This window comes from Enterobacter sp. KB-280D8 (assembly GCF_041399405.1).
GTDB classification, from domain to species: Bacteria; Pseudomonadota; Gammaproteobacteria; order Enterobacterales; family Enterobacteriaceae; genus Enterobacter; species Enterobacter cloacae_N.
Genome location: NZ_JBGKEC010000005.1, coordinates 1 through 56030, shown reverse-complemented (window position 1 = coordinate 56030; position 56030 = coordinate 1). Strand labels below are relative to the sequence as shown.

Below are 56030 nucleotides of genomic sequence, written 5' to 3'. Positions count from 1 at the left end.
AAATACGCATTTCCCGATAACTTCTGGTGGGGCAGCGCAAGCTCCGCTCTCCAGACCGAAGGGGCAAGAGAGGGAGAAACCACGTGGGATTACTGGTTTGCCCGCGAGCCAAACCGTTTTCACAACGGCGTGGGGCCGCAGCAGACCTCCACGTTTTATCAGCACTGGAAAACGGACATTCAGCTGTTAAAGCAGCTGAACCACAACAGCTTTCGCACCTCGATTAGCTGGGCGCGCCTGATCCCCGACGGTATCGGTGAAGTGAATCCGGAAGCGGTCGATTTTTACAATCAGGTCATTGATGAGCTGAATGAACAGGGCATCACGCCGTTTATGACCCTGTTCCATTTCGACATGCCGATGGCGATGCAGGAGATTGGCGGCTGGGAAAACCGCGACGTGGTGGAGGCTTACGCCCGCTATGCGCAGATCTGCTTCGAGCTGTTCGGCGATCGCGTGTTGCACTGGTTTACCTTCAACGAGCCGATTGTCCCGGTGGAAGGCGGTTATCTGTACGACTTCCACTACCCGAACGTGGTGGATTTTCGCCGGGCAGCCACCGTGGCGTATCACACCGTGCTGGCCCATGCGAAGGCGGTTCAGGCCTACCGCGCCGGGCATTACGCCGGGGAAATTGGCATCGTGCTGAACCTGACGCCGTCCTATCCGCGCTCGCAGAACCCGGCGGACGTGAAGGCGGCGCACATCGCGGACCTGATGTTTAACCGCAGCTTCCTCGACCCGGTGCTGCGCGGCGAATACCCGGCGGACCTGGTGGCGCTGCTGAAGGCGTACGATCAGCTGCCTGCCTGCAGGCCGGAAGACAGCGCTCTGATTGCGGAAGGGAAAATCGACCTGCTCGGCGTGAACTACTATCAGCCGCGTCGCGTGAAGTGTCGCGACAGCGCGGTGAACCCGCAGGCGCCGTTTATGCCGGAGTGGTTCTTTGATAGCTACGAGATGCCGGGCCGCAAGATGAACCCGTACCGCGGTTGGGAAATCTACGAGCCGGGTATTTACGATATTCTGGTTAACCTGCGCGACAATTACGGCAACCCTCGCTGCTTTATTTCTGAAAACGGCATGGGCGTCGAAAATGAGCAGCGCTTTATTGAAAACGGCCAGATTAACGATCGGTACCGCATCGAGTTTATTTCCGAACATTTAGCCTGGCTGCATAAGGGTATTAGCGAAGGGTGCAATTGTCTCGGTTACCATATGTGGACGTTTATTGATAACTGGTCGTGGTGTAATGCTTATAAAAATCGCTACGGATTTATCCAGCTCGATTTAGAGACGCAGCAGCGCACCATTAAGAAAAGCGGAGAGTGGTTTGCCGCCACCGCCTTAAATAATAGTTTTGAAAAAGAGTAATAAGATGATCGCACTAGAAGAAGCCGTAATGGAAATTATCGTCAATGCCGGACAGTCACGCAGTCTGTGCTTTGAAGCTCTGCACGCGGCGCGTCAGGGCAACTTTGACGAGGCCAAAAGCCTGCTGCGCGAAGCCGACGGCTACTCGCGCCAGGCGCACAAGATGCAGACCAAACTGATCGAGCAGGATGCAGGCGAAGGCCGCCAGCCGATGACGTTAATCATGGTGCACGCGCAGGATCATTTAATGAATTCTTTATTAGCGCGTGAACTGTCCGAAGAAATTATTCATTTATATCAGAGATAGTCTATGGCGAAATAATTAATGTAATACCTCTGTACCCTAAATAGAGATCCACTTGTTCTGATGATAGCGACATACTCTGTCAGATCGGAGCGGGATGGTTATTGTCTGAATAAAATTAAACTATATTGAGATAACCATGAATACGATTAAAAAACTTCCATTAACCATGGCGGTTATCGCCGCGCTTTGCCCAATTTCCGTGCTCGCACAAGAATTTACCCAGGAGCAAATCGACGCCATTGTGGCGAAAGCGGTGGATAAAGCCCTGGCGGAGCGTCAGGCCAAAATGGATGCGGCGGTCGCGAAAAAAGCGGACATCGTGACCGAGCCGCAAAGCGCGGCGCAATCCCCGGATATGGCGATCCCGTTCGGCGTGAAATTTACCGGCTACGCCCGCTACGGCGCGCACTTCCAGGCCGCCGATCAGAAATACGTGGCGGTGGACGGCTCCTACAACGGCGCGTCAGCGATTGGTCGTCTGGGCAACGAAGGTAACGGCGGGGAATTCCAGCTCTCCAAGGCCTTCAAGGGTGACAACGGCGCCATCTGGGACATCAACGTGATGATCGACCACTGGGGCGACGAAGTTAACCTGAAAAAAGCCTACGCGGGGGTGACCAACATTATGGCCTCCAACCCGAACGCCTATTTCTGGGCCGGTCGTGACTTCCACCAGCGTCCGCAGCAGGGCATCAACGATTACTTCTGGATGAACCACGACGGCCAGGGCGCCGGGGTGAAAAACTTCGACATCGGTGGCGTGCAGTTTGACGTGGCCGCCGTGGCGGCGGTGGAATCCTGTAGCCCGGAAGTGATGGAAGATGAAGCCAACCCGTCGCGCATCACCTGTACCGGCGGTTCCGGAACGGGCGATAAAGGCAACTACGCCGCAACCTCGAAAATCCACGGCATGAAGCTCGGCCCGATCGACATGGAGCTGTACGCCAACTACGGCTTTGACTCCAAAGCGGTGGAGAGCGACGAGCGTCTGAACGCCTGGCAGGGCGGCGTGGTGCTGAGCCACACTAACGACAGCGGCGTGAACAAGGTGATTGCCCGCTACTCCGATAACGCGGACAACAGCGTGTTCAACAAAACCGAGGATCTGACCACGGTCTACGCCAGCTTCGAAGGGCTGTACAAATTCACCCAGGCGACGCAGGTGGAATACATCCTCGCCTTCCACGACTACGACAACAGCCGCGATAAGACCGACAACCGCAAGAACTACAACGCCATCGTGCGCCCGATGCACTGGTGGAACGACGTTCACTCCACCTGGCTGGAAGCGGGCTGGCAGCACGTTGACTACGACAACGGCGGCGACAACAAGGGCTGGAAGCTGACCCTGTCGCAGAACATGTCTATCGCCATGGGGCCGGAGTTCCGCCCGATGCTGCGCTTCTACGTGACCGGCGGCAAAGTGGACAACGAACGCACCGCGCGCGTGAACAATACCAAAGACGAAACGCTCGACGACTTCAACGTCGGCGCGATGTGGGAGGCGTGGTTCTAAGGTAAAAGCAAAACGGCAACGCAACGTTGCCGTTTTTAGTGTTTGCTCCCTCTCCCCGTGGGAGAGGGCCGGGGTGAGGACATCAGGCCGCACACAACCATGCTATGCTGTTGACCGAATTAACGACAACATAACAGGGGAGAACATGGGTTCCACACGCAAAGGGATGCTGAACGTCCTGATTGCCGCCGTTTTATGGGGCAGCTCAGGGGTTTGCGCGCAGTACATCATGGAGAAAAGCCACATTTCTTCGCCTTACCTGACCATGGTTCGCCTGCTGTTTACCGGCGTGATCCTCCTGACGCTCTCCTTCGTTCACGGCGACAAGATTTTCTCGGTCATCAAAAACCGCAAGGACGCCCTCAGCCTGCTGTTTTTCTCGCTGGTCGGCGCGCTCACCGTGCAGCTTACCTTCCTGCTGACGATTGAAAAATCCAACGCGGCGACCGCTACCGTGCTGCAGTTTCTGTCACCGACCATCATTGTGGCGTGGTTCGCCCTGGCGCGGAAAAAGCGTCCCGGCGTATTTGTCCTGTCAGCGATTTTTACGTCGTTGATCGGCACTTTCCTGCTGGTGACCCATGGCGACCCGACCTCGCTCTCCATCTCCCCTGCCGCGTTGTTCTTCGGTATCGCCTCGGCGTTTGCCGCCGCGTTTTATACGACCTATCCGTCGACGCTGATCGCCCGCTACGGCACGCTGCCGATTGTCGGCTGGAGCATGCTGATTGCCGGATTGATGCTGACGCCGTTCTACGCCGGGCGCGACACCACTTTCGTGATTGACGGCAGCCTGCTGCTGGCGTTTTTCTATCTGGTGGTGATTGGCACGGCGCTGACGTTCAGCCTGTACCTGAAAGGCGCGCAGATGATTGGCGGGCCGAAGGCGAGCATTCTGAGCTGCGCCGAGCCGCTGAGCAGCGCGCTGCTGTCGGTGATTTTGCTGGGCGTGGCGTTCACCCTGCCGGACTGGCTGGGCACGCTGCTGATCGTGTCGTCGGTGGTGCTGATTTCGATGGATTCGCGAAGAAGGGTTAAGGCAGCGGCGTAGCCTGATGTCCCCTCACCCCGGCCCTCTCCCCAAAGGGGCGAGGGTGAAAAGACAGTACCGAGCAGTCCCCTCTCCCCTTTGGGGAGAGGGTTAGGGTGAGGGGGGGAAATTTACTACTTCGCCTTAACCTTCCCCGCCACCAGCAGCGCCGTCAGCAGCATCAGCGTACCGGAAATCACCAGCGGTGACGTCAGCCCCAGATGGTCAAGCGCCACGCCGCCAATGGCCGCGCCGCAGGTGTTCGCCAGCTGGATTACCGCCACCTGAATCGACCCGGCTTTTTCCGCCTGATCGGCCAGAGAGCGGGTGATCCACGTCGACCAGCCCACCGGCACCAGCGCAAAGGCAAAGCCCCAGATAATCGCGATGGCAGACGCCACCCACTTATCGCTGCCCCACAGCACCAGCACCGTGGCGCTCGCCGCCAGCACCAGCGGCGCGCCCGCCAGCGCCACCTTCAGGGAGCGTTTCAGGAACTGCGACGACAGCGAGGTGCCGACAAAGCTGGCGATACCGAAGCTCAGCAGCACCAGCGTCAGACCGTCAACGTCAAAACCCGCCATGGTCATGTACACCGGGCGGATATAGGTGAAGAAGGCAAACTGCCCGGCAAAGGCCATGAAGATAGCGGTCATCCCCGCCAGCACACCAGGGCGCTTGAGTAGCGCGAACATGTTCTGCTTATGGTGCGCCGCTTCGCCCGGCAGCGACGGCAGCGCTTTCCACACCCAAATGATACAGAGCAGGCCCATCACCGCCGCGGCGTTAAAGACGTTACGCCAGCCGATAATCCCACCGAGGAAGCTGCCCAGCGGCGCGGCGATCACCAGCGCGATAGAGACCGCACCGAAGATAACGGAAAGCGCTTTTGGCACCGTGCGCGCGGGCACCAGGCGCATAGTCAGCGAGGCCGACATCGCCCAGAAGCCGCCGAGCCCCAGCCCCAGGCAGGCGCGACCGAGCAGCAGCAGGGTGAAGCTTTCCGCGAAGGAGACCAGCAGGCAGGAGAGCGTCAGCAGCACGCTGAACAGAATGACCACTTTACGGCGGTCGATGGTGCCAATCACCTGGGTGATAAACAGGCTGGCGAACATCGCCACGAAGGCGGTGACGGTAACGGACTGCCCCGCCACGCCTTCGGAAATGCCCAGATCCTGCGCCATCGGCGTCAGCAGGCTTACCGGCAGAAACTCAACGGTAATCAGGCAGGCGACGCAGAACGCCACGGAGAAAACCGCCGACCAGTTGGGCCGAGAAACCTCGTTGGTCTGCGGTCTGGTCGTGGGCTGGATATGTTCTGTCATGGCGTCACCTGAAGATAAAAACGTGCGGAAAAGTCGCGCAGTTTATCATCAAAAGTGTGACGAATTTAACGATTTGACAACTTTTGTCGTTTTTACAGGGGATCAGTGCAGGTAAAACACGCCCTCTTCCGGCAGGAAGAGCTGGTTATAACGCAGTTGAAAGGCGTTAAGCTCCTGCGGGTCAGGTTCCATCTCGCGCATAAAGCCAAGCGCCAGACGAATTTGTGCATCGGTAATCGGCGCGGCCAGGCGAGCTTTACGCAGCAGGCGGTGCCAGGTATGCAGGTTCTCTTCGCTACCGTCGACAATGCAGACCTGCCAGATAAGCAGCACCTGCGCGGCGTTTTGCAGATGCGCCTCGTCCGGGCGCTCAAGGTAGCGGATAAACTCATTGCCCGGCGTTTTACCGAACTGATCGATCATCGACTCAACAGGCATTGGGGTAATGCCCAGACGCTCGCTTAAACGTTTGATGGCGCGGCGGGAATCTGAGGTCAGGACGCGAAATCCCACCACAAAGACCACGGCAAGCGTTGCCAGCATTATCCAGACCATGCGTTCTCCTTAGACTAGCCGCTCATCATAGCGGGAAACGCAGCGCGTCGACAGCGGGTACGGCCAGAATAGTGAACCGAAAAAAGCTGGATAAATGCGATGAAAGCAGATCCGCGCAGGCGTGGCTGCGCGGGCTGTTGCTGGAAACCAGTCAGCGAGCCTGAAGTTCCTTCAGCAGCGCCTCGTGGAAGCGTGCGGGGTCCTGCATCTGCGGCGCGTGGCCCATGTCGTTAAATTCCACCAGCGTCGCGTGCGGAATGCGCTTCGCCGTCTCTTTCCCCAGCACCGCATAGTTGCCAAGCGTCTTGCGGATTTCCGGTGGGGCGAGATCTTTCCCGATGGCAGTGTTGTCCTTCGTGCCGATCATCAATAATACCGGCATCTTCAGGTCGCTAAATTCGTAGATAACCGGCTGGGTGTAGATCATGTCGTAAAGCAGCGCCGAGTTCCAGGCCACGCGCGTTTTGCCCGGCCCGTTGTTCAGCCCGGCAAGCATGGTTACCCAACGCTCGTATTCCGGCTTCCACTCCCCGGCGTAGTAGGTATTTTTCTCGTACTGTCGAATGCCGTCGGCGCTGACCTTCAGCTCGCGCTGATACCACTGGTCGACCGTAATATGCGGCACGCCGCGTGCTTTCCAGTCTTCCAGGCCTATCGGATTGACCATCACCAGCTGCTCCACCTGCTGCGGCCACATGAGGGCGTAGCGGGTCGCCAGCATGCCGCCGGTCGAGTGGCCGATGACCGTCACGCGATCGACGCCGAGCGATTTGAGCAAGGCGTGGGTGTTATCCGCCAGCTGCTGGAAGGTGTACTGATACCGCTCCGGCTTGGTGGATTTACAGAAGCCGATCTGGTCAGGGGCAATCACCCGATACCCGCTGGCTGAAAGCGTGCGGATCGTGCCGTCCCAGGTACCGGCGCAGAAGTTTTTTCCGTGCATCAGCACCACGGTGCGGCCGTTAGGGTTTTCCGGCTTAACGTCCAGGTAGGCCATTTCCAGAGGCTGGTTTTGCGAGGTAAAGGCAAAGTGTTTTACCGGCCAGCCATAGTCAAAACCTTCCAGTTTTTCGCCGTAGGTAGGGTTATCCGCGGCCATCGCGGGGGACGCCAGCGCCATCAGCAGCGCCAGGCAGGACAATCGTCGGGTCAACATGCAGGTTCTCCGTTCTAAGGCTGCACGAATGGCGGCAGCAAAAACACTGTAGAGCATGGAGAGGAGCGGGTGTGTAAAGCGGGGTAAAGGTAGAGCCTGTAAATAAAAAAGCCCGGCGGTCAGCCGGGCAAAGAAGTTACCTGCACACTCAGGCCGCTTTCAATTTCTGCTTCTGCGCACGATTCTCACGGCGAATTTTACGTTCTTCCAGCACCGCTACCATCGCCATCAGGACGATACAGCCGATCGCTGCGGCATCCAGCGCCGCGAAGGTGCCCGCCCAGCCGGTCAGGCCGAAAATCGGCGTGCCGTCGGCGATCATCCCCAGACCCAGCTTGGCGAAGCTGTCGCCGATCAGGTAGGCGAAGGTGCCTTTAATTCCATCGGCGGCGCCGATCGCTTTTTTCGGGACGAAGCCGACTGCCGCCACGCCGATCAGCAGCTGCGGGCCAAACACCAGGAAGCCGAGCGCGAACAGGGACGCCAGATAAACGTACTGGTTGCTGGCGTGCTGGTAGATGCCGAGCGTGGCGATAATCAGCGCCAGCGCGACGCAGGCCACCAGCGCACGACGGCCGTTGGCGAGGTCGGAGAGCCAGCCCCACAGCAGCGTGCCGACCAGCGCGCCCACTTCGAACAGGGTGAAGCCCTGAATCGCCACCTCTTTCGAGAGCTTCAACTCCTGGAAGGCATACACCGTTGACCACTGGTCGATGCCGATGCGCACCACGTACAGGAAAATGTTCGAGAAGCACAGCAGCCAGATCACTTTGTTTTTCAGCACGTACTCAACAAAAATCTGCCATTTGGACATCTCGTTTTCTTCGGTCTCTTTGTCCTCTTCGCTGATCTCCTCGCCGAACAGCTCTTCAGCTTTGCCGAGGCCGTAGGATTCCGGGGAGTCGCTGCCGAAGCGCAGGCCGATAAAGCCGACAATCAGGGCGATAATCGACGGGAAGATAAACATGCCGATCACGTGGCCGTCGAACAGGTAGTTCGCGCCAAACAGCGCCACGCCTGCCGCACCCGCCCCGCCGAGGTTGTGGGAGATGTTCCACATGCCGAGGTAGGAACCACGCTTGCGGCGCGGGGTCCATTTGGTGATGGTGGAGTAACTGCACGACCCGCCGGTACTCTGGAAGAAACCGCTCAGGGCGTAGAAGGCGATCATCAGGAACAGGCTGACGGAGCCCGCGCCCATGCTGGCGCTGAAGCCGAGCATACAGATGGCGGAGAGGATCAGCATAAACGGCAGGAACTGCTTGGTGTTTTTGCCGTCCGCGTAGTAGGACACAACGGTTTTCCCCACGCCGTAGGTGATGGAAAAGCCCAGGCCAATCATCCCCAGCTGCGTCATGCTCAGCCCGTAGGTTGAGATCATGTCGTTCTGCGCGATGTTAAAGTTTTTGCGGATCAGGTACATGGTCAGGTAGCCGATGAAGACCACCAGATAGGACTGCATGAACGGTTTGAACCACATCTTGCGCCGCACGTCGAGCGGCAGATCCAGGGTCGGCTTGCGCACCTGATTTAAGAAGGCCAGCATGGTTAGTTTACTCCTGAGCTGATTTTTGCAGCATTGTAAAAATCAGCCGGGAGAGATGCCTGAGACAGCGTCCAGGTAAAACCGGGAAAATTTCCTAGTTTTGCGCCATACGGGGTGAAAAGGTGAAGCGCATCACATCACGCTGGCTTCGCGCGGGGCCTGCGCGTGCAGGAAAGGCAACAGCAGCAGGGCGGAAATCCCCGCCGCGATGGCGATCACCGCGAAGAAACCGCTCCAGTGCCAGACGTCGATCACCCGCGCCAGCGGCCAGCCGGAGAGCGATGCGCCCAGGTAGGCAAACAGCCCGACAAAGCCCGTCGCCGCGCCTGCCGCCTCTTTGTGGGAACACTCAGCCGCCGCCATGCCGATCAGCATCTGCGGGCCAAACACGAAGAAGCCGATGGTGAAGAAGCATGCCGCCTGCATCACGTAGCTGGCAAACGGCATCAGCCACAGCGAGCCGACGGAGAGCAAAATCCCGGCGGCGAAAATCAGGTTCATCGGACCACGGTTGCCATTGAACAGCTTGTCCGAGCCCCAGCCCGCCACCAGCGCGCCGATAAACCCGCCCAGCTCGAACATCGTCACCGCGGAGTTGGCGGTCACCAGGTCCACGCCGAGCGTCTCGGACATGTACAGATTGCCCCAGTCGTTGATGGCCGCGCGCACCACGTAGACCAGTACGTAGCAGAGCGACAGCAGCCAGATGTACGGGTTTTTCAGCACGTATCGGGTGAGGATCTCCCTGCGGGTCAGCCCCGCGCCCTCCTGCTGCTGGGCGATCTCCATCTCGTCGTGCCGCCAGTCGCCCACCGGCGGAAGGCCGACGGTTTGCGGCCTGTCGCGCAGGCGCCAGCAGAGGAACAGCCCGGCGACAATCGCCAGGCCACCGGCAATCATCATCCCCGCGCGCCAGCCGTAGTGCAGCGCCGCGGCACCCACCACCATCGGGATCAGCGCCCCGCCGACGTTATGCGCGGTGTTCCAGATTGCCCACCAGCCGCCGCGCTCGTTGCGCGAGTACCAGGCGGTGAGCAGGCGGGCGCAGACCGGCGCGCCCCAGCCCTGGAAAAAGGCGTTCAGCGCCCACAGCAGGGCGAAGGCCCACAGCGAGGTGGAGAAGCCGAACAGGATGTTCACCACGCCGGTGGCGATCAGCCCAACGCCCATAAAGTAGCGCGCGTTGGAGCGATCGCTGACGATGCCCGAGAAGAACTTCGACAGGCCGTAGGTGATGTAAAACAGCGTCGCCAGCAGGCCGATATCGGTACGCGTCATCACGCCGCTGGCGAGGATTTCTGGCGCGGCGGCGTTGAAGCTTTTGCGGGTGAAGTAGAACAGCGCGTAGCCGAGCCAGATGGTAATCAGGATATGGCGACGCCAGTAGCGGTAGCGGGCGTCGATTTCCGCTTTGTTGATTAATGGGGCTGCGCTGGCTGGGGTTTTAAACATGAGACGTCCTTAACGGCAAACTGACGCTGACGCGCGTCCCGTGGGTGCAGGAGAGGGTCAGCGTGCCGCCCAGCGCCTTTACGCGCTCGCGCATGCCCGCCAGGCCAAAGCCCTGCTGGCCGGAGCCCGGCGGCAGGCCGCAGCCGTCGTCTTCAATCACCAGCATCAGGCACTCGTCCTGCTGCCAGCCCTGGATGGTGACCGCGCTGGCGCTGGCGTGCTTGACGATGTTGTTCAGCCCCTCCTGACAGACGCGGAACAGCGTCACGCGCTGGCCTTCGCTGAGCGAAGATTCGTTAATGCGCCAGTCGAGATGGCTGACAATACCGCGGCTTTCCAGCTCCATCTCGCGCATCAGGGAACGTACCGCCTGCTCAAGCTTAAGGTCGTCAAGCTGGCGCGGGCGCAGCCGTCCTAACAGGCGACGAACGGAATCATAGACGCCCAGCGAAAGCTGTTCGATATGCGCCCCGCCCTGCTTCACGACCGCGTTTTCGGCCGCCAGGCGCTGAACAATGCCCGCCTGCGTGCGGATGGCGGTGATGGTCTGGCCGATATCGTCGTGCAGCTCGCGGGCCACCTCCTGCCGCACGCTCTCTTCCGTCTCCAGCAGACGCTCCGCCAGACGGCGGTTGCGCGCCAGCTCGGTTTGCAGGGACTGGTTCAGCTCGCGCAGGCGCTGAATGCCCGCCCCGAGCAGCAGCCCGGTCAGGCTCTGGGCCAGCAGGGAAAGCAGTAAATCTACGGGATGATCGTGCCAGGTCTGGCTGGCAATCAGCGCGATAGCGTTCATCAGCGTGGCGATCAGCGCCCCCTGCCAGCCGTAGTGCCAGGCCAGGGCGATAATCGGCAGCGCCAGACAAAATGGCGTGAAGCGTGAAAGCTCGGCGGGCAGGCCAAGCTGGAGCCACAGGCTCACCACAAACAGCAGCAGATACCAGATAAGGTGCCGGGCGCGCCAGTTCACCGGTTGAGAAACCAGCGCCGGGCCGAGCGGCTGCCAGACGGTGCTGGTGAGGTAGTGCCAAATAACGAGACAGGTTGGTGCCAGCGTTAGGCCGCCGGTGAGGGTCAGCAGCAGGGCGTTGAGCATCTCCTTCTCGCCAATCCACGGCAGGGATTGTAGCAACGCGGCGGCAATCAGCGCCGCCCCCTGCCGCAGCAGCGTGCGCCAGTCGCGCTGGTGGCGGTAGCGGGAAATGAGCGCGACCGGGAGAAGCGTGAGCACGCTTCCGGTCATCAATAAGGGCAGGTGCGCGAGGGCAACTTCCTGCGCCAGCCAGACCAGCATCAGCCACTCTGCGCCAAGCAAAACCGGCCAGTAGCCGCGCGGGCACTGGAGCATTAGCCCCAGACGCAGGCCGAAGGGAAACAGCAGCACCGCCAGCTCGGGGCGCTCGACAAGATGCAGGCTGATGCTCCACAGGCAGAACCACGCGGCGGAGAAGATAAAAAAGCTGGCAACGACGGCGATCAGCCGAGAAAAAGCGGAACTCATTGCCAGCTGTCGAACATGCGGCGCGCCAGCTCGACGTCATTGCTGACGTTGAGTTTTTCCATCAGGTTGGCGCGATGGACGTGCACGGTTTTTGGCGACAGATCCAACTCGGCGGCAATCTCTTTCACCGACATGCCCTGCGCGAGCTTCTCCGCCACCTGACGTTCGCGTCTGGTGAGCGGATCCTGCCTTCCGGCCGCCAGCTTGACGGCGATATCCGGCGTTAAATAGCAGCCGCCGGTGGAGACGGTGCGCACCGCTGCAATAAGCTCGTCCGGGCTACAGCGTTTAGAGAGGAAGCCCCGCGCTCCCGCGTTGAGCGCCTGCTCGACCAGCGCCGGGCTGTCGTGAACCGAGAGCATGATCGTCGCCATTCCTTTCGGCAGCTGGCTTAACAGCTCCAGCCCGGAGAGATCCGGCATCGAGATGTCGCAGATACAGACCTGCACCCCGCGCCCCGGCAGGCCCGCCAGCGCCTCGCGGCCAGAGCCAAACTCGGCCACGACCTGAAAATCTGGTTCGAGGTTTAAAAGCTGGGCAAAGCCGGAGCGAACGATAAGGTGATCGTCGATGAGAGCGATGGTGGTCATGTGTGTTCCTGCGGTCTGAAAAAGCCGGATGGCGCTGCGCTTATCCGGCCTACAAGAGCGAAAGACGCTTACCTTAAGCGATTTACTCGAAAAACACCGCAATTTTGTTAAACATGGTGGGATCGGACTGGTTGCGCGCCACTTTGGTGACGTCTTCCAGCTTGTCGATCTGCGCCATCATCTGCTCCAGACGCTGATCGTCGTTGACCAGTAGCCAGATGCGGCTGTGCTCGCTGCCCTGAATCGGCAGACAGAGAATGCCTTCCACGTTAAACGCCCGGCGGGCAAAGAGCCCGCAGACGTGGGTCATGACGCCAGGGTGGTTGCGGACGGTGAGTTCCAGAATGACGTTATCATGTTGTTTCTGCATGGCTTATTCTCCCACCATCTCAGTATTTGCCGCACCCGGCGGCACCATCGGATACACTTTTTGTTCAGGGTCGATACGCACGTGGATCAGCGCCGGGCCGGGGCGAGCAATCGCCGCCTGCAGCGCCGCGTGTGCGTCTTCTTCCGCGTTCAGCTCGCAGGTGTGCAGGCCAAAGCCGGCGGCGATCTGCATAAAGTTAATCATCCCTGGATAGGTCGCCGCAAACACGCCCTGCTTGTAGAACAGACTCTGCTGCTGGTGCACTAAGCCCAGCGCCTCGTTGTTCATCAGGATGATTTTCACGTCTAACTGGTTTTCGGCCGCGGTCGCCATTTCCTGAATGTTCATCATCAGGCTGCCATCGCCGGAGAAGCAGATGACCTTGCGGTCCGGATTCGCCAGCGCCGCGCCCACGGCGGCGGGCAGGCCAAAGCCCATAGTGCCCAGGCCGCCGGATGTCAGCCACTGACGCGGACGGTTCAGCGGATACGCCTGGGCGGTCCACATCTGATGCTGGCCGACGTCGGTGGTGATAATCGCGCTGTCGTCCACGCAGGCGGCCACGGCGTTGATCAGCCCGTAGTGGCTGAGCGGGTCGCCCTCGGTTGGGATGGCGCCCGGGAACTCGCGCTGCAGATCGGCCACCAGTTGACGCCAGTCGGCGCGCTCGGCTGCATCGGTTTGCGGGATCAACTGCGCCAGCACTTCGGCCACGTCGCCCTGAATCGCCACGTGCGGCTGCTTGATTTTACCCAGCTCGGCGCGGTCGATATCCACGTGAATGATTTTGGCGTTCGGGCAGAACTGCTCGGTTTTGCCGATCGCCCGGTCATCAAAACGCGCGCCCATAACAATCAGCAAATCAGCCTCTTGCAGGATGTAGTTAGTGCTGCGCGCGCCGTGCATGCCCAACATGCCTAATGACAATGGGTGCGCTTTAGGCAGCATACCCAGCGCCATCAGGGTCATGGTGGTCGGCAGGTTGGCTTTTTCCGCAAACTGGCGGATTTCATCCGCGGCGTTAATCGCCCCGCCGCCCAGATAGAGCACCGGGCGTTTGGCGGCGTTAATCATGGCGGCGGCATCGCGCACGCTCTCAGCGCTGAATTCCGGCGCGGCCGCGCGCTCGCCCGGCTCCGGCAGCACGTCGATCTCGATCTCTGCGGTCTGGACATCCTTAGGAATGTCTATCCACACCGGGCCCGGGCGGCCTGACTGCGCAATGCGGAACGCATCGCTGATAACCTGAGGAAGCTCGGTGATATCGCGAACTAAATAGTTATGTTTGGTGATGGGGATAGAGATGCCGTAGGTGTCCACTTCCTGGAACGCATCGGTGCCGATCATGGAGGACGGTACCTGGCCGGTAATGCAGATCAGCGGAATGGAGTCGAGACGCGCGTCGGCGATGGCGGTGACCAGGTTGGTTGCGCCCGGGCCGCTGCAGGCCATACAGACCGCCGGTTTGCCCTGCGTACGCGCCATGCCCTGAGCGATAAAGCCTGCCCCCTGTTCGTGGCGCGCCAGCACGTGGCGGATCTGCGTGCTTTGGCTTAACGCATCGTACAGCGGCAGCACCGTGCCGCCAGGGATGCCCGCAACCGTGGTGATGCCCTGTCGTTCCAGCAGATGAACGATCAGCTGCGCGCCGGTAAAACGCGTCTTGGTGGATGTTGTGCCCGAACTTGCCATGCTCCAGTCCTTTTCTTCTGAGCCAGCCTTCCGGGGAGGGTCCTAAACGAAAAACCCCGCCCGGTTTGCGCCGGCGGGGTTTTGGATTCGTGTGTTGATCCAGTCCCTACGGCGCATTGCCGACGACCACCACCACACGCACGACGACCACTGCGGCTGGTTGCGCAGTTTTTAGTAGGGTCGAAGTGAAGATGGATGAAGTCATTGGGGACCTGTGTTTGGAATCATTGATGGAATTTATACAAACACAGCTTTTAGGGCGTGACAATGGAAATATTTTCATCTGCGCAAAAATGCGTCAGGGATCACGTTTCAGTACGTTGCTCGCTCATTCCAGGAGTCACTAAAGATGACGTTTCCTTCGCAATGCTTCCAGGTGATTTTCTCGTAGCGTATGAGAACCGTTTCAAGGTGTGTGCCAGTGTTTGCGCCGAGATACAGGTCTGGTGTGATTGAGGTTATTTTCACATTCTCCAGGAGGATATTAAAATACTCCTGTTCTAAACCCGCCTCATTAATCTGATACATCTTAATGGTGGCTGACTGAAGCGTTCTTCCCGTACTCAGCGCGCGAAAGAGAAGTGGGGTTACACGATCAAATTCTTTCTGGAACATGATGGGCATGTGTATACGCGTGCCCGTCAATTTCCCGGTATTCCCGTTGACTGGGATGTTGACATTATGAGTGAACGATTTGAGTTCAATCGCACCCTCACGCCCTGACACAAGGCAAGGACCAACCATGGGAGAACCATTTTCATCTGTTAAAAACAAATAAGCTGGGTTTGACATAAAAAATCCTTTTTATAAAATTTAATCGTACTTATCAAAGCGGCCAAAAATCATCGGATGAACAATAATAAATACAATGATAGAAATAAATGTTAGTAATACCCAGTGGTCAGGCACCGACCAAAGGAATAAAGAGGCGAACGCAAAAATATAAACGGGGAATAAAATATCCGTAAATAGAATTGATAACAGACTCTTAAACATGCTCCTTGCCCTTTAAGTCGTTATAAATTGCATCGAAATCCTTATAGAATCCCATCTGCACCTTCTTAATAAGTTCAGACAGGAAAGGCTCAAAAAAGTAGTAAAGCATCTCCAGTTGTGCGGCATAGAGGGTAGCGTAATACTTAGGGTCCAATGTTTTCAGGCGACGAGCGGCAAGAGTACACTTCTGTTCCGTTCCAATCAATTGAAGCGCCATGACAACGTTAGGTACGCGGCGTGCAAGCCGTTCCACGACGATTTCAGAGAGTATGCCAGATTCGGAAAAGAATTTGGCCAGCCCCCATGCTATCGCCAAACGCGCGGCCTTGCTTGTCGGTATGTTGTTAACAAGCCCCGTTACTTTTGAATCCATCTTACGAACGCGATTTTGTTCATTTCCATTTTCAGAATCGGTAATAACACTTTCAAAATAAAGGTATAGCATGTGGGCTATTACATCGCGATAACGGTAAAGCGAGAGAATTGAGAGGTACATCCTTTTTTCTTCTGAGAGAAGCTCATCACACACATCGTGATAGCTGGGGATTAAGCAAGAAGAGTACCAACTTACTCGCTCTATTCCTGAGTAAATATCAGAGCCGATCCCCTTTAATGCTCTCCAAGTCCCTGCAACACCTTGCTGTCCATAAAGAGCTAACTGCCTGTCACTCTGGAACTTCATCTTTAAATATTCAGATGCTTTCATAATGTATCCATACAGTATTTGCGGCTCTAGAAATATACAATGAAAATCTCTGGAATTCAAACCAGCCATATTATTTAAACCAAACATTCACTTAAATAATGAGTTAGCTCGATTTTATTTATTACTATTATAGGCGAAGAAATTTAACTACCTGAGGACTATTAATAGTTATATTAGTTTATAAATTAAGTGGTGTTATCTTACAAAATGAGTCTAATACCTCTAATTTAAAGAAAATTACTTAAGCGATCCAAAGTAGTTCACAGCGAAGCCAAATAGCAGAACCCTCGCTTATCCAGCAGTTTTTTATGGATAGACCAGAAAACAAAAAACCCCGCCTAAGCGAGGTTTTTATCAGGGTTTTGCGGTTGGTTGCCGCAGAACACACTGTGTTACGTCAACGCAAAAAGTATACGCGATCGAAGACGAACGCGCAATTCCGGCACGGATTTTGACGTTTTTGAGTATGGATCACCTTCATGATTTTGTCCAAAAAATACTGTTCATGCATACAGTATTTATCTATACTGAGGGTGTTCGCAGTGAGCGAGGGGGCCGCAGTTCTACCGGCGCAACGAAGTCCTGGCTGAAACGGGTGGTGCCGTCAGTGCCTTAACCCCCTGAAGTGAGCACACTGTGTTACGTCAATCCAGGTGCTGGCAACAGGCGGCGGAAAGGTACGCCAGCATCGTGCTCCTTTTAACCAAAAGGAGACGCGTATGAGCGTAGTGGATATGGTGATACTTATCCTCAAACTCATTGTTGCAGTACTGCAACTGCTTGATGCTGTCCTGAAATTCGTTCGGTAATTCAGGTTCAAGTCGCACCTGAGAGGGGCGGGCAACCGCCCCTCTTTAATAACGAGGGAATGCTATGTCGCGTCTGTTAATTGAGCCTGTCACGCCCGATGAGCCGGGGTATATCGCCCTGAAGGCTGAAAGTATCGCATTGAATTTCAACATGCTGTGCAGGCTGGAAGAGAACTGGCTGCGTGGTGAGAACCGCTTTAACGCGCCGGGTGAAAAGCTGTTGGGCGCGTTTCTCAACGGCAGGCTGGTGGGCGTGTGTGGCCTCAACCGCGATCCGTTCAGCCAGCAGCCGCGTGCCGGGCGCATTCGCCATCTCTACGTCAGCGAGAAGTGCCGCGGGCTGGGCATTGGCAAACAGCTTTTAACCGTGGTGATGGCCGATGCCAGCATCTGGTTTGATTTCCTGAATACCCACGCGCCGGACAGCGCGTACGGATTTTACAATCGAGCCGGTTTTACGCTGGTCTCGGACGAACCGCGGGTGACGCACCGCCTTTTTTGTGCGTTGTAACCGGCTGGCGGCATCAGGATGTGAATGTTACAGTTGAGTGACAATTCACCACCCGATACGCCATGACCATCACCGTTTTCTGCATTTTGCTTTTCGCCGCACTGCTGCATGCCAGCTGGAACGCCATCGTTAAAGCCGGAACGGACAAGCTCTACTCTGCGATCGGCGTTAGCGGCTCAGCCGCGATTATTGCCCTGATTTTATTGCCCTTCTCAACACAGCCATCTGCAGAGAGCTGGCCGTTTTTGATCGTCTCCTGCGCCTTACAGGTGGTCTACACCGTGCTGGTAGCGAAGACCTATCAGGTCTCTGACATGAGCCAGACCTACCCGCTGATGCGTGGCACCGCCCCGCTGCTGGTGGCGCTGATTAGCGTGCTGGTGCTCGGCGATCGTCTCTCCTGGCTTGCCTGGTCCGGCATTGGCTTAATCTGCCTGTCGATTCTGGCGATGGCGATGAATGGCCGCATGCAGTCACGCAGGGGGATCTGGCTGGCGCTGCTGAACGCCTGTTTTATCGCCGGGTATACGCTGGTGGATGGCACCGGCGTGCGGCTGTCGGATACCGCGCTGGGCTATACGCTCTGGACCTTCTTTATGAACGGCTTCTGCCTGCTCGGCTGGGCGATGGTGGCACGTCGGCGCGAGGCGTCCGGCTACCTGCGCCTGCACTGGAAAAAGGGGTTGCTCGGCGGCGTTGGCACTATGGGCTCTTACGGTCTGGCCCTCTGGGCAATGACGCAGGCACCGCTGGCGGTGGTCGCGGCGCTGCGTGAAACCTCCATTCTTTTCGGGGCGCTGATCGCGTTTGTCCTTTTAAAAGAGAAGGTTGCGGGCCTGCGCATCGCGGCGGCGCTGGGCATTGCAGCCGGTGCCATTATGCTGCGCCTGGCGTAAAGCACTGGCAACATTAGTTGCCGTTCTTGTTTACAAATCCTGCCTTTACCGGTTTTTTGATTCACCACGACAATGCTTAAATTGTCATCTTACTGTGGTAGATTCCTCGCGCATTTATGGGAATGCGTAGTCACTTATTCTTCATTTTCCTCTTTTGGCAAAAGTATTCAGCGACATGAAAAAGCAACGGAACGTTAACTTATTGTTGATGCTGGTGTTACTGGTGGCCGTCGGTCAGATGGCGCAAACGATCTACATTCCGGCGATCGCCGACATGGCAAAGGAACTGAACGTCCGCGAGGGTGCGGTACAGAGCGTGATGGCAGCGTACCTGCTGACCTATGGCGTTTCACAGCTCTTCTACGGCCCGCTCTCCGACCGCGTCGGGCGTCGTCCGGTGATCCTTGTAGGCATGAGCATTTTCATGGTGGCGACGGTGATTGCCATTACCACGCACAGCCTGACCGTGCTGATTGCCGCCAGCGCCCTGCAGGGCGTTGGGACGGGTGTCGGCGGGGTGATGGCGCGAACCTTACCGCGCGATATGTATCAGGGCACCCAGCTCCGCCACGCCAACAGTCTGTTAAATATGGGCATTCTGGTCAGCCCGCTGCTGGCCCCGCTGATTGGCGGCCTGCTGGAGACGATGTGGTCCTGGCGCGCCTGCTACGCCTTCCTGCTGGTACTGTGCATCATTGTCACCTTCAGCATGGCGCGCTGGATGCCGGAAACCCGCCCAAAAGACGCGCCACGCACAAAGCTTATCGCCAGCTACAAAACGCTGTTCGGCAACGGTGCGTTTACCTGCTACCTGCTGATGCTGATCGGCGGCCTGGCGGGCATTGCGGTGTTTGAAGCCTGCTCCGGCGTGCTGCTGGGCGCGGGTCTTGGCCTGAGCAGTATGGTGGTGAGCATTCTGTTTATTCTGCCGATCCCGGCGGCGTTCTTCGGTGCGTGGTTTGCCGGGCGTCAGAACAAGCGCTTTTCAACCCTGATGTGGCAGGCCGTAATTAGCTGTCTGCTGGCGGGTCTGATGATGTGGATCCCAGGGCTGTTTGGCGTGATGACGGTCTGGACGCTGCTGATTCCGGCAGCGCTGTTCTTCTTCGGCGCGGGAATGCTGTTCCCGCTCGCCACCAGCGGCGCGATGGAGCCGTTCCCGTTCCTCGCAGGCACGGCGGGCGCGCTGGTGGGCGGTTTGCAAAACATCGGTTCCGGTGCGCTGGCCTGGCTCTCGGCTATGATGCCGCAGACCGGGCAGGCTAGTTTGGGCCTGCTGATGACGCTGATGGGGCTGCTGATTTTACTGTGCTGGCTGCCGCTGGCGTCGCGTGTTCCGCATCACGAGCAGCCGGTTTAACCGCATGATGGCCCGGCTTCTCGCCGGGCTTTTCACAGACGGGCGCAATCATCGCCTGCAATAACGGCTCTGGTGCTGGCCGCCAGGCTCCCTCTTCCCCGTCGTAAAACTGGAAATCCGCGTTAAGCGCATACGGGATTTTCGCCTTTTGCAGCTCGCAGGCCATAAAGGTGGCGAAGGCCATTTGCGAGGCGGTGGGCGTAAGACGGCTTGACTCCCCCACGCCCCAGCCCCCGACCCAGCTGACGTGCCCGGTTTTTTGCTGCCAGCGCAGTGCGGTGCTGATGCGGTTACGGATAGCCGCCTTCTCCGCCGCCGTGCCGGACGTCCACGGGTATTTACCGCTATTTTTCAGCGGCCCCCACGGGAAAATATGCCACTCCGCCAGCAGGTAGTTTTGACTGTGCGCAGGCAGCTTCAGGCTGGATAAATCTTCCGGCGCGGCACGCAGGCGCGGCGCAATGAAAATCATGCGCTGCGGGTCTATATCGTGGATCGCTTTAATGGTTTTTTCATACACGCGGTTTAACGACGCGAGGTTGTGGTTAAGCTTGTCGGCTGGCTCATAAATGAGATCAAAACCCAGCAGCGGGTAGCTCTGACCGAAATAGTGCGCCACGGCAATCCACCAGTTGATCGTCTCTTTCTCGTTATCGGCTTTGGGGTCGTTTTTATATTCATCAGCCTGATAAGCGATAATCGGGATCACGCCATACTGCTCGCAGGCTTCCACCAGCTTGCGCAGGTGGATCAGCCGCGCTTCCGTCGGCTCATCGGCCACGCGAATGCGCACGTGGGTAATGCCTTTTGCACGAAAATCCCGTACCACCAGCGGGTCGAATTCGCGTATGCCGCGCTCGGTGCGCGCCCAGTCCACATCCATCCCGACGCCCAGCTGCTGCGCATAACGGGCAGCCATCAGCGGCGGCTCGGCGGCAATGGCCCAGCCGGAAGAGATCAGTAACGCGGTAGCAATAAGAGGCTTTAGCACGGTTTACCCTGGATAAATCGAAAGCATTACCTGTATTTAGCACGCTTTTTCACATTTGGTGTAGAGTCAGAACGAACTAATTGTTGAGAAAAATTATGAACGCAACAGCCATCAATACACTCATCGCACAGTTTCCTCTGGTTGAGGATCTGATTGCCCTGAAAGAAACCACCTGGCTTAACCCGCGCACCACGACGCTTACGGAAGGATTGCCGTACGTCGGGCTGACCAAAGCCGACGTGGACGACGCCCACGCGCGCCTGAAACGCTTCGCGCCGTATCTGGCGAAAGCCTTCCCGGAAACGGCGGTAACGGGCGGGATTATCGAGTCCGAGCTGGTTGCTATTCCGGCAATGAAAAAACGGCTGGAGAAAGAATCTGGCAAGGCCATTCCCGGCACGCTGCTGCTGAAAAAAGATAGCCACCTGCCGATTTCCGGCTCGATTAAAGCGCGCGGCGGCATCTATGAAGTGCTGGCCCACGCGGAGAAGCTGGCGCTGGAAGCCGGGTTGCTGACCATCGAAGACGATTACAGCATTCTGCTGGAGCCGCGCTTTAAGGCCTTTTTCAGCCAGTACAGCATTGCGGTGGGCTCAACCGGCAACCTGGGGTTGTCTATCGGCATAATGAGCGCACGCATCGGCTTTAAAGTGACGGTACATATGTCTGCCGACGCCCGCGAGTGGAAAAAAGCCAAACTGCGCAGTCACGGCGTCATCGTCGTGGAATATGAGCAGGATTACGGCGTGGCGGTAGAGCAAGGACGAAAAGCGGCGGAAAGCGATCCGAACTGCTTCTTCATTGACGATGAAAACTCCCGCACATTATTCCTGGGCTATGCGGTGGCAGGCGAGCGCCTGAAGGCGCAGTTTGCCGAACAGGGCCGCGTGGTGGATGCGGATCACCCGCTGTACGTCTACCTGCCGTGCGGCGTCGGCGGCGGCCCCGGCGGGGTGGCGTTTGGCCTGAAGCTGGCCTTTGGCGATAACGTCCACTGCTTCTTCGCCGAGCCAACGCACTCCCCGTGCATGCTACTGGGCGTTTACACCGGTCTGCACGATGAAATCGCGGTGCAGGATCTGGGCATTGATAACGTGACGGCGGCGGACGGTCTGGCGGTTGGGCGCGCCTCCGGCTTCGTCGGCCGCGCGATGGAGCGCCTGCTCGACGGGTTCTATACCCTTTCCGATCGGAGCATGTACGACATGCTTGTCTGGCTGGCGCAGGAGGAAGGGATCCGTCTGGAACCGTCGGCGCTGGCGGGGATGGCCGGGCCGGCGCGCGTTCATTCGGATGCCAGCGTTACCCACCTGGTGTGGGCAACCGGCGGCGGCATGGTGCCGGAAGACGAGATGGCGAAGTATCTGGCTAAAGGGAATTAATTAAGCCGCCACCCGGCTTACAGGCTCAAAATTTGCTGAATATGGGTTACCGCAAACAGCAGCGACAGCGAGAGAACAGCGAGTGCGATCAGGAACTTATCCCGCACCGCTTTCGGCTGTACAAAATCGTTCTGCGCCACGTCCATCAGGTTACGGCTGCGGGTATAGCGCCATAAAATGATTGCCACCAGCGCCAGCACAATAATGGAAATCCAGAATGGCACCCCTGTACGGTGCCAGTTGTGCTTAATCGCAAGGGCAATCAGCGCGCCATACCCCAGCAGCGTGCGCAGCCAGGCCAGCGACGTCCGCTCCGGCTGCAGGCCGGGGTCCGCTTCGCGCCGCGCTTTTCGGCTATCCGGCATAGAACACCAGCACCATTACCACGCCCGCCACCGTCAGCAGAATCACGCTGATGATGAGTAACCCGCGCGTATAGGGCAGATCCTGCTTCAGACGCATCGCCTTCTCATTGCGCAGCCAGCGCAGGTAACCGTAAATCGCCAGCACGCCCGCGAACAGGCACAGCAGCAGCGCCAGCACTTCACGAATCAACGGCGTGGCAAAATCGGGTGCGAGCTGGTCAAGGCCGACACCGGCGGCCAGAAAGCCCAGTGCGGTGCGGATCCACGCTAAAAAAGTGCGTTCATTAGCCAGAGAGAAGCGGTAGTCCGGCGCTTCGCCGAGGCGGGAAATTTTCATGGAGGTTCCTTGTCGTGCTACAGGCAGGCTTCAGCATAGCGTAAATCGACAAGGACAAGGAGACCGGCATCGGGCGATGCCGGTCAGGACGATTAATGCAGCTCTGGCCAGTACTCTTTGTTGGCCTCAATAAGGTCATCCAGAATCGCTTTCGCGACGGAGGCGCTCGGCACGGTTTTCGACAGGGTAATGGCCTGCCAGAGCTTCTGGTACGAGCGCTGCTCCCAGGCATCCACCACCAGTTTTTCCACCGCCACCTGCTGGCTCATCAGCCCTTTCTGGAAGTGCGGAATATCGCCCACCGTAAGCGGCTCCGGCCCGTTATGGCCCACCAGGCACGGGATCTCCACCATCGCATCGGCATCAAAGTTATGGATGGCCCCGTTGTTTGGCACAATCAGCAGCATCCGCTCCTGCGTATTAAAGGCAATCGCCGTCGCCAGATCGACGATGTACGACGCATGTTCGTCGATTTCCAGCTCACCTGCGGAGGATTTGCCCGCCTCAATAATCGCCCGGCAGGAACTGAACACGTGCTTCTCACGGTGGTCCATGACCTCATTGGCGCGGGTGCGTTCCGGGTTGGAATGCGCAACCACGTAGTCCGTGAACAGATAATACTTCAGGTAGGTGTTCGGCATGGTGTCCGGATCCAGCGCCTGCACGTCTTTGGCTTTGGCGAAAGTATCGTTCCAGCTCGCTTCGGTATGTGCATCTTCGGAAGGCGGAACATAGCCATTTTTCGCCACGTATTCGCGCAGTTTTGGCATCAGATCGTTGCCGTTCAGATCCTCAATCGACGTCCACCAGCCGAAGTGGTTCAGGCCGTAGTAGCGCACGCGCATCTCTTTACGGTCCTTCAGGCCGACAATCTGCGCCATGCGTCCTTCAATGCCGATCGGCATATCGCAGATGTTGAGAATTTTGGCGTTCGGGCGCAGGCGGCGCGTGGCTTCTGCGACAATCGCCGCCGGGTTGGAATAGTTCAGCATCCACGCGTTCGGGGAGTACTGCTCCATATAATCCACCAGCTCCAGCACGCCGCCGATAGAGCGCATGCCGTAAGAGATACCGCCCGGTCCGCAGGTTTCCTGACCCAGCACGCCGTGGCGCAGCGGAATTTTTTCATCTTTTTCGCGCATCGGGTATTTGCCCACGCGGATGTGCGCCATCACGAAATCCACATCGGTAAACGCCGCTTTAGGATCGGTGGTGTAGCTGAACTCAATCTCCGGGGCCTGCTCCCTGAGGATGATTTTGCACGCTTCGGCGATGGTCTCCTGACGTGCGCCGTCGTTGTCATAGAACTTCAACGCGCGCAGCGGGAAGCGGTCACGGTTGGCTAACAGCATCAGGACGATACCAGGCGTAAAGGTGCTGCCGCCGCCTGCAATGACAACTGAGAATTTTTTCATGATATAGCCTCTGTCAGGGTGGTTTGTTCATTCGTTAAAGGAGTTTTCATCAGCGATTCCAGCTGGTCGCGCACCTGAGGAACGTGCAGGCCGACAATCACCTGAATGCCGTTGCCGCGTCGCACCACGCCGTGGGCGCCGAGGGCTTTGAAGACGTCATCGCTTTGGGTTTTCGCCATATCGACCAGCGCGATACGCAGGCGGGTGGCACAGTTATTGATGCTTTCGATGTTGGCCGCGCCGCCCAGCGCCTGCAGGAATCCGGCGGCCTGTCCAACCTGCTGGCTGGCCGCCGCCGGGGCGGTGGTTTGCCCGCGCGCAGCCTTATAGTCGGCCTTGCTGTAGAGTTTGATTTCGCTCTCTTCCCGGCCAGGCGTTTTCAGGTTCAGACGTTCGATCAGCGTTTTGAAGACCACGAAGTAGATGCCGGTGAAGCAGACGCCAATGCCGATCTGGGTGAAGACCGTCGTGGCGTGGTTATGGAACATCGGGATCCAGTTTTGCGGCAGGAACTGGTCCAGCAGGCCGCCGCCCATGTTCCCGACCACGCCGAAGGTGTACATCACCGTTGCCATGGTGGCCGCCAGCACCGCGTGCACGGCAAACAGCAGCGGCGAGATAAACAGGAAGGTGAACTCAAGCGGTTCGGTAATGCCCACCAGCACGGCGGTGAGCGTGGCAGGAACCAGCAGGCCCGCCACCTTGACGCGGTTTTCCGGCGACGCGGTGTACCAGATAGCAAATGCAATCCCGACCGAGCCAAACACTTTTGAGTTGCCGTGCAGCGCGAACCCGCCTTCCGGGAAGAGGGTTTTCAGCGGCAGGGTGCTCTGGCTGAACTCCTGCAGGTGCTGCGCCCAGTAGACCTGAATCCCGCCCTCCACCGCCGCCGGGCCGAAGATGAACGGACCGTAGACGAAGTGGTGCAATCCGGTTGGGATCAGAATGCGTTCCAGGAAGGTATACACCCATACGCCCAGCGCGCCGGCAGAGCGCAGAAACGCCTGCAGGGACTCGATGCCCATCTGCACTTTCGGCCAGCCCAGCAGCGTCAGCCAGGCGCAGGGGATCATGACGAAGAACGCGAGGATAACGACAAACGAGCTGCCCTGGAAAATCCCCAGAAACACCGGCAGCGGCTTGTCGAAGTAGCGGTTGTGGATGGCGGTGACAATGCCTGAAATCACAATGGCCCCGATGATGCTGGTATCGAGCGTTTTGATCCCGGCAATCATCGCCAGCCCGCTACCCGCCGTCGGTTCGGCGGAGAAGTCGACGCCGAAAAAGTGGCCCCAGGTCATCCCCATCGCGTTAATAAAGTAGTTCCAGGTCAGGAAGCTAATCAGCACCGCCAGACAGGCGCGGCCCTGCGCCTGCTTCGCCAGGCCAATCGGCAAACCGACGGCAAAAATCAGCGGCATATTGCGAAACACCGCCCAGCCGCCCTCTTCAATGATGTGAACAATCTGCGCGAAAAGATGATCGGGAGAGGTTAAGGCTTCGCCAACAAACAGCGGGTTGCGAAGCATGATGGCGATTCCCACCACGATCCCGGCGAACGGAAACAGCAACACCGGGGTAAACATGGCACCGCCAAAACGTTGTATTTGACTGAGCATTTTTAAATCCTCATGAAACAACCTGTAGGGGTAGGGGCCTTTATGGTTTTTTGCTGGCCTGAGGTGAGCATAAGAACTTACTGATGCGTGAACATGGCGTGCCGCTGCGATTCGTGATCGCATTCATGGTTTTATTTTGACCAATCAGGTCTACTTTTTGCGGTAAATATGGACATGTCGGGACACAATCCACGCCCTGATAAGGGCAGAGAGGTCTGGTGGTGATCTACAAATCTATTGCCGACAGGTTGCGGCTGCGGCTGAACTCGTCGGACTACAATATCGGCAGCCCGCTGCCCGGAGAAAAAGCGCTGGCGCAGGAGTTCGGCGTGGCGCGAATGACCATTCGAAAAGCGTTAGACCTGCTTGTGAGCTGGGGGCTGGTTGAGCGGCGGCACGGCAGCGGAACGTTTGTCTCACGAAAAGACGTACATCACGAAACCACCAACCTGACCGGGCTGGTGGAGGTGCTGCGTCAGCAGGGAAAAGAGGTGCAGAGCAAGGTGCTGCAGTTCGAAGTGATGCCCGCCCCGCCCGCCATCGCCAGCCAGCTTCGGATTCAGGTGGATGAGCGGATCTACTTTTCACGGCGGGTACGCTACGTGGACGGGAAGCCGCTGATGCTGGAGGACAGCTTTATGCCGGTGAAGCTGTTCCGCAACCTGTCGCTGGCGCATCTTGAGGGGTCTAAGTTCGATTACATCGAGAAGGAGTGCGGGATCACCATCAGCGGCAACTACGAAAGCCTGACGCCGGTGCTGGCAGATAAAACGCTGGCCGGTTATATGAACCTGCCGGAACAGACGCCGCTGCTGCGCATTACCTCTCTTTCCTACAGCGACAGCGGCGAGTTCCTCAATTATTCCGTGATGTTCCGAAATACCAGCGATTACCAGGTGGACTACCATCTGCGGCGCATCCACCCGGACGATCTGCTAGCCCATCCCCCAGAACAGCACCGCCAGTAGCTGTGGGGTGATGATGCGCAGAAACATCACCAGCGGGTAGACGGTGGCATAGGAGAGCGCGGCCGCGCCGCTGGTGGCGTGCAGGTTGTTGGCAAAGGCCAGCGCTGGCGGATCGGTCATGGAGCCCGCCAGCATGCCGCAAAGCGTCAGGTAGTTCATTCTGGCGAACATCCGCGCCAGGATTGCCACCGTCAGCAGCGGAATCGCCGTGATGAAGATGCCGTAGCCGACCCAACTCATCCCTTCGCCCTTGACCAGGGTATCGACAAAATCCCCTCCGGATTTTAGCCCGACTACCGCCAGGAACAGCACGATGCCCAGCTCGCGCAGCGCCAGGTTGGCGCTCGGCGGCATAAACCAGTAGAGCTTCCCGATACAGCCGATACGCCCGAGGATCAGCGCCATAATCAGCGGCCCGCCCGCCAGGCCCAGCTTGAGCGCCACCGGGAAGCCCGGCACGTACACTGGAATAGAACCGAGCAGCACGCCGAGCCCGATACCGATAAACACCGGCAGCATCTGCACCTGCTGCAGTTTCTGCTGGGCGTTACCCACCATATCCGCCACGGCGTCGATGGACGACGGGCGCCCGACCAGGTTGAGGATATCACCGAACTGCAGGCTGGCCTCCGGGCTGGCGACCAGTTCGACACCTGCACGGTTAAGTCGAGAGATCACCACGTCATAGCGCTCTTTTACCTGCAGATCGCGAATTTTTTTGCCAAGAACGTGCTCGTTAGTCACCACTACGCGCTCCACGCGCATATCGGTGCCGCGGGTTGAGAGCGAGGTATCCACTTCCTGACCAATCACCAGCCGCGCGTTATTTAAATCCCCCGGCTGGCCGACCAGGTGCAGCAGATCGCCTTGCTGAATGACGGTGCCAGGCGCAGGCACCATTAGCATATCGTCACGCTTAAGGCGGGAGCAGATGATATTGGCGCTGTTCAGGATCGGTACGTCCTGAATCGCCATATTGTTCAGATTGGGGTTATCGACGCGAATGTTGATGGTTTTGATCGGCATATGGCCGTTGGTAAGCGTGGTTTCGTGATCTTTTGCCTCTGTTTCGACGTTAATGCGAAACAGGACGCGTACCAGCCACATAGAGAGCAAAATGCCGCAAATCCCAAACGGATAGGCCATGGCGTAGCTCATCCCCATTTGGTCGACAATGCCGGACTCAATGCCCAAATCGCGCAGGATTTGCTGCCCGGCACCGAGCGCCGGCGTGTTGGTGACCGCCCCGGAGAAAATGCCCAGCACCACAGGCAGCGGGATAGCAAAGATTTTGTGCAGGATCGCGGTGACCAGCCCACCCATTACCACAATGCCGAGGGCAAACAGATTGAGCCGTAGCCCGGAGACGCGCAGGGAAGCGAAAAAGCCCGGCCCTACCTGAATCCCGATGGTGTAGACGAAGAGGATCAGGCCGAACTCCTGAGTAAAGTGGAGCATTTCGGCGCTGAGAACCAGCCCGAGCTTGTCGGCGAAGTGTCCGACAAAAATGCCGCCAAACAGCACCCCGCCTATCCCAAACCCGACGCCGCGGATTTTGATATTCCCTATCCACAGGCCAACAACAGCGACCAGGGCCAACACGCTTACGGTTAACGCGATATCACTCATGATCCACTTCCTTGGCATAACCTTAGTTATGCTAAGGATTCTCTCAGAGCCGGGGGCGGTTGTATGGGCGATGGCGCACAAAAAAGCCCTGCCGGGGCAGGGCTTTATCTTTTCACCCTCTCCCTGTGGGAGAGGGCCGGGGTGAGGGCATCAGCCCGCACACTATTAGCTATTCAACGCCGGGCGCTCGCTAATGGCGATACGCTGCGGCGCGATGGCCTCCGGTACGTTACGGATCAGGTCGATATTCAACAGCCCGTTAGTAAACGTCGCACCGGACACTTCCATATGGTCTGCCAGGGTAAAGCTCAGGCTAAACGGCTGATTAACCAGCCCCTGATGCAGCCACCGGGTCTCAGCCTCTTGTTTTTCCGGCGACCCCTTCACGGTCAGGCGAGTGCCTTCAAGCTGGATGTCCAGATCGTCCTGGCGGAAACCGGCCAGCGCAAGGGTAATGCGATAGTGGTTATCGTCGCTTTTTTCGATGTTGTACGGCGGAAACGTCTGTTGCTCGGTGGTGCTTTGCAGGGCGTTAGCCAGCTTGTCAAAACCAATCCACTGACGCAGCAGGGGGGATAAATCATAGTTACGCATACTAAATCTCCTTCTGAGAAGCGAGTTCGGCACAGTTTAATTTTGTGCGCAGTTGTTCCTGCAAATCCTGATGGATTCGCATATGCTCCCGTTACGGCAAGCAAGTCCGGGTGGGCCGCTCACGCGACCCGCGTAATTAGTTAATTTCGATACGGCGCGGTTTTTTCTCTTCCGGAATCACACGTTCCAGTTCGATAAACAGCAGGCCGTTGACCAGGTTCGCGCCTTTAACGTGAATGTTCTCGGCTAACTGGAACTTGCGTTCAAAGTTGCGCTCGGCGATGCCCTGATAAAGGTAGGTACGTTCTTTCTGCTCGGCCGTATGGGAACCTTTCACCACCAGCAGGTTGTCCTGCGCGGTGATCTCCAGTTCGTGTTCTGCAAAACCGGCGACGGCAATGGCGATGCGATAGTGGTTTTCGTCAACCAGCTCAACATTGTATGGAGGGTAGCCGTTGCTCTGGCTTTGGTTATTTTCTAAATGGTTAAACAGGCGATCAAAACCAATTGCAGAACGGTATAGCGGAGAAAGATCGAAGTTACGCATAAATAAAACTCCTGAAATCAGCGAGAAATTGTAGCCTTCCACCATGGACAGGCCTTTGCGCCCCTGAACACCCATCAGGCGTGCTCGTTATCGGGCCACATTCTTAAAATGGGTCTGGAATCGGGCTTTTCAAGCGTATTGTTGTGAGATTTTTTTGCACTTTGCTGGTTGTCGCATAGACTCTGGGACAACAGCACAAAGGGTTAAATTGCGATGGCTGCCACAGTGCGGGGTTATCGGGCTATTCATTTCGGATAAGGCTCGCTATAACCCTGAGTTGCAGGTCTATGCAGTGCCATTAACGATGACTGAGTGATGATGAAAAATGTTCTGATAAAGCTGACGGCGTTCAGCGGGGTAGTTTTGCTTTGCGGGTGTTCGAGCGTGATGTCTCACACCGGCGGTAAAGAAGGAACATATCCGGGGACGCGCGCCAGCGCGGCGATGATCTCCGATGACGATACCAACTGGGGCACCAAATCCCTGGTTATCCTGGATATGCCTTTCACGGCAGTCGCCGATACGCTGCTGCTGCCGTGGGACATGTTCCGCACGGACAATTCCGTGCGCTCACGCGTTGAGAAAAGCGAGCAGGAAAATCTGGCGACCAATTCCGTCATCCCGCCCGCTGCAATGCCCCCGCGCTAGTCCTCAGCGGTTTCCGTTAGCCACAGCTGGCGGAAACCGCCCGTCTCTTCCATCCATGCAATAAAGCGCCCGTCCGGGGAAAACACGACGGCATCAGCAGACGGCGGGTTGCCGTGATCGGACGTCAAAAACGTTACCTCTCCGCTCAGCGCGTCGCAGCAGGCGATCCGGTTTTCAAGCACAAATCCCAGCATGTTCCCGGAAGGGTGCCAGTTAAACGCAGACTGAATCCCGCTCTCCGTATGGGTTAACTGGCGCGGCTCGCCGCCCTCAGGAGAGATCAGCCACAGCTGCACAATGCCGTTATCATCCCGCATCAGAAACGCGATCTGCGTCTCCTGCGGATTACTGCGAACCCAGTGACGCGGCACGTTCACCAGGCCTGGATACGCCCTCTTATGCGTAAAGGTCAAACGACGCTGCATCACCCCGGCGGGCGGCGCTGGCAGGGTGTCTGGCGTTCCCTGCAGCGGCGCATCACCCGCTCGTTTCCAGCCCTGCTCGTCTTCTGGCAGGTTAACAATAAACAGTTCAGGCACTTTTTCGCCCTGCGCGGACAGGGTATCGCCGATAAACGCCAGCCTGTTGTTGCCCACCCAGCCCTCTTCGTAGGCGCGGTTGATTTCATCGCTGCCCGGCTGCGGGTCGGGCGTCGTGCGGCTGACCAGCACGCTCCAGAACGTGCCAGAATATTCACGCGGATGGTTCCCCTGCGGGTTCACCGGGCCGAAAGGCGCCGCCACGCCGACATTGCGTAAATCGAGCTTTGGATCGTGCTCATGTAAAACATGGTCGTTATAGGTGAAGCTGACGAACTGCCCGTTCGGGCTGAAGACGTGCACGTGGCTGCCGCCGCGCAGCGCGCCTGCGGTGTAAGGGGCAGTGATATCCAGCGCGTCCAGATTGCTGACCTGACCGTTATGCGCAATCACCCCCTGACGATGATGAAAATCGTAGCGCCAGCCTGCATCCGGATTTTTCGGGCCGTGGATAAAGACGTATTTATCCTCTGCCGGGTGAACGGTCACCACACCAACATGCGCGCCGTCAGTGGCGCGATAGACCACCTCCACCTCACCCGTAGCGACATTGACCCGCTCAATGGTTTCGCCGGTGAAGGACGCGCCTGACGGACGTACGTCGTAGACCAGCCACCGGCTGTCCGGCGTCCAGGTATTGACGTTGGTGAGCTGGTGGTTGCGGGAGGCGAAGGTGATTTGTTTCATGAGGATACCCTGATGCACGGTGAGTGCATCAGGGTAAAACATCCGCAGGGATTAGCCTACTCGTTTCACATCGCCCACCAGCAGGATGTAGGAGAGAGCCCCGATCAGCGCTACGGCAGAGATGTAGACCAGCGCCGGACCGAAGCCGTAGTCCTGCGCCAGGTAGCCGATGACCAGCGGTACGGTGATCCCGCCCAGTCCGCCGACAAAGTTGAACACGCCGCCGGTCAGGCCAATCAGCCGCATCGGCGCAAGGGACGACACCAGCGACCAGGTGATAGAGGCGAAACCGTTACCAAAGAACGCCACCGCCATCAGGGCCATAATCCACACCGGATCGTTGGTGTAGTTGGCACCCATGATGCAGGTTGAGATCAGCAAGCCGCAGATAATCGGCGTTTTACGCGCCACGCCCAGCGAGTACCCTTTTTTCACCAGCTTATCGGCCAGCCAGCCGGAGAGCAGCACGCCGAAAAATGCGGCGAGGAACGGCACGGTGGTCATAAAGCCCGCTTTCAGCGCGGTAATCCCCTTCTCCTGCGTCAGGTAGTTCGGGAACCAGGTCAGGAAGAACCACAGCGTAGAAGTAACCGCGAACTGGCCCAGATAAACGCCCACCAGCTTACGGTGGAAGACCAGCTTCCAGTCCGCTTTGGTCAGCGGCTGGCGCGCCTCTTTTTTCACCGGCGCATCACCATCCACCAGACCACCGCCGTCGCGGATGTAGTCCAGCTCGGCCCTGGTGATACTTTTGGTCAGACGCGGCGGCTGATAGACCTTGAACCAGATAAGCGACCAGATAATGCCAATCCCGCCGGTGACGATGAACACCCAGTGCCAGCTCAGCAGCTCCTGGATCCAGATCAGCAGCGGCGTCAGGAACGCCAGGCCGACAAACTGCCCGGAGGTGTAAAAACCAACGGCGGACGCGCGCTCGTGTTCCGGGAACCAGCTGGTCACCATACGGTTGTTGGTCGGAAACGCGGGCGCTTCGAAAACCCCGGTGATGGCACGCAGGCCAATCAGCGACATCAGCCCGGTGGCGAAGCCCTGGAACAGGGTCGCCACGGACCAGCCTAATATGGCGATAAAGTAGGTCAGACGTGAACCCACGCGGTCAAGAAACCAGCCGCCGGGGATCTGGCATAAGGTATACAGCCAGGCAAACGCCGAGAAGACGTAGCCCATTTCCGCTTTGGTGATGCCAAACTCTTCCTGAATATGGGCCGATGCCACGGCAAGGTTGGCGCGGTCGACATAGCAAATGACCACGGTAATAAAGATCATAATCAGCGTCAGGTAGCGGCGACGCCCGGTTTTTGTAGCGGTAACTGGAATATCCATCGCAATCTGTCTCCAGATTTTGGGCATAGCGAAGCCGCTCACCATGCCCTGTAATTTACAGAGGGTGTATTTGGTTTTTTTAATTAAAAACGTAAACAGAATGCGCTAAATAATTCGTGCTGGGGGAAGGCGGCAAGTTTTCGCATCCCCGGGAGCATACAAAAGTATGTGACCGGGGTAATAAAACGCAGCCAACGCATCACCAGCGCGAAGTATGACGCGCATTTACCATTCGGCTACGCTGCCGTCCTCATGACGCCACAGCGGGTTTCGCCAGTCCGGCGCATTCTTACTCAGCTCAATGACTTTAGCTTCGTCAATTTCCACGCCAAGGCCCGGCTTCGTTAGCGGTTTAAAGAAACCGCCTTCCATGCAGAAGTCTTCTTTATTTTTCACAAAATCGAGCAGTTCCGCGCCCTTGTTATAGTGAATCCCCATGCTCTGTTCCTGGAACACCGCATTGCGGGAGACGAAGTCGACGTGCAGGCAGGCCGCCAGCGCGATTGGGCCGAGCGGGCAGTGCGGTGCCAGCGCCACGTCGTAAGCTTCTGCCATCCCGGCAATTTTGTAGCATTCGGTGATGCCGCCCGCATGAGAGAGATCAGGCTGCAGGATCGCAATCCCGCCCGCTTCGAGCACGCGTTTAAACTCGAAGCGCGAGAACATACGTTCACCCGCCGCGATAGGAATGTGGGTCTGTTCAGCCAGCTTCGGATAGTACTCCGCCTGCTCGGCCAGCACCGGCTCTTCGATAAACAGCGGGCGATAAGGCTCCAGCTCTTTAATCAACACTTTGGCCATCGGCGCGCTGACGCGGCCGTGGAAATCCAGGCCAAACTCAATCTCGTTGCCGAAGGCTTCACGAATTTGCGCCACGGTATTGACCGCCCGGTCTACCGCACGCGAATTGTCGATAACGCCCATCTCTTCGCAGCCGTTGAGCTTGAAGGTGTCAAAGCCGATGTTGCGCAGCTGCGTGATGCCGTCGATCACTTCCGCCGGACGGTCGCCACCGACCCAGCTGTAGGCTTTGATTTTGTCGCGCACCAGGCCGCCCATAAGCTGCCAGACCGGCGCGTTAAGCACTTTACCTTTGATATCCCACAGCGCCTGGTCGATACCGGCGATGGCGCTCATCAGGATCGGACCACCGCGGTAGAAGCCCGCGCGGTACATCACCTGCCAGAGGTCGTTAATGCGCGCCGGATCCTGACCAATCAGGTATTCGCCCAGCTCGTGTACTGCCGCTTCAACGGTGCGCGCGCGCCCTTCAATCACCGGTTCGCCCCAGCCTACAACCCCTTCATCGGTTTCGATTTTCAGGAACATCCAGCGCGGGGGTAAACGGTACGTGGTGAGTTTGGTTATTTTCATTTCACTGCCTCTCGATACGCTTTCACAAATGCTGCCGCCTGCTGTGCGGTACGTTCCACGGACTGTCCGGCACGATAAAGATCGCTGCCCAGCCCTGCGCCCACACAACCAGCGCTCATCCACTGGCCCAGGTTTTCTGGCGTTACGCCGCCCACAGCAAAGACCGGCACGCTGGCGGGCAATACCGCTTTCAACGCCTTGATGTAGTCCGGTCCAAAAGCCGATGACGGGAAAATTTTGAGCGACTGCGCGCCCGCATCAAGGGCAGTAAAGGCTTCTGTGGCGGTGGCGCAGCCCGGGCAGACTGTCATGCCGTAACCCACTGCGCGGCGGATCACCTCAGGCTGAATATTGGGTGTGACGATAAGCCTGCAGCCCATCTTTGCCAGCCGATCGACCTGCTCAGGCTGTAACACGGTACCTGCGCCAATCAGCGCCTTATCGCCGAAGGCCTCTACCACGGCCGGAATGCTTTTTTCCCACTCGGGCGAGTTGAGCGGGATTTCTACCGCGTCGAACCCGGCGTCGATAACCGCGCCGACGTGGTCTAACACCTCATCGGGCGTGATGCCGCGCAAAATCGCGATAAGGGGAAGATCAGTTTGCCACTGCATGAGCGATGCTCCTTATTCCTGCCTGAAATGCCGTGTCGCCGGATACCGTCGAAACATCACGCCCAACGGCGCGAAATGCCTGTTCGTAGCGCGACGTTAGCGATGCGCCTGCGACAATCGTAATGGCCTGCTCGTGCGCGATGAACTCACGCATGCTGGCGACCTCTGCGCCAATCAGCAGGCCGGAGAGAAACTCGCTGACCTGCTCGCGCGGGAGAAGTCCCAGCACGTGCGAGGCGCGAACCTCAAAAAGCTGCGGCAAAACGTCAGGGGAGGCGATCCCACGTTCAAGCCCGGCGGCAAACGCCTCTGACGAGGATTCCTGCTCAGGTAAACCGGCCCCGACCAGCGAATGGTTGAGCAGCAAATGGTGCAGCTCGCCGGTCATTACGGTGCGAAAATCGTGGATTTGCTCAGTGTCAGCCTGGACCCACTTACAGTGCGTGCCGGGCATGACGTAGACAGAAGAAGGAGAGAGAGCGCGCGCGCCAAGCAGCTGCGTCTCTTCGCCGCGCATCACGTTGCGGTTATCGTCGCGAGAGACGCTCAAACCGGGAATAATCCAGATATTGTCGCCAACGGACGTTAACTGCTCACCAATAGCGGAGAAACGGGCGGGAACCGGCAGATAAGGTGCAATTTTCCAGCCTACGTTACTGCCCACCATTCCCGCCATTACCACCGACGTGGCGCTGTCGCGCCAGTTTTGTGTGACCTCAGCTAACACCGCCTCGGGGGATTTACCGTTCAGGCGCGTCACGCCTGCTTCTGATTGCCTGCTCTCCAGGCACTGCTCGCCCTGGTATAGCCAGGCGCGCAGATTGGTCGATCCCCAGTCAATTGCGATGTAGCGAGATGTCATGTGATTTCCTTCAGCCTTCGTGTCGAGCTGGCAATCATGGTAAGCGCCGCCTGCTCTGCCGCATCGCCGTCCTGATGCCGTATCGCATCGAACAGCGCTTTATGTTCCTGGAGCGTTTTTGGCATGTTGGCCTCATCACCCATCCAGGTACGTTCAAATACCGCTCGCTGTAGCGAGCTGATCGCCACGCTAAGCTGCTGTAATACCGGGTTATGCACCGACTGCAGCACCGCTTCGTGATAGCGAATGTCCGCCTCGTTGAATGCCTCCCGGTTCTGGTTATTGGCGATCATGTCGTTTAAAGCCGATTCAATCTGGGCCAAATCACCGGAGGTCGCGCGTTCCGCCGCCCAGCGCGCAATTGCCGGCTCCACCAGGTTTCGAACTTCACTCATCGCGCCGATAAGCCTCGGGTCGTAGTCGTTTTCCAGCACCCACTGCAGCACGTCGGTATCGAGGTAGTTCCACTGGTTGCGCGGGGCAACAAACGCGCCGCGATAGCGCTTCATTTCAATCAGCCGCTTCGCCATCAGCGAGCGGAACACTTCCCGGATGATGTTGCGCGAGGTTTCAAACTCCTCGCACAGTTCAGCCTCTGCGGGGAGCGGCGAACCGGGAACGTATTTACCGCCCACAATCTGGGTACCCAGCGTGATAACAATGCGATCGGTTTTATTGAGTGTCATGGAGAGTCCTTGTGCTCTGTATGTCCATCACTACTTTACCGCGACCGCTGAATTTCACCTCACTTTTGCAGTACAAACGTGAGAGAGTTCGTCTTTGCTGTGGTGACAATGTAGTACAATCAATTAATGTTGTACTACAATCAAGATCACAAAAAGAACAATTGGATAAATTCAGCGCAAAAAAAAGCCCCGGTTGATAACCGAGGCTGATGATTGAAAATAAGCGTTACTGCAGCACAAACTTCTCGATCGCGTAGGCAACGCCGTCTTCCAGGTTGGATTTGGTGACGAAATTAGCCACTTCTTTCACCGACGGAATGGCGTTATCCATCGCCACGCCCACGCCCGCGAATTCAATCATCGCGATGTCGTTCTCCTGGTCGCCGAGCGCCATGATCTCTTCAGGTTTGATGCCCAGCGTATCAGCAAGCGATTTCACACCGGTACCCTTATTGACGCGTTTATCGAGGATTTCGAGGAAATACGGCGCACTTTTCAGCACGGTGTACTTCTCTTTTACCTCGGCGGGAATGCGCGCGATGGCTTTATCCAGGATCTCCGGCTCGTCGATCATCATCACCTTCAGGAACTGCGTCGCCGGGTCCATTTTCTCGGCTTCACAGAACACCAGCGGAATGGTCGCAACGTAGGATTCATGTACCGTGTAGTAGCTGATATCGCGGTTGGCGGTGTAGAGCGTATTGCGATCGAGCGCGTGGAAGTGGGAGCCCACTTCACGGGACAGTTTTTCCAGGAACAGGTAGTCGTCATAGTTCAGCGCGGTTTGCGCAACCGTACTGCCATCTGCGGCTTTCTGCACCAGCGCGCCGTTATAAGTGATGCAGTAATCACCCGGCTGATTCATGTGCAGCTCTTTCAGGTAGCTGTGAACGCCCGCATACGGACGCCCCGTGGTCAGAACCACATTCACACCCTTTGCGCGTGCGGCGGCGATCGCATTTTTAACGGCTGGAGAGATAGTGTGGTCTGGCAGCAGCAGCGTGCCGTCCATATCGATTGCAATAAGTTTGATAGCCATGAGTTCCCCGGGATAAATGAGTGCTGCCTCATGCTAACGCGATTAAGCCCACAAAAATAGAGCTACATTGCGCAACAGAAACACCCCTTTTACGCTTATCCCGGGGAACGACGACTTACTCGCGGGTGAGAACGATTTTACCGAATGCGCCGCGATCCAGATGTTCAAGGGCCTGTTCAAGCTCGTTAAAACGGTAGCGATGCTCAATCACCGGCTTCAGTCCCGTGACGTCAACAGCGCGGACAAAATCTTCCAGCGCCCGACGGTGCCCCACGCCAATCCCCTGAATGACGGGGGATTTCAGCAGCAGCTCGCCAGCAGGCAGCGAAATGTCAGTTCCGGCCAGCACGCCAATGACGGAGATACGCCCATGAACGGCAACGGCACGCAGGGAATGCTTCAGGTTCTCCCCACCTACGGTTTCGATAATATGGTCGATGCCGCGATCCTGAGTCAGCGCCAATGCCTCTTCAGCCCAGTCACTTTTCAGGCGGTTGACGCCCTGTCTGGCGCCCAGTTTTTTGGCGAGCGCCAGCTTTTCATCGCTCCCGGACGTGACAATGACCTCTGCGCCGTGCGCTTTTGCAATTTGCAGGGCGAAAATCGCCACACCGCCCGTCCCCTGTACCAGTACCGATTGCCCGGCGCGGAGCTGACCCCGCTCCACCAGTGCGAACCAGGCGGTAAGACCTGCGCAGGGTAACGTGCTGGCCTCTGCGTCATCCAGGGTTTCCGGGGAAGCCACCAGCGCGTTTTCATTTACAATCACATACTCGGCCAGCATTCCCTGGAAATAGCCGCCGGACGTTTTGTAGGGCAAGTTGCGCGCGTCTGCCTGCGGCTTGCCGTCGATCCACTCCGGGAAGAAGGTTGAAATAACGCGAGCGCCAGGTTTGAAACGCGTAACGCCTTCACCCACGCTGTCCACCACGCCCGCCATGTCAGACGCCGGGGTGAACGGGAAGGAAAGCGGGATCGGCATCGTGCCTTCAATGACCATTTTATCGCGGTAGTTGAGCGCAACGGCATTTACCCGCACGCGCACTTCACCCGGGCCTGGCTGGGGAACCGGTTCATGAACGAGTTTAAGATTCTCGCGCCCGAGGGCGTTCATTGACCAGCGCTGCATTGTTTCTGTCATTTTTTCTCCTGCCATCAGATAAGCTTCAGTAATGACAGTCTACCGTTGACTCATATTCTCCAGTGGCGATAAGTTTTCCCTTTATTGACGCCAGAATAGAGACAATCTATGTCCGATACGCTGAAGGATATTCCTGTTTTTGTGGCCGCCGTTGAGGCGGGTAGTTTTGCGCAGGCCGCCATTCGTCTGCATTTGTCACGCTCGGCGGTAGGAAAAAGCATCGCTCGCCTCGAACAGCGGTTGGGCGTTCGTCTTTTTCACCGCACCACCCGCAGCCAGAGGCTGACCGATAACGGCGCCCTTTTTTATGAACGCTGCCTGCGCGCGCTGGAGGAAATCCGTGGCGCGGAATCGCTACTTGAAACAGGGAAACAGCAGGTCAGTGGCCGCCTGCGCGTTGCCATGCCGGTACTGTTTGGCCGTCAGTGCGTCGCCCCGCTGCTGATCGCGCTGGCGCAGGAACACCCCGGGCTTGAACTGGAAATGTCATTCAGCGACCGCGTGGTGGATCTGGTCGAGGAAGGGTTTGATATGGCGGTACGTAACGGCACGCTGCAGGACAGCAGCGTGCTGGTGGCCAGAAAGCTTGGAGAACACCGCATGGTGCTGTGCGCAGCGCCGGATTACCTGCAGAAGAAAGGCCAGCCACAACGCGTTGATGATTTACCCCAGCATACTGCCATTAACTATCTGCGCGCGGGCAGAGTGTTGCCCTGGCAGTTGATGGATGACGAAGGAACGTCTCGCACCTTTACTCCCCGTTCGTCGCTAAACATGGATGATTTGCAGGCTATTTGCGACGCTGCGCTGGCCGGGCACGGCATTGCCTGGTTGCCCTGCTGGATGGTCATCAAAGAAATTCATCAGGGAAAACTCGTCCCGCTCCTGAAGCAGGCGCCGGATGTTCACTTCAACGTTCATGCCGTCTGGCAGCTGACGCCTCATCTGCCGCTGAGGGTTAGAATTGCTGTAGATACGCTGGCGAGCCGTTTACCGGCTGTGATGTCGCTGGACCTTCCTGCGCCCATAAAAAAGCCGCGCTGAAGCGCGGCTTTTATCGCAGTGTAACGGCATTAGATATCGATATTCGCCGCTTTCAGCGCGTTCTCTTCGATGAAGGCACGACGCGGTTCAACCGCGTCACCCATCAGAGTGGTGAACAGCTGGTCCGCAGCAATCGCGTCTTTCACGGTGACGCGCAGCATGCGACGGCTTTCCGGATCCATGGTGGTTTCCCACAGCTGATCCGGGTTCATTTCGCCCAGACCTTTATAACGCTGGATAGACAGACCGCGACGGGACTCTTTCACCAGCCATTCCAGCGCCTGCTCGAAGCTGGCTACCGGCTGACGACGCTCGCCACGTTCGATGAACGCATCGTCTTCGATCAGGCCGCGCAGCTTCTCGCCGAGGGTGCAGATACGACGGTATTCCGGACCGGTCACAAATTCGTGCTCCAGCGGATAGTCGGTGTCGACGCCGTGGGTACGGACGCGAACGATAGGCTCAAACTGCTGCGCCGCATTCTGCTGAACGTCGAACTTCCACTGGCTGCCGTGCTGTTCTTTCTCGTTCAGCTCGCTCACCAGAGCGTTCACCCAGCGCGTCACGGTCTGCTCGTTGCTCAGATCGGCTTCGGTCAGGGTTGGCTGATAGACCAGTTCCTTCAGCAGGGCTTTTGGATAACGACGCTCCATACGGCCAATCATTTTCTGCGTGGCGTTGAACTCGGAGACCAGACGCTCCAGCGGCTCGCCTGCCAGTGCCGGAGCGCTGGAGTTCGCGTGCAGGGTTGCACCGTCAAGGGCGATCGCGATTTGGTACTGATCCATCGCGTCGTCATCTTTGATGTACTGTTCCTGCTTGCCTTTCTTCACCTTGTACAGAGGCGGCTGTGCAATGTAGACGTGGCCACGCTCAACGATTTCAGGCATCTGACGATAGAAGAAGGTCAACAGCAGCGTACGGATGTGCGAGCCGTCGACGTCCGCATCGGTCATGATGATGATGCTGTGATAGCGCAGCTTGTCCGGGTTGTACTCATCGCGGCCAATGCCGCAGCCCAGCGCGGTGATGAGCGTCGCCACTTCCTGGGAAGAGAGCATCTTGTCGAAGCGCGCTTTCTCAACGTTGAGGATTTTACCCTTCAGCGGCAGAATCGCCTGGTTTTTACGGTTACGGCCCTGCTTCGCAGAACCGCCCGCGGAGTCCCCTTCCACAAGGTACAGTTCGGACAACGCCGGGTCGCGTTCCTGACAGTCAGCCAGCTTGCCCGGCAGGCCCGCTAAGTCCAGCGCGCCTTTACGACGGGTCATCTCACGGGCTTTACGCGCCGCTTCACGGGCACGCGCCGCATCGATAATTTTGCCCACAACGATTTTCGCGTCGTTCGGGTTTTCCAGCAGGTACTCGCTCAGCAGTTCGTTCATCTGCTGCTCAACCGCTGATTTCACCTCGGAAGAGACCAGCTTGTCTTTGGTCTGTGAGGAGAACTTCGGATCCGGCACCTTAACGGAAACAACGGCAATCAGGCCTTCACGGGCGTCGTCACCGGTGGCGCTGACTTTAGCTTTTTTGCTGTAGCCTTCTTTGTCCATGTAGGCGTTCAGGGTACGGGTCATCGCCGCGCGGAAGCCCGCAAGGTGAGTACCGCCGTCACGCTGTGGAATGTTGTTGGTGAAGCAGTAGATGTTTTCCTGGAAACCATCGTTCCACTGCAGCGCCACTTCCACGCCGATACCGTCTTTTTCGGTGGAGAAGTAGAAGATATTCGGGTGAATTGGCGTTTTGTTCTTGTTCAGATACTCAACGAACGCCTTGATACCGCCTTCGTAGTGGAAGTGGTCTTCTTTGTTGTCACGCTTGTCGCGCAGGCGAATCGATACGCCGGAGTTCAGGAACGACAGTTCACGCAGGCGTTTCGCCAGGATGTCGTACTCGAATTCGGTGACGTTAGTGAAGGTTTCGAGGCTCGGCCAGAAACGCACCATGGTACCGGTTTTGTCGGTATCGCCGGTAACGGCCAGCGGGGCTTCAGGCACGCCGTGCTGGTAAATCTGACGGTGAATTTTGCCTTCGCGCTGGATGACCAGCTCCAGCTTCTGCGACAGGGCGTTAACTACGGAAACGCCTACACCGTGCAGGCCGCCGGAAACTTTATAGGAGTTATCGTCGAACTTACCGCCTGCGTGCAGAACGGTCATGATCACTTCCGCAGCGGATACGCCCTCTTCCGGGTGAATACCGGTTGGGATGCCACGGCCATCATCGGTGACGGAGACGGAGTTGTCAGCATGGATGGTGACCACGATGTCTTTACAGTGACCCGCGAGCGCTTCGTCGATAGCGTTATCTACCACCTCGAATACCATGTGGTGCAGACCGGTGCCGTCATCCGTGTCGCCGATATACATACCCGGGCGCTTACGCACCGCATCCAGCCCTTTCAGGACTTTGATACTGGAGGAGTCATAAGAATTCGACATCAACGTTTCTCGCTCATTTCAACTTGGGTTAATCCGTTATTTTACCCTTTTCCACGGTAAACATCTTCGAATTTTCGTCCGACATGTCCATAACGTGTTCAGCGCTTATGGCGCTGACGAAAACCTGCGACTGCGTGGCTTTTAAGCGGCTGGCAAGCAGCCCGCGCCGCGCGTCGTCAAGTTCCGAGGCAAAATCATCTATCAGGTACAGGCAGCGCCGCCCGCTCTCGCGGGTGAGGAACTCCCCCTGCGCCAGGCGCAGCGCGCACATCAGGAGCTTGAGCTGCCCGCGCGACAGCGTGTCTTCCACCGGCGCACCGTCGGCACGAATGCGAAAATCCGCCTTGTGCGGGCCGTGCGCGGTGTAGGTCAACATGCGGTCGCGCTCAAAGCTTCTCTCTAACACCTCGGCATAATCCGTCTCTTTCTCCCAGCCTCGCTGGAAGGAGAAGGTGAGAGAGAACTCGGGTAAAAACTGTTTGCAGGTGCCGGCCATGTCTTCGGCGATACCCGCGCTGTATTCGGCACGCCAGTTGCTGATTTGTTCCGCGAGAGGGATTAACTCCATGTCCCACGGACGCAGCTGGGCGTAACGGGTAACCTGGCGCAACGCGGCGTTACGCTGCTTGAGCAGACGCTTCAGGTTGCTCCAGGCGTTAAAGAAACCGGCTTCGTTGTGAAAGCATCCCCAGTCGAGGAACGCTCTTCTGTATTTGGGGCCGCCGTTGAGTAAAGTAAACCCCTCCGGCGTAATCAGCTGCATCGGCATCAGCAGCGCCAGCTCCGCCACTTTATGGCCGTCGGTGCCGTCGATGCGCACCTTGCTGTCGCCCTGCTTGTCTTTGGTCAGGCCGATGGAGGTTTCCCGCTCTGCGCCCTGCAAACGTCCGTGCAGAACAAAGGATTCCTGCTCGTGGCGAATGACGCGACCAATCTGCAAACTGCGAAACGCCCGACCGTGGCCGAGCGTATAGATGGCTTCCAGCACGCTGGTTTTGCCGCTGCCGTTCGCGCCAACCAGGAAGTTAAAGCCGGGGGATAAAGCGAGATCCGCGCTTTCGATATTGCGAAAGTCACGGATCAACAGACGGGTGAGCGACATTACAGTCTCATTGGCATGACAACATAAGCAGCCGACTGTGATGCGGCATCTTCAATCTGTACGCTCGAAACGGAGTCGGTCAGCAGGATGCGCACGTTCTCGCATTTCAGTGCATTGAGCACATCCAGCACGTAGCTGACGTTAAAGCCGATTTCCATCTCAGCCCCGGCGTAGGTGACGTCCAGAATCTCTTCTGCCTCTTCCTGCTCCGGGTTATTAGCGGTGATTTTGATCTGGTTTTCACTCACGTAAAGGCGCACGCCGCGGAATTTCTCGTTAGAGAGGATCGCGGCACGGGCAAACGCCTGCTTGAGGCTATCGCAGCCCGCTTCCAGCGTTTTGTCCGGGTTCTTCGGCAACACGCGGCGATAATCCGGGAAACGGCCGTCAACCAGCTTCGATGTGAAGACAAAATCGCCCACGTGCGCGCGGATGTTATTGCTGCCGATCTGCACGCGCAGCGGCGTGTCGCCACCGTCGAGCATACGCATCAGCTCAATCACCCCTTTACGCGGCACGATCACCGAATGGTTTGGCAGTGAGTCGCCAATCGGCATAGAACAGACCGCCAGACGGTGGCCGTCGGTAGCCACGGTACGCAGCTCTTCACCTTCGGTTTCGAACAGCATGCCGTTTAAGTAGTAACGAACGTCCTGATGCGCCATGGAGAACTGCGTGGCTTCAATCAGACGCTTCATCGTCGCCTGCGGCAGGGTGAATTCCACTTCACTCTGCCAGTCGTCCAGGTTCGGGAAGTCTGCAGCTGGCAGCGTGGAGAGCGAGAAACGGCTGCGGCCAGAGCGCACCAGCATGCGGTCGCCTTCCAGCTGCACGGCGATTTCAGCGCCTTCCGGCAGCCCGCGGCAGATATCAAAGAATTTACGTGCCGGAACCGTGGTCGCGCCCGCGTCGTGCGGCTGCGTCAGCGTAACGCGCGCGATCATTTCCATTTCCAGATCTGTACCGGTCAGCGACAGCGTACCGTCCGCGACCTGAAGCAGCAGGTTTCCGAGAATAGGCAGCGTTGGGCGGCCGCCTAATGGGCCACTCACCTGTTGCAGCGGTTTTAATAAATGTTCACGTTCAACGGTAAATTTCATAGCGTCACGATGATAATGTTCTGATTAGATTGGAAAAATCTTCTTTTATGTCGTGGCTTTCTTCGCGTAACTGCTCAATCTTGCGACAAGCGTGCAGCACGGTCGTATGGTCACGGCCACCAAACGCATCGCCGATTTCCGGCAGACTGTGGTTGGTTAACTCCTTTGCCAGCGCCATCGCCATCTGACGCGGACGCGCCACCGAGCGGGAACGACGTTTAGACAGTAAATCTGCCACTTTGATCTTGTAGTACTCAGCCACCGTCTTTTGAATATTGTCGATAGTGACCAGTTTTTCCTGCAATGCCAGCAAATCACGCAGCGCTTCACGCACAAAATCGATGGTGATCGCACGACCGGTAAAGTTGGCATTGGCGATAACGCGGTTCAGCGCCCCTTCCAGCTCACGCACGTTGGAGCGCAGACGCTTGGCAATGAAGAACGCCACTTCACCCGGCAGGCGAATATCGTTCTCATCGGCTTTCTTCATCAGGATCGCAACGCGGGTTTCCAGCTCCGGTGGCTCGATCGCCACGGTCAGGCCCCAGCCGAAGCGGGATTTCAGACGATCTTCAACGCCGTTGATCTCTTTTGGATAACGATCCGAGGTCAAAATGATCTGCTGATTACCTTCCAGCAGGGCGTTGAAGGTGTGGAAAAATTCTTCCTGCGATCGTTCTTTATTGGCAAAGAACTGGATGTCATCGATCAGCAGCGCGTCAACGGAACGGTAGTAGCGTTTAAACTCTTCGATCGCATTGTTTTGCAGGGCTTTTACCATGTCCTGAACGAAGCGCTCGGAGTGCATATACACCACTTTCGCGTTAGGCTTGCGGGCCATAATGCCGTTACCTACCGCATGCAGCAGGTGGGTTTTACCGAGACCCGTGCCGCCATAGAGGAACAGCGGGTTGTAGGCACCGCCGGGGTTATCCGCAACCTGACGGGCCGCCGCGCGCGCCAGCTGGTTCGACTTACCTTCAACGAAGTTATCGAACGTGTGTTTCACGTTAACGTTAGAGCGATAGGTTGGCTCTGCGGGGGCAGGGACGTTATCCCAGCCCTGACGAGCGGGTGCGACGCGAGGTGCCGGAGCCGGAACAGCCTGAGCAGGCGCGGCTACATTTACGGTTTCACGAACGGTTTGGGTGACCGGCTTTGTGCCCACTTCAAAACGCAGCTGTGGGACATCTGACCCGCAGAAATCGTTCAGCAGACCATTGATGTTATTAAGGTATTTGTCCCTTACCCAATCGAGCACAAAACGGTTTGGCGCATACAAAGCCAGCGTGTTATCGCTCAGCTCCGCCTGCAACGGGCGGATCCACATACTGAATTCTGTGGCTGGTAACTCATCCTGCAATCGGGCAAGACACTGCTGCCAAAGCGAAAGTGACACGGCGGACTCCACTCGAACAATAAAAGAAAACTATTGAATATTCATGATTGTTGGCGCACATCGACATGACCCTGTGTAAAGGGGGACGTGCGAATTGCTATCTGCAATTTATCCTGACCAGGATCCTGGGATCCCGATCGGGACCGCGGATCATAGCGTAAACTGAGCCAGAGATCTTCTGTTTCTCACAGATTCTTCCCGATTTATCCACAGGAAGATCCGAAACCGGGTAAGTGTAAACGATCCTGGCGCGAGTGCCCCGCGATTTAGCCCGCATATTGGAAAATTTAATGAGCAACGACAATTTATTGCTTAAATGATCTAACGAAGATCCGGGACGATCCTTGCGCTTTGTTGGCGAGGCCGTATAATCCTCGACCCGGCGCGTGATGCTCATCTTCCTGCGTCGTCCGTTGCTCATTTTCCACGCGAAATCGTGCGGAAATACGCGGGAAATAAGGAAAGAGAATTGACTCCGGAGTGTACAATTATTACAATCCGGCCTCTTTAATCACCCACGGCTTCGGCGTCCGTCATTCGAAACTCGGTCGGGCATCCGCAAAAGTCATGAATTTTTTCAAGTTTAGGTAGAAATCGCCATGAAACGCACTTTTCAACCGTCTGTACTGAAGCGCAACCGTTCTCACGGCTTCCGTGCTCGTATGGCTACTAAAAATGGTCGTCAGGTTCTGGCACGTCGTCGTGCTAAAGGCCGCGCTCGTCTGACCGTTTCCAAGTAATAAAGCTAACCCCTGAGTGGTTAAGCTAGCATTTCCCAGGGAGTTACGTTTGTTAACTCCCACTCATTTCACTTTCGTCTTCCAGCAGCCACAACGGGCTGGCACGCCGCAAATCACCATTCTCGGCCGCCAAAATTCGCTGGGGCATCCCCGCATCGGTCTCACAGTCGCTAAGAAAAACGTTAAGCGTGCGCATGAACGCAACCGGATTAAACGTCTGACGCGTGAAAGCTTCCGTTTACGTCAGCACGAACTGCCTTCTATGGATTTCGTGGTGGTGGCTAAAAAGGGGGTTGCCGACCTCGATAACCGTGCTCTCTCGGAAGCGTTGGAAAAATTATGGCGCCGCCACTGTCGCCTGGCTCACGGGTCCTGATAGCCCTCATTCGGGTCTATCAACGCCTGATTAGTCCGCTACTCGGGCCGCACTGCCGTTTCACACCAACATGCTCAAGCTATGGAATTGAGGCATTGCGCAGGTTTGGAGTGATAAAAGGCAGTTGGTTGACGGTGAAACGCGTATTAAAATGCCACCCTTTACACCCCGGTGGAGACGACCCCGTCCCCCCAGGACCTTTTGATACCAGAGAACACTAACGATGGATTCGCAACGCAATCTTCTTATCATCGCTTTGTTGTTCGTGTCTTTCATGATCTGGCAGGCATGGGAGCAGGATAAAAATCCTCAACCCCAGCAGCAGACCACGCAGACTACGACCACCGCAGCGGGTAGCGCCGCCGACCAGGGCGTACCGGCCAGTGGCCAGGGGAAACAGATTACGGTTAAGACCGATGTGCTTGAGCTGACTATCAACACCCGTGGTGGTGATGTTGAGCAGGCGCTGCTGTTGACCTACCCGAAAGAGCTGAAGTCTAACGAACCGTTCCAGTTACTGGAAACCACACCGGAGTTCCTGTATCAGGCGCAGAGCGGCCTGACCGGTCGTGATGGCCCGGATAACCCGGCTAACGGCGCGCGTCCACTGTATAACGTCGACAACGACACCTTTGTGCTGGCTGACGGCCAGAACGAACTCGTTATCCCGATGACCTACACCGACGCGGCAGGCAACACCTTCACCAAAACCTTCACTCTGAAACGCGGTGAGTATGCGGTGAACGTGGGCTACAGCGTACAAAACACCGGTGCGAAACCGCTGGAACTGTCTACCTTCGGTCAGCTGAAGCAGTCCATCAATCTGCCTTCTCACCGTGACACCGGAAGCAGCAACTTTGCGCTGCATACCTTCCGTGGCGCGGCGTACTCCACGCCTGACGCGAAGTACGAGAAATACAAATTCGACACCATTGCCGATAACGAAAACCTGAACGTCAGCTCCAAAGGCGGTTGGGTAGCAATGCTGCAACAGTATTTCGCAACGGCATGGATCCCAAATAACGACGGTACCAATAACTTCTACACCGCGAACCTGGGCAACGGTATTGCAGCCATCGGCTATAAATCACAGCCGGTTCTGGTTCAGCCGGGTCAAACCGGTAAGCTGGCAAGCACCCTGTGGGTCGGCCCGGAAATCCAGGACAAAATGGCAGCCGTCGCGCCGCACCTGGATCTGACCGTGGATTACGGCTGGTTGTGGTTCATCTCTCAGCCGCTGTTTAAGCTGCTGAAGTTCATCCACAGCTTCCTGGGTAACTGGGGCTTCTCCATCATCGTTATCACCTTCATCGTTCGTGGCATCATGTACCCGCTGACCAAAGCGCAGTACACCTCCATGGCGAAGATGCGCATGCTGCAGCCGAAGATTCAGGCGATGCGTGAGCGTCTGGGCGATGACAAACAGCGTCAGAGCCAGGAAATGATGGCCCTGTATAAAGCAGAAAAAGTGAACCCGTTGGGTGGTTGCTTCCCGCTGCTGATTCAGATGCCAATCTTCCTTGCGCTGTACTACATGCTGATGGGTTCCGTTGAGCTGCGCCACGCGCCGTTCGCCCTGTGGATCCATGACCTGTCCGCACAGGACCCGTACTACATCCTGCCGATCCTGATGGGTGTGACGATGTTCTTCATCCAGAAGATGTCGCCGACCACCGTGACCGACCCGATGCAGCAGAAGATCATGACCTTTATGCCGGTCATCTTCACCGTGTTCTTCCTGTGGTTCCCGTCAGGTCTGGTGCTGTACTATATCGTCAGCAACCTGGTGACCATCATCCAGCAGCAGCTGATTTACCGTGGTCTGGAAAAACGTGGCCTGCATAGCCGCGAAAAGAAAAAGTCCTGATTCGGTAAGTTAACGCTAAAATAAGGGCGGTCGATTGACCGCCTTTTTTTATTTGTATTGAACGAGACCAACCATGAGCCATAACGACACTATCGTCGCCCAGGCAACCCCACCGGGACGCGGTGGTGTAGGCATTCTGCGTATCTCCGGCCTGAAGGCGCGCGAGGTGGCCGAAGCGGTGCTGGGTAAACTGCCAAAGCCGCGCTACGCTGATTACCTGCCGTTTAAAGATGCGGACGGCACGCCGCTGGACCAGGGCATTGCGCTGTGGTTCCCCGGCCCGAACTCCTTCACCGGCGAAGACGTGCTGGAGCTGCAGGGCCACGGCGGCCCGGTTATCCTCGACCTGCTGTTAAAACGTATTCTGACCCTGCCTGGCCTGCGCATTGCGAAGCCGGGCGAGTTCTCCGAACGTGCTTTCCTCAACGACAAGCTCGACCTGGCGCAAGCAGAAGCGATTGCAGACCTGATCGACGCCAGTTCGGAACAGGCGGCACGCTCCGCGCTTAACTCGCTGCAGGGGGCATTCTCCGCACGCGTAAATCATCTTGTGGAAGCACTTACTCACCTCAGGATCTACGTGGAGGCGGCTATCGATTTCCCGGACGAGGAAATCGACTTCCTCTCTGACGGTAAAATCGAAGCCCAGCTCAACCAGGTGATGAACGATCTCGACGCCGTGCGTGCCGAAGCGCGCCAGGGCAGCCTGCTGCGTGAAGGGATGAAGGTGGTCATTGCTGGTCGCCCTAACGCCGGGAAATCGAGCCTGCTGAACGCTCTGGCAGGCCGTGAAGCGGCGATCGTCACCGACATTGCCGGCACCACCCGCGACGTACTGCGCGAGCATATCCACATCGACGGGATGCCGCTGCATATCATTGATACCGCGGGCCTGCGCGATGCCAGCGATGAAGTGGAACGCATCGGTATCGAACGCGCCTGGCAGGAGATCGAGCAGGCCGACCGCGTACTGTTTATGGTCGACGGCACCACGACCGACGCCGTTGACCCGGCGGAGATCTGGCCGGACTTTATCGCCCGTCTGCCGGCCAAACTGCCGATCACCGTGGTGCGTAACAAAGCAGATGTTACCGGCGAAACGCTGGGTATCAGCGATGTGAATGGTCACTCACTGATTCGCCTGTCGGCGCGTACGGGTGAAGGCGTGGACGACCTGCGCAACCATCTCAAGCAGAGCATGGGCTTTGATACCAGTATGGAAGGCGGCTTCCTGGCGCGTCGTCGTCACCTGCAGGCGCTGGAAGAGGCGGCGAACCACCTTGTTCAGGGGAAAGCGCAGCTGATCGGCGCGTGGGCGGGCGAGCTGCTGGCGGAAGAGCTGCGTCTGGCGCAGCAGAATCTGAGCGAGATCACCGGGGAGTTTACGTCGGACGATCTGCTGGGAAGGATTTTCTCAAGCTTCTGTATCGGTAAATAGTTCCCGCTAATCAATGGTGATTTCCTCTCAGGAAATCACCATTGTCCAAATGGCAACTCGCCTAATCCCTTTTCACCCCCTATCCTGCATGCCTGCATCTATGGGGGGTTTATGGCGCGTTTTCTGTTTTGTAGTTTCGCATTAGTTCTTCTTTATCCGTCCGGCATTGATATGTATCTGGTGGGATTACCGCACATCGCACGCGATCTGGGTGCCAGCGAAGCGCAGCTGCACATCGCGTTTTCGGCCTACCTCGCGGGGATGGCGTCGTCGATGGTCTTTGCCGGGAAAATTGCGGATAAGGCAGGCCGTCAGCCCGTCGCGATAACCGGTGCCATCATCTTTGCCCTAGCCTCTCTTCTCTGCTCACAGGCGCAGAACAGCACCGTGTTCCTGGCAGGACGGTTCATCCAGGGCATTGGTGCCGGTGGCTGCTACGTGGTGGCGTTTGCGATTTTGCGCGACACCTTAAGCGCCCAGCGCCGCGCTAAAGTGCTTTCGATGCTGAACGGCATTACCTGCATCATCCCGGTGCTGGCTCCGGTCGTGGGCTATCTGATCATGCTGAAATTCCCGTGGCAGAGCCTGTTCTGGACCATGGCGGCCATGGGCACGCTGGTGTTTATCCTGTCGATCGCCGTGCTGAAAGAGACCCACCCGGGCTCGCAGAATTCCAGCCATACCGCAACCATTCATCCGGCAGAGAAGCTTCTCAACCGCTTTTTCCTCAGCCGTCTGGCTGTGACGACCTTAAGCGTGGCGGTGATCCTGACGTATGTAAACGTTTCCCCGGTGTTGCTGATGGAGACCATGGGTTTCGATCGCGGTGAGTATTCAACGGTGATGGCATTAACCGCGATGGTTAGTATGGCCGTTTCGTTTTCGACGCCGTTTGCGCTAAATGTTTTCAGCCAACGTACATTGATGCTGACCTCACAGGTTTTATTCCTCGCCGCAGGCGCGATCCTGGCGACCACCAGCTCACATGCGGTGATGCTGGTGGGCATTACCCTCATCTGTGCTGGGTTCTCGGTTGGCTTTGGCGTGGCGATGAGTCAGGCGCTCGGCCCGTTCTCGCTGCGGGCAGGCGTGGCAAGCTCGGTGCTGGGGATCGCACAGGTCTGCGGCTCGTCTCTGTGGATATGGCTGGCGGCAGTCATCGGACTTAACGCGCTCAATATGCTGATCGGGATACTGATTGCCTGTAGCATGGTCTGCATCACCTTACTTATGGTCATCCGGCCCGCGGCACACTATGAAGAAGCCCATCAGCAGTCTCGATCTTAACCTGTTGCTTTGCCTGCAGCTTTTGCTGCAGGAGCGCAGCGTCACCAAAGCTGCGAAGCGGATGAACGTGACGCCGTCGGCGGTGAGCAAATCGCTGGCCAAGCTGCGCGACTGGTTTGACGACCCGCTGTTTGTCAAAACGCCGTTAGGGCTGCTGCCCACCCCGCTGACGGTCAGCCTGGAGCAGGATCTGGCCGACTGGATGCAAATCGGCAACCAGATCCTCGACAAATTCCACCATGATTCGCCAGGCGGGCTAACGTTCGTGCTGGCCGCCGAAACGCCGCTGATGCTCATCCGCTTTAACACCCTGCTGGAGCAAGTAAATCAGCGTTATCCGCAGGCGACGGTGAAGGTGCGTCACTGGGATTACGACTCACTGGACGCCATTACGCGCGGGGAAGTGGACGTTGGCTTCACCGGTCGTGAAACGCACCCGCGCTCGCGTGAACTGCTGAAGCTGATGCCGTGGTTTATCGACTACGAAATCCTGTTTAGCGACCGCCCTTGCGTCTATTTACGCGAGGACCATCCCGCTCTGCAGGAGGAGTGGAATCTGGAGACCTTCCTGCGCTATCCCCATATCAGTATCTTCTGGGAACGGAGCGACACCTGGGCGCTGGATGAGGTGCTAAAAGAGATGGGGCGGGAGAGAAACATTGCCATGTGTTTGCCGGGCTTTGAGCAGTCGATGTTTATGGCGGCACAGCCCGGCCATAACTATATCGCCACGGCTCCCCATTACTGTCGCCACTACAATGAACTCCACCAGCGGAAGCTGATCGCGCTTCCTATTCCCATTGACGAAGCGCAGGCTGAAAAGCTGACCGTTCCCTTCACGCTAATCTGGCATAAACGGAACAGCCATAATCCGAAAATTCTCTGGCTGCGGGAAACCATCAAGGCGTTGTACGGTGGCAGCGATCCAATTTTTGCCTAAGAAAATGTAAAGTTCGGCCCTCAGGCTTCTTTTACTCCTATTTACTGATTAAAACAGGAGTCAAGTTAAGCGATAATCATGTAACCGTTTAACCGATTACGACCATTATCAAGGAGCGAAAAATGGCAACGCACTTTGCAAGAGGGATACTTACAGAAGGACGTCTCGTATCGGCAAGACTCTCTTCAGCCTGTCACAGTGAGGCACTCAAACTCCCCGAACACCGCAGGACGCGGTTTTTAGCCTCCAGAGCGCTTCTCGCAGAACTGCTGTTTATGCTGTACGGCACCAGCGAACTGCCCGAGATCGTCACGCAACCAGAAGGCCGACCGGTCTTTGCCGACCCGGAACTCCCCCGTTTTTCTATTGCCTATACGGGGAATATCATTGGCGTGGCGCTGACCACCGAAGGCGATTGCGGGCTGGATATGGAACTTCAGCGTGCGACGCGGGGGTTTCATGGCGCAAGCCCGCACGATGACTACCCGCTTTCCAGCAATGAAAAGCTGTGGGTACGCAACCAGAACGATCCTGTTGAAGCCCGAGCCCAGCTCATCACCCTGCGCCAGAGCATTCGCAAGCTCTGCGGATGCGCTTCAGACGACGCCAGCCTGTTGCAATTGTTGCCGGGCTCCGGACGCCTGCGTGCCGCTAAAGCCACGCTTGTAGAGGCGCTCAGCGATGCAGAAGATGTGTTGATATGGTCTGTTGCAGTCAGCCCTGCCATCGAACGGCTAAAGATTTGGGAATTTGACAGCAAAGAGGGATGGAGTAGCCTTCCGGATGTGCCCGAGCGCGCCAACGAGCCCGCCGCACGCCTGATGCGTTTAACCAGTTTACCGGCAGAAAAAGCATTTACCCATAGCTGATCCAATCAGGGTCATCATGATGAAACAGGAGTAATCATGTCTGATACGTTGAAAGTAGTTACGTTACTGGGAAGCCTGCGCAAAGGTTCATTTAACGGAATGGTTGCCCGCACGCTGCCGCAGCTGGCCCCGGCAGGTATGGAAATTAGCGCCCTGCCATCTATTGGCGATATCCCGCTTTATGATGCAGATGTCCAGCAGGAAGAAGGGTTCCCGCAGAGCGTTGAGGCACTGGCAGAGCAAATTCGCCAGGCCGACGGCGTGGTCATTGTCACGCCGGAGTATAACTACTCGGTTCCGGGTGGCCTGAAGAACGCCATCGACTGGCTGTCTCGTTTACCGGAGCAGCCGCTGTCCGGCAAACCGGTGCTGATCCAGACCAGCTCAATGGGCGCGATTGGCGGCGCGCGCTGCCAGTACCATCTGCGCCAGATCCTGGTGTTCCTCGATGCGATGGTGATGAACAAACCGGAATTTATGGGCGGTGTGATTCAGAACAAGGTCGACCCGCAAACGGGTGAAGTGGTGGATCAGAGCACGCGTGACCATCTCTCTGGCCAGCTAACGGCGTTTGGGGATTATATTAAGCGGGTGAAGGCGTAAGATCACTGCGGCCTGATGCCCTCACCCTGGCCCTCTCCCACGGGGAAAGGGAACAAACACTAAAGCCCTTTTCGAAGAAAAGGGCTTGCTGTTTATTTGGCGTCGATAAACACAATCTTCAGCACAAACAGCAGCGCCACGACAATCACGCATGGGCTGAGGTCGCGGAAGCGGCCGGTACCGATCTTCATTACGCAGTAAGAGATAAAGCCCAGCGCGATACCTTCGGTGATTGAGAAGCTGAACGGCATCATCACGGCGGTAATAAAGGCCGGCACCGCTTCGGTTAAATCTTCCCACTTCACGCGCGCCAGGCTCGACGTCATCAGCACACCCACGTAAATCAGTGCGCCGGCTGCCGCATACGGTGGAACCATACCCGCCAGCGGAGAGAGGAAAATCACCAGCAGGAACAGGATACCTACCACCACCGCCGTCAGGCCTGTACGGCCGCCCACGGAGACGCCGGAAGAGGATTCAATGTAAGCGGTAACAGACGAGGTGCCAATGAAAGAACCCGCCACGGAAGAGATACTATCCACATACAGCGCCTGCTTCATGCGCGGGAATTTGCCTTTCTCGTCCGCCAGACCCGCTTTATCGGTCACGCCAATCAGCGTACCGGAGGAGTCAAACAGGTTGACCAGCATGAAGGAGAAGATCACGCCCGCCAGGCCCAGGTTCAGGGAGCCCGCCAGGTCAACATGGCCAATCACGGTAGAGACGCTCGGTGGCGCAGAGACGATGCCGTTATAGTGAACGTCACCCAGCATCCAGCCCAGCAGGGTGGTCACCACGATGGACACCAGCACCGCCGCATGAATGTTGCGGGAGGCCAGGATCGCGATGATAAAGAAGCCCAGCACGCCCAGCAGCACGTTATGAGAGGTCAGATTGCCGATGCTCACCAGCGTTTCAGGGTTCGCCACGATCACACCGGCGTTTTTCAGCCCCATCATGCCGATGAACAGACCGATACCGCTGGTGATACCCACGCGCAGGCTCACAGGAATGTTCGCAATCATCCAGTAACGCACGCGGAAAATGGTCAGCAGCAGCAGGCCAATAGCGCCCCAGAAGATGGCACCCATGCCAACCTGCCACGGCAGACCCATCGCCTGAACTACCACGAACGCGAAGAACGCATTCAGGCCCATTGCCGGTGCCAGCGCAACCGGCAGGTTAGCGAACACGCCCATCAGGATGCTGCCAAGCGCCGCAATCAGACAGGTGGTTACAAAGACGGCGCTGGTGTCCATGCCAGCGACGCCCAAAATTTGCGGGTTCACAAAAACGATATAGACCATCGTCAGGAAGGTGGTGAAACCGGCGATCACTTCGGTGCGTGCCGTTGTGCCGTGCTCGCGCAGTTTAAACACGCGCTCAAGCAGACCCTGACCAGATGTCTGGGTAGTGTGTTGTTGACTCATCATCAATTTCCGAACAAGGAGGGAAAATTCGTCGCTATCCTATACCAAAATGCGACAATAGTGGCGGTTACGTGATACTTTTTTCATTGATTTTGCTTATACGGCAACGATTGCGTCCCGGCGAACTGCCGTACGAAAACGTTAAACTTGTTAAAAGGGAAAGGCATGTCCGGAATTGAAGCGGTATTTTTCGACTGCGACGGTACGCTGGTCGACAGTGAGGTCATTTGTTCCCGCGCGTATGTCACCATGTTCCAGGAATTTGGCATTACGCTGGAACTCGAAGAGGTGTTCAAACGCTTTAAGGGCGTAAAGCTCTACGAGATTATCGACATCATTAACAAAGAACACGGTGTCAGTCTGGCAAAAGCGGATCTGGAACCGGTGTACCGCGCCGAGGTCGCACGCCTGTTCGATTCTGAGCTGGAGGTCATTGCCGGTGCAAACGCGCTGCTGGATGCAATGACGGTGCCGATCTGTGTGGTCTCCAACGGCCCGGTCAGCAAAATGCAGCACTCGCTCGGCAAGCTTGAGATGCTGCACCATTTCCCGGAAAAACTGTTCAGCGGCTACGATATCCAGCGCTGGAAGCCAGATCCGGCGCTGATGTTCCATGCGGCAAACGCGATGAACGTCAACGTGAAGAACTGCATTCTGGTGGATGACTCGTCTGCGGGCGCGCAGTCGGGGATTGATGCGGGGATGGAGGTGTTTTACTTCTGTGCCGATCCGCACAACAGGCCGATCGATCATCCAAAAGTAACGACCTTTACCGATCTGGCGCAGTTGCCAGCGTTGTGGAAGGCGCGCGGATGGGATATTACTCGCTGAGTTTTCCCCTCACCCCAGGGGCTGAGGAATCCCCAGTAATTTATAAGCAGAAGCAGTAACTTTGTTTCAGAACGAGTTAAGGCTTTCAGCGAT

At 57.2% G+C, this 56030-nt stretch carries 55 protein-coding genes and 1 other annotated feature (1 of these 56 running past the window's edge); of the genes, 22 read left to right on the top strand and 33 right to left on the bottom strand.

Annotated features, from left to right (window positions below; genetic code table 11):
• The 4 genes from AB8818_RS15600 to AB8818_RS15585 all read left to right on the top strand — a co-directional run.
• Window positions 1–1374, top strand: partial view of a glycoside hydrolase family 1 protein gene (locus tag AB8818_RS15600; protein ID WP_192984162.1) — the 3' portion only. It extends 3 nt beyond the left edge of the window; the window shows 1374 of its 1377 coding nt (coding positions 4–1377); its start codon lies beyond the left edge, outside the window; the stop codon is at window positions 1372–1374.
• Between the two features lie 4 nt (window positions 1375–1378).
• Complete coding sequence (locus tag AB8818_RS15595; RefSeq protein WP_192845932.1) at window positions 1379–1681, top strand: PTS lactose/cellobiose transporter subunit IIA; 303 nt, start codon at window positions 1379–1381, stop codon at window positions 1679–1681.
• Between the two features lie 136 nt (window positions 1682–1817).
• On the top strand, window positions 1818–3197 hold the full coding sequence (locus tag AB8818_RS15590; protein ID WP_116342890.1) for a carbohydrate porin: 1380 nt from the start codon (window positions 1818–1820) through the stop codon (window positions 3195–3197).
• A 145-nt stretch (window positions 3198–3342) separates the two neighbouring features.
• Window positions 3343–4248 carry a DMT family transporter gene (locus tag AB8818_RS15585; protein WP_192984164.1) on the top strand — a complete coding sequence of 302 codons (906 nt, stop codon included), beginning with the start codon at window positions 3343–3345 and terminating at the stop codon, window positions 4246–4248.
• A gap of 113 nt (window positions 4249–4361) precedes the next feature.
• On the opposite strand, the gene nepI is transcribed toward AB8818_RS15585, so the two are convergent.
• The 12 genes from nepI to AB8818_RS15525 form a co-directional block, all read right to left on the bottom strand.
• The gene (gene nepI / locus AB8818_RS15580; protein WP_192984167.1) at window positions 4362–5552 is read right to left on the bottom strand and encodes a purine ribonucleoside efflux pump NepI; all 1191 of its coding nucleotides are present in this window, start codon (window positions 5550–5552) and stop codon (window positions 4362–4364) included.
• A gap of 102 nt (window positions 5553–5654) precedes the next feature.
• A complete protein-coding gene (locus tag AB8818_RS15575) occupies window positions 5655–6107 on the bottom strand; it encodes a DUF1198 domain-containing protein (protein ID WP_008500140.1) in 453 nt (150 codons plus the stop codon).
• 151 nt (window positions 6108–6258) lie between these two features.
• Entirely contained in the window at window positions 6259–7263 is a 1005-nt protein-coding gene (locus tag AB8818_RS15570) for an alpha/beta fold hydrolase (RefSeq protein WP_116343626.1), read from the bottom strand.
• A 148-nt stretch (window positions 7264–7411) separates the two neighbouring features.
• Complete coding sequence (uhpT, locus tag AB8818_RS15565; RefSeq protein ID WP_061096685.1) at window positions 7412–8809, bottom strand: hexose-6-phosphate:phosphate antiporter; 1398 nt, start codon at window positions 8807–8809, stop codon at window positions 7412–7414.
• Window positions 8810–8941: 132 nt separating this feature from the next.
• Complete coding sequence (locus AB8818_RS15560) at window positions 8942–10261, bottom strand: MFS transporter (RefSeq protein ID WP_116343628.1); 1320 nt, start codon at window positions 10259–10261, stop codon at window positions 8942–8944.
• Window positions 10254–11759 carry a signal transduction histidine-protein kinase/phosphatase UhpB gene (gene uhpB / locus AB8818_RS15555; RefSeq protein WP_192984169.1) on the bottom strand — a complete coding sequence of 502 codons (1506 nt, stop codon included), beginning with the start codon at window positions 11757–11759 and terminating at the stop codon, window positions 10254–10256. Before uhpB ends, AB8818_RS15560 begins: the two co-directional genes overlap by 8 nt.
• Window positions 11756–12349: a transcriptional regulator UhpA gene (gene uhpA / locus AB8818_RS15550; RefSeq protein ID WP_116343630.1), complete on the bottom strand. Its 594-nt coding sequence runs from the start codon at window positions 12347–12349 to the stop codon at window positions 11756–11758. The genes uhpB and uhpA overlap by 4 nt, the downstream gene beginning before the upstream one ends.
• An 82-nt stretch (window positions 12350–12431) precedes the next feature.
• Window positions 12432–12719 carry an acetolactate synthase small subunit gene (ilvN, locus tag AB8818_RS15545; protein WP_010426528.1) on the bottom strand — a complete coding sequence of 96 codons (288 nt, stop codon included), beginning with the start codon at window positions 12717–12719 and terminating at the stop codon, window positions 12432–12434.
• A gap of 3 nt (window positions 12720–12722) precedes the next feature.
• Entirely contained in the window at window positions 12723–14411 is a 1689-nt protein-coding gene (ilvB, locus tag AB8818_RS15540) for an acetolactate synthase large subunit (protein WP_192984172.1), read from the bottom strand.
• Window positions 14412–14517: 106 nt separating this feature from the next.
• A complete protein-coding gene (gene ivbL / locus AB8818_RS15535; RefSeq protein WP_057979964.1) occupies window positions 14518–14616 on the bottom strand; it encodes an ilvB operon leader peptide IvbL in 99 nt (32 codons plus the stop codon).
• Window positions 14617–14723: 107 nt separating this feature from the next.
• Window positions 14724–15203: a type VI secretion system tube protein TssD gene (locus tag AB8818_RS15530; protein WP_166709599.1), complete on the bottom strand. Its 480-nt coding sequence runs from the start codon at window positions 15201–15203 to the stop codon at window positions 14724–14726.
• A 196-nt stretch (window positions 15204–15399) separates the two neighbouring features.
• Window positions 15400–16113, bottom strand: a complete 714-nt coding sequence (locus tag AB8818_RS15525; protein WP_166709597.1) for a hypothetical protein — start codon at window positions 16111–16113, stop codon at window positions 15400–15402.
• A 719-nt stretch (window positions 16114–16832) separates the two neighbouring features.
• Between AB8818_RS15525 and tisB the strand changes: the two genes are divergently transcribed.
• From tisB to emrD, 4 genes are all read left to right on the top strand, one after another.
• The gene (gene tisB / locus AB8818_RS15520) at window positions 16833–16922 is read left to right on the top strand and encodes a type I toxin-antitoxin system toxin TisB (RefSeq protein WP_008500146.1); all 90 of its coding nucleotides are present in this window, start codon (window positions 16833–16835) and stop codon (window positions 16920–16922) included.
• A gap of 64 nt (window positions 16923–16986) precedes the next feature.
• On the top strand, window positions 16987–17433 hold the full coding sequence (locus tag AB8818_RS15515) for a GNAT family N-acetyltransferase (RefSeq protein WP_192984731.1): 447 nt from the start codon (window positions 16987–16989) through the stop codon (window positions 17431–17433).
• 62 nt (window positions 17434–17495) lie between these two features.
• Window positions 17496–18329 (top strand): EamA family transporter, encoded by an 834-nt coding sequence (locus tag AB8818_RS15510; RefSeq protein WP_192984733.1) that lies wholly within the window; start codon window positions 17496–17498, stop codon window positions 18327–18329.
• A gap of 175 nt (window positions 18330–18504) precedes the next feature.
• The gene (emrD, locus tag AB8818_RS15505; protein WP_192984735.1) at window positions 18505–19689 is read left to right on the top strand and encodes a multidrug efflux MFS transporter EmrD; all 1185 of its coding nucleotides are present in this window, start codon (window positions 18505–18507) and stop codon (window positions 19687–19689) included.
• Here emrD and AB8818_RS15500 read toward each other — a convergent pair.
• A complete protein-coding gene (locus AB8818_RS15500) occupies window positions 19592–20680 on the bottom strand; it encodes a cellulase family glycosylhydrolase (RefSeq protein WP_192984737.1) in 1089 nt (362 codons plus the stop codon). The two genes, emrD and AB8818_RS15500, sit on opposite strands and share 98 nt — an antisense overlap.
• A 95-nt stretch (window positions 20681–20775) precedes the next feature.
• Here AB8818_RS15500 and dsdA point away from each other — a divergent pair, with 95 nt between their 5' ends.
• Window positions 20776–22062 (top strand): D-serine ammonia-lyase, encoded by a 1287-nt coding sequence (gene dsdA, locus AB8818_RS15495; protein ID WP_192984739.1) that lies wholly within the window; start codon window positions 20776–20778, stop codon window positions 22060–22062.
• A gap of 17 nt (window positions 22063–22079) precedes the next feature.
• On the opposite strand, the gene AB8818_RS15490 is transcribed toward dsdA, so the two are convergent.
• The 4 genes from AB8818_RS15490 to AB8818_RS15475 all read right to left on the bottom strand — a co-directional run bounded on the left by AB8818_RS15490 (window position 22080) and on the right by AB8818_RS15475 (window position 25798).
• The gene (locus AB8818_RS15490; RefSeq protein WP_116343639.1) at window positions 22080–22427 is read right to left on the bottom strand and encodes a DUF202 domain-containing protein; all 348 of its coding nucleotides are present in this window, start codon (window positions 22425–22427) and stop codon (window positions 22080–22082) included.
• Window positions 22417–22764 carry a YidH family protein gene (locus AB8818_RS15485; protein ID WP_116343640.1) on the bottom strand — a complete coding sequence of 116 codons (348 nt, stop codon included), beginning with the start codon at window positions 22762–22764 and terminating at the stop codon, window positions 22417–22419. The genes AB8818_RS15490 and AB8818_RS15485 overlap by 11 nt, the downstream gene beginning before the upstream one ends.
• 92 nt (window positions 22765–22856) lie before the next feature.
• Entirely contained in the window at window positions 22857–24179 is a 1323-nt protein-coding gene (locus AB8818_RS15480; RefSeq protein WP_192984741.1) for a 6-phospho-alpha-glucosidase, read from the bottom strand.
• Window positions 24176–25798: an alpha-glucoside-specific PTS transporter subunit IIBC gene (locus AB8818_RS15475; RefSeq protein WP_192984743.1), complete on the bottom strand. Its 1623-nt coding sequence runs from the start codon at window positions 25796–25798 to the stop codon at window positions 24176–24178. Before AB8818_RS15475 ends, AB8818_RS15480 begins: the two co-directional genes overlap by 4 nt.
• A gap of 221 nt (window positions 25799–26019) precedes the next feature.
• On the opposite strand from AB8818_RS15475, the gene AB8818_RS15470 reads away from it, so the two are divergent.
• On the top strand, window positions 26020–26766 hold the full coding sequence (locus tag AB8818_RS15470) for a GntR family transcriptional regulator (protein ID WP_024907387.1): 747 nt from the start codon (window positions 26020–26022) through the stop codon (window positions 26764–26766).
• Here AB8818_RS15470 and AB8818_RS15465 read toward each other — a convergent pair.
• The 3 genes from AB8818_RS15465 to ibpA all read right to left on the bottom strand — a co-directional run bounded on the left by AB8818_RS15465 (window position 26734) and on the right by ibpA (window position 29536).
• Window positions 26734–28395 carry a putative transporter gene (locus AB8818_RS15465; protein ID WP_192984745.1) on the bottom strand — a complete coding sequence of 554 codons (1662 nt, stop codon included), beginning with the start codon at window positions 28393–28395 and terminating at the stop codon, window positions 26734–26736. The genes AB8818_RS15470 and AB8818_RS15465 overlap by 33 nt on opposite strands.
• 165 nt (window positions 28396–28560) lie before the next feature.
• The gene (ibpB, locus tag AB8818_RS15460; RefSeq protein ID WP_166709591.1) at window positions 28561–28989 is read right to left on the bottom strand and encodes a small heat shock chaperone IbpB; all 429 of its coding nucleotides are present in this window, start codon (window positions 28987–28989) and stop codon (window positions 28561–28563) included.
• 136 nt (window positions 28990–29125) lie between these two features.
• A complete protein-coding gene (gene ibpA / locus AB8818_RS15455) occupies window positions 29126–29536 on the bottom strand; it encodes a small heat shock chaperone IbpA (RefSeq protein ID WP_116343680.1) in 411 nt (136 codons plus the stop codon).
• Window positions 29530–29601 (bottom strand) — a sequence feature (ROSE (Repression Of Heat Shock gene Expression) occurs in the 5'-region of heat shock genes and acts as an RNA thermometer to modulate expression.). It overlaps the preceding gene by 7 nt.
• 250 nt (window positions 29602–29851) lie before the next feature.
• On the opposite strand from ibpA, the gene AB8818_RS15450 reads away from it, so the two are divergent.
• Window positions 29852–30184 carry a YceK/YidQ family lipoprotein gene (locus AB8818_RS15450; RefSeq protein WP_116343645.1) on the top strand — a complete coding sequence of 111 codons (333 nt, stop codon included), beginning with the start codon at window positions 29852–29854 and terminating at the stop codon, window positions 30182–30184.
• Here the strand turns inward: AB8818_RS15450 and AB8818_RS15445 are convergent.
• From AB8818_RS15445 to AB8818_RS15410, 8 genes are all read right to left on the bottom strand, one after another.
• Complete coding sequence (locus tag AB8818_RS15445) at window positions 30181–31410, bottom strand: DUF3748 domain-containing protein (protein ID WP_192984747.1); 1230 nt, start codon at window positions 31408–31410, stop codon at window positions 30181–30183. The two genes, AB8818_RS15450 and AB8818_RS15445, sit on opposite strands and share 4 nt — an antisense overlap.
• A gap of 51 nt (window positions 31411–31461) precedes the next feature.
• A complete protein-coding gene (locus tag AB8818_RS15440; protein ID WP_192984749.1) occupies window positions 31462–32799 on the bottom strand; it encodes an MFS transporter in 1338 nt (445 codons plus the stop codon).
• A gap of 180 nt (window positions 32800–32979) precedes the next feature.
• Window positions 32980–34128 carry a galactonate dehydratase gene (gene dgoD, locus AB8818_RS15435; protein WP_028014940.1) on the bottom strand — a complete coding sequence of 383 codons (1149 nt, stop codon included), beginning with the start codon at window positions 34126–34128 and terminating at the stop codon, window positions 32980–32982.
• Window positions 34125–34742: a 2-dehydro-3-deoxy-6-phosphogalactonate aldolase gene (locus tag AB8818_RS15430; protein ID WP_116343649.1), complete on the bottom strand. Its 618-nt coding sequence runs from the start codon at window positions 34740–34742 to the stop codon at window positions 34125–34127. Before AB8818_RS15430 ends, dgoD begins: the two co-directional genes overlap by 4 nt.
• A complete protein-coding gene (locus AB8818_RS15425) occupies window positions 34726–35604 on the bottom strand; it encodes a 2-dehydro-3-deoxygalactonokinase (protein ID WP_116343650.1) in 879 nt (292 codons plus the stop codon). The genes AB8818_RS15430 and AB8818_RS15425 overlap by 17 nt, the downstream gene beginning before the upstream one ends.
• Window positions 35601–36290 carry a D-galactonate utilization transcriptional regulator DgoR gene (gene dgoR / locus AB8818_RS15420; protein WP_003861109.1) on the bottom strand — a complete coding sequence of 230 codons (690 nt, stop codon included), beginning with the start codon at window positions 36288–36290 and terminating at the stop codon, window positions 35601–35603. The genes AB8818_RS15425 and dgoR overlap by 4 nt, the downstream gene beginning before the upstream one ends.
• A gap of 226 nt (window positions 36291–36516) precedes the next feature.
• The gene (gene yidA, locus AB8818_RS15415) at window positions 36517–37329 is read right to left on the bottom strand and encodes a sugar-phosphatase (RefSeq protein WP_192984751.1); all 813 of its coding nucleotides are present in this window, start codon (window positions 37327–37329) and stop codon (window positions 36517–36519) included.
• Between the two features lie 115 nt (window positions 37330–37444).
• Window positions 37445–38470 carry an NAD(P)-dependent alcohol dehydrogenase gene (locus AB8818_RS15410; protein WP_192984753.1) on the bottom strand — a complete coding sequence of 342 codons (1026 nt, stop codon included), beginning with the start codon at window positions 38468–38470 and terminating at the stop codon, window positions 37445–37447.
• A 108-nt stretch (window positions 38471–38578) separates the two neighbouring features.
• Here AB8818_RS15410 and AB8818_RS15405 point away from each other — a divergent pair, with 108 nt between their 5' ends.
• Entirely contained in the window at window positions 38579–39514 is a 936-nt protein-coding gene (locus AB8818_RS15405) for a LysR family transcriptional regulator (protein WP_116343653.1), read from the top strand.
• Window positions 39515–39543: 29 nt separating this feature from the next.
• Here the strand turns inward: AB8818_RS15405 and gyrB are convergent, their stop codons facing one another.
• From gyrB to dnaA, 4 genes are read right to left on the bottom strand one after another with little or no spacing between them, the layout of a single operon-like run.
• Entirely contained in the window at window positions 39544–41955 is a 2412-nt protein-coding gene (gene gyrB / locus AB8818_RS15400; RefSeq protein WP_116343654.1) for a DNA topoisomerase (ATP-hydrolyzing) subunit B, read from the bottom strand.
• 28 nt (window positions 41956–41983) lie between these two features.
• Entirely contained in the window at window positions 41984–43057 is a 1074-nt protein-coding gene (recF, locus tag AB8818_RS15395; RefSeq protein ID WP_192984755.1) for a DNA replication/repair protein RecF, read from the bottom strand.
• Complete coding sequence (gene dnaN / locus AB8818_RS15390) at window positions 43057–44157, bottom strand: DNA polymerase III subunit beta (protein WP_008500170.1); 1101 nt, start codon at window positions 44155–44157, stop codon at window positions 43057–43059. The genes recF and dnaN overlap by 1 nt, the downstream gene beginning before the upstream one ends.
• Before the next feature lie 4 nt (window positions 44158–44161).
• The gene (gene dnaA, locus AB8818_RS15385) at window positions 44162–45556 is read right to left on the bottom strand and encodes a chromosomal replication initiator protein DnaA (protein ID WP_032644944.1); all 1395 of its coding nucleotides are present in this window, start codon (window positions 45554–45556) and stop codon (window positions 44162–44164) included.
• A gap of 599 nt (window positions 45557–46155) precedes the next feature.
• Here dnaA and rpmH point away from each other — a divergent pair.
• The 9 genes from rpmH to AB8818_RS15340 all read left to right on the top strand — a co-directional run bounded on the left by rpmH (window position 46156) and on the right by AB8818_RS15340 (window position 53676).
• Window positions 46156–46296: a 50S ribosomal protein L34 gene (gene rpmH / locus AB8818_RS15380; RefSeq protein WP_000831330.1), complete on the top strand. Its 141-nt coding sequence runs from the start codon at window positions 46156–46158 to the stop codon at window positions 46294–46296.
• Window positions 46297–46312: 16 nt separating this feature from the next.
• The gene (gene rnpA, locus AB8818_RS15375; RefSeq protein WP_014072458.1) at window positions 46313–46672 is read left to right on the top strand and encodes a ribonuclease P protein component; all 360 of its coding nucleotides are present in this window, start codon (window positions 46313–46315) and stop codon (window positions 46670–46672) included.
• On the top strand, window positions 46636–46893 hold the full coding sequence (gene yidD / locus AB8818_RS15370) for a membrane protein insertion efficiency factor YidD (RefSeq protein ID WP_001307474.1): 258 nt from the start codon (window positions 46636–46638) through the stop codon (window positions 46891–46893). The genes rnpA and yidD overlap by 37 nt, the downstream gene beginning before the upstream one ends.
• A 2-nt stretch (window positions 46894–46895) precedes the next feature.
• Window positions 46896–48539, top strand: coding sequence for a membrane protein insertase YidC (gene yidC / locus AB8818_RS15365; RefSeq protein ID WP_163329966.1), 1644 nt, complete (start codon window positions 46896–46898; stop codon window positions 48537–48539).
• A 73-nt stretch (window positions 48540–48612) separates the two neighbouring features.
• Window positions 48613–49977 (top strand): tRNA uridine-5-carboxymethylaminomethyl(34) synthesis GTPase MnmE, encoded by a 1365-nt coding sequence (gene mnmE / locus AB8818_RS15360; RefSeq protein WP_116343658.1) that lies wholly within the window; start codon window positions 48613–48615, stop codon window positions 49975–49977.
• A gap of 111 nt (window positions 49978–50088) precedes the next feature.
• The gene (locus AB8818_RS15355; RefSeq protein WP_163329965.1) at window positions 50089–51264 is read left to right on the top strand and encodes an MFS transporter; all 1176 of its coding nucleotides are present in this window, start codon (window positions 50089–50091) and stop codon (window positions 51262–51264) included.
• Window positions 51233–52204, top strand: a complete 972-nt coding sequence (yidZ, locus tag AB8818_RS15350) for an HTH-type transcriptional regulator YidZ (RefSeq protein WP_116343660.1) — start codon at window positions 51233–51235, stop codon at window positions 52202–52204. Before AB8818_RS15355 ends, yidZ begins: the two co-directional genes overlap by 32 nt.
• A gap of 122 nt (window positions 52205–52326) precedes the next feature.
• Window positions 52327–53073 carry a 4'-phosphopantetheinyl transferase superfamily protein gene (locus AB8818_RS15345; protein ID WP_116343661.1) on the top strand — a complete coding sequence of 249 codons (747 nt, stop codon included), beginning with the start codon at window positions 52327–52329 and terminating at the stop codon, window positions 53071–53073.
• A gap of 36 nt (window positions 53074–53109) precedes the next feature.
• On the top strand, window positions 53110–53676 hold the full coding sequence (locus AB8818_RS15340; RefSeq protein WP_014833835.1) for an NADPH-dependent FMN reductase: 567 nt from the start codon (window positions 53110–53112) through the stop codon (window positions 53674–53676).
• A gap of 92 nt (window positions 53677–53768) precedes the next feature.
• On the opposite strand, the gene adeP is transcribed toward AB8818_RS15340, so the two are convergent.
• The gene (gene adeP / locus AB8818_RS15335) at window positions 53769–55106 is read right to left on the bottom strand and encodes an adenine permease AdeP (RefSeq protein ID WP_163330067.1); all 1338 of its coding nucleotides are present in this window, start codon (window positions 55104–55106) and stop codon (window positions 53769–53771) included.
• Window positions 55107–55271: 165 nt separating this feature from the next.
• On the opposite strand from adeP, the gene yieH reads away from it, so the two are divergent.
• Window positions 55272–55937, top strand: a complete 666-nt coding sequence (gene yieH / locus AB8818_RS15330; RefSeq protein WP_192984757.1) for a 6-phosphogluconate phosphatase — start codon at window positions 55272–55274, stop codon at window positions 55935–55937.
• The last annotated feature ends 93 nt before the right edge of the window (window positions 55938–56030 follow it).

Excerpts from the sequence above, each read along its gene's own strand:
- AB8818_RS15525 (WP_166709597.1), bottom strand. The coding sequence starts at position 16,113 with ATGAAAGCATCTGAATATTTAAAGATGAAGTTCCAGAGTGACAGGCAG.
- gyrB (WP_116343654.1), bottom strand. The coding sequence starts at position 41,955 with ATGTCGAATTCTTATGACTCCTCCAGTATCAAAGTCCTGAAAGGGCTG.
- ilvB (WP_192984172.1), bottom strand. The coding sequence starts at position 14,411 with ATGGCAAGTTCGGGCACAACATCCACCAAGACGCGTTTTACCGGCGCG.
- rpmH (WP_000831330.1), top strand. The coding sequence starts at position 46,156 with ATGAAACGCACTTTTCAACCGTCTGTACTGAAGCGCAACCGTTCTCAC.
- AB8818_RS15475 (WP_192984743.1), bottom strand. The coding sequence starts at position 25,798 with ATGCTCAGTCAAATACAACGTTTTGGCGGTGCCATGTTTACCCCGGTG.
- AB8818_RS15560 (WP_116343628.1), bottom strand. The coding sequence starts at position 10,261 with ATGTTTAAAACCCCAGCCAGCGCAGCCCCATTAATCAACAAAGCGGAA.
- ibpB (WP_166709591.1), bottom strand. The coding sequence starts at position 28,989 with ATGCGTAACTATGATTTATCCCCCCTGCTGCGTCAGTGGATTGGTTTT.
- AB8818_RS15570 (WP_116343626.1), bottom strand. The coding sequence starts at position 7,263 with ATGTTGACCCGACGATTGTCCTGCCTGGCGCTGCTGATGGCGCTGGCG.
- AB8818_RS15430 (WP_116343649.1), bottom strand. The coding sequence starts at position 34,742 with ATGCAGTGGCAAACTGATCTTCCCCTTATCGCGATTTTGCGCGGCATC.
- AB8818_RS15590 (WP_116342890.1), top strand. The coding sequence starts at position 1,818 with ATGAATACGATTAAAAAACTTCCATTAACCATGGCGGTTATCGCCGCG.
- yidZ (WP_116343660.1), top strand. The coding sequence starts at position 51,233 with ATGAAGAAGCCCATCAGCAGTCTCGATCTTAACCTGTTGCTTTGCCTG.
- yidD (WP_001307474.1), top strand. The coding sequence starts at position 46,636 with ATGGCGCCGCCACTGTCGCCTGGCTCACGGGTCCTGATAGCCCTCATT.
- nepI (WP_192984167.1), bottom strand. The coding sequence starts at position 5,552 with ATGACAGAACATATCCAGCCCACGACCAGACCGCAGACCAACGAGGTT.
- ivbL (WP_057979964.1), bottom strand. The coding sequence starts at position 14,616 with ATGACTTCATCCATCTTCACTTCGACCCTACTAAAAACTGCGCAACCA.
- recF (WP_192984755.1), bottom strand. The coding sequence starts at position 43,057 with ATGTCGCTCACCCGTCTGTTGATCCGTGACTTTCGCAATATCGAAAGC.
- AB8818_RS15585 (WP_192984164.1), top strand. The coding sequence starts at position 3,343 with ATGGGTTCCACACGCAAAGGGATGCTGAACGTCCTGATTGCCGCCGTT.
- AB8818_RS15490 (WP_116343639.1), bottom strand. The coding sequence starts at position 22,427 with ATGCCGGATAGCCGAAAAGCGCGGCGCGAAGCGGACCCCGGCCTGCAG.
- AB8818_RS15515 (WP_192984731.1), top strand. The coding sequence starts at position 16,987 with ATGTCGCGTCTGTTAATTGAGCCTGTCACGCCCGATGAGCCGGGGTAT.
- mnmE (WP_116343658.1), top strand. The coding sequence starts at position 48,613 with ATGAGCCATAACGACACTATCGTCGCCCAGGCAACCCCACCGGGACGC.
- AB8818_RS15340 (WP_014833835.1), top strand. The coding sequence starts at position 53,110 with ATGTCTGATACGTTGAAAGTAGTTACGTTACTGGGAAGCCTGCGCAAA.
- AB8818_RS15595 (WP_192845932.1), top strand. The coding sequence starts at position 1,379 with ATGATCGCACTAGAAGAAGCCGTAATGGAAATTATCGTCAATGCCGGA.
- AB8818_RS15510 (WP_192984733.1), top strand. The coding sequence starts at position 17,496 with ATGACCATCACCGTTTTCTGCATTTTGCTTTTCGCCGCACTGCTGCAT.
- uhpA (WP_116343630.1), bottom strand. The coding sequence starts at position 12,349 with ATGACCACCATCGCTCTCATCGACGATCACCTTATCGTTCGCTCCGGC.
- yidC (WP_163329966.1), top strand. The coding sequence starts at position 46,896 with ATGGATTCGCAACGCAATCTTCTTATCATCGCTTTGTTGTTCGTGTCT.
- AB8818_RS15425 (WP_116343650.1), bottom strand. The coding sequence starts at position 35,604 with ATGACATCTCGCTACATCGCAATTGACTGGGGATCGACCAATCTGCGC.
- AB8818_RS15450 (WP_116343645.1), top strand. The coding sequence starts at position 29,852 with ATGATGAAAAATGTTCTGATAAAGCTGACGGCGTTCAGCGGGGTAGTT.
- AB8818_RS15345 (WP_116343661.1), top strand. The coding sequence starts at position 52,327 with ATGGCAACGCACTTTGCAAGAGGGATACTTACAGAAGGACGTCTCGTA.
- AB8818_RS15485 (WP_116343640.1), bottom strand. The coding sequence starts at position 22,764 with ATGAAAATTTCCCGCCTCGGCGAAGCGCCGGACTACCGCTTCTCTCTG.
- AB8818_RS15575 (WP_008500140.1), bottom strand. The coding sequence starts at position 6,107 with ATGGTCTGGATAATGCTGGCAACGCTTGCCGTGGTCTTTGTGGTGGGA.
- AB8818_RS15530 (WP_166709599.1), bottom strand. The coding sequence starts at position 15,203 with ATGTCAAACCCAGCTTATTTGTTTTTAACAGATGAAAATGGTTCTCCC.
- uhpT (WP_061096685.1), bottom strand. The coding sequence starts at position 8,809 with ATGCTGGCCTTCTTAAATCAGGTGCGCAAGCCGACCCTGGATCTGCCG.
- AB8818_RS15410 (WP_192984753.1), bottom strand. The coding sequence starts at position 38,470 with ATGACAGAAACAATGCAGCGCTGGTCAATGAACGCCCTCGGGCGCGAG.
- AB8818_RS15480 (WP_192984741.1), bottom strand. The coding sequence starts at position 24,179 with ATGAAAAAATTCTCAGTTGTCATTGCAGGCGGCGGCAGCACCTTTACG.
- yieH (WP_192984757.1), top strand. The coding sequence starts at position 55,272 with ATGTCCGGAATTGAAGCGGTATTTTTCGACTGCGACGGTACGCTGGTC.
- adeP (WP_163330067.1), bottom strand. The coding sequence starts at position 55,106 with ATGAGTCAACAACACACTACCCAGACATCTGGTCAGGGTCTGCTTGAG.
- ilvN (WP_010426528.1), bottom strand. The coding sequence starts at position 12,719 with ATGCAGAAACAACATGATAACGTCATTCTGGAACTCACCGTCCGCAAC.
- AB8818_RS15405 (WP_116343653.1), top strand. The coding sequence starts at position 38,579 with ATGTCCGATACGCTGAAGGATATTCCTGTTTTTGTGGCCGCCGTTGAG.
- AB8818_RS15445 (WP_192984747.1), bottom strand. The coding sequence starts at position 31,410 with ATGAAACAAATCACCTTCGCCTCCCGCAACCACCAGCTCACCAACGTC.
- AB8818_RS15465 (WP_192984745.1), bottom strand. The coding sequence starts at position 28,395 with ATGAGTGATATCGCGTTAACCGTAAGCGTGTTGGCCCTGGTCGCTGTT.
- AB8818_RS15440 (WP_192984749.1), bottom strand. The coding sequence starts at position 32,799 with ATGGTGAGCGGCTTCGCTATGCCCAAAATCTGGAGACAGATTGCGATG.
- dnaN (WP_008500170.1), bottom strand. The coding sequence starts at position 44,157 with ATGAAATTTACCGTTGAACGTGAACATTTATTAAAACCGCTGCAACAG.
- dsdA (WP_192984739.1), top strand. The coding sequence starts at position 20,776 with ATGAACGCAACAGCCATCAATACACTCATCGCACAGTTTCCTCTGGTT.
- yidA (WP_192984751.1), bottom strand. The coding sequence starts at position 37,329 with ATGGCTATCAAACTTATTGCAATCGATATGGACGGCACGCTGCTGCTG.
- uhpB (WP_192984169.1), bottom strand. The coding sequence starts at position 11,759 with ATGAGTTCCGCTTTTTCTCGGCTGATCGCCGTCGTTGCCAGCTTTTTT.
- tisB (WP_008500146.1), top strand. The coding sequence starts at position 16,833 with ATGAGCGTAGTGGATATGGTGATACTTATCCTCAAACTCATTGTTGCA.
- dgoD (WP_028014940.1), bottom strand. The coding sequence starts at position 34,128 with ATGAAAATAACCAAACTCACCACGTACCGTTTACCCCCGCGCTGGATG.
- AB8818_RS15355 (WP_163329965.1), top strand. The coding sequence starts at position 50,089 with ATGGCGCGTTTTCTGTTTTGTAGTTTCGCATTAGTTCTTCTTTATCCG.
- emrD (WP_192984735.1), top strand. The coding sequence starts at position 18,505 with ATGAAAAAGCAACGGAACGTTAACTTATTGTTGATGCTGGTGTTACTG.
- dgoR (WP_003861109.1), bottom strand. The coding sequence starts at position 36,290 with ATGACACTCAATAAAACCGATCGCATTGTTATCACGCTGGGTACCCAG.
- ibpA (WP_116343680.1), bottom strand. The coding sequence starts at position 29,536 with ATGCGTAACTTCGATCTTTCTCCGCTATACCGTTCTGCAATTGGTTTT.